This is a genomic window from Micromonospora sp. NPDC001898, from assembly GCF_042891255.1.
Lineage (GTDB): Bacteria > Actinomycetota > Actinomycetes > Mycobacteriales > Micromonosporaceae > Micromonospora.
In genome coordinates this window covers 1-54,394 of the sequence record NZ_JBIATC010000006.1, presented here as the reverse complement: position 1 = coordinate 54,394, position 54,394 = coordinate 1, and the positions used below count along the sequence as shown (strand labels likewise).

Genomic DNA, 54,394 nt, shown 5'->3' with positions numbered 1-54,394 from the left:
CCTGCCGGGCCCGGCCCCTGGACAGCTCGGCGAGCACGGCGCGCAGCTCACCGGCCGACTCGGACTCAAGATCGAACCCGCCGACCCGCGCCGCTTCCACCATGGCACGGTGCAGCTCCTGCACCTGGCGGCGCAGCTCCGCCTGGCTGAGTCGGCCGCGCAGCGACGCGGTGGCGATCTCCGTCCAGCGCTGTGTGACCCGCTCGGCATGCTCGCTCAGCAGACCGGTCAACCGACCGCTTTCATCCGCGTTCAATGCCACGGCATCCTCCCTCTGACCTGGACCGGCCGGACTCTACCACCGGGTACCCAGCAACTAATTGTCCCAAGGCAAAGAAATGACGGGGGACACGGCGACCGCTTCCGTTCAGCGGCGAACCCCGAACGTGGGATACCGTTCCACCGATCACAGGAGGTCCTAATGTCCTTGACGGTACACACGGAACAGCGCGGCGACGTCGTCGTCGTATCAGTCGCGGGCGAACTGGACATGGCGACGGCACCACAGCTCCAGGACCAGATCACGGATCTGCTCGACAAGGGCCGCAGCCGCCTCGTCTTCGACCTGGCCGACGTCTCGTTCTGCGACTCGACCGGGCTGTCCGTGTTCGTGCGCGCCAAGAACGGCTGCGACGAGGCCGGCGGCGTGGTCCGGCTGGCCGCCCCGCAGCGCGGGGTGCTGCGCATCCTGGAGGTCAGCGGGCTGGTCGAGGTGCTGCACACCTACCCGACGGTCGAGCAGGCCGTCGCGGGCGACCCCACCCCGGCCTCCTCCTGACCCGCCCGCTCAGCGCTCGTCCTCGATGAACCGGGGACGGGCGATCGCCAGGCCCGCGACGGTCTGCACGGCCAGGGCGGCGAGCAGGAAGCCGATCGGCGCGGTCCACCCGCCGGTCGCCTCGTAGAGGATGCCGACCAGCAGCGGGCCGAGCGCGGCGATCACGTACCCGGTGCTCTGTGCGAAGGCGGACAGCGCCACCGTCCCCTCGGCTGTGCGGGCGCGCAGCCCGATGGTGGTCAGGATCAGCGGGAACGCGCCCTGGCCGAAGGCGAGCAGGGCGACCCAGAGCAGCGCGGCGTCGTGCGGCGCGAGCGCCAGCCCCAGGTAGGCCGCCGTGGAGAACACGGTCAGCCCGAGCACCAGCGGGCGCAGCGTCCGCAGCCGGCCGGCCAGCGCCGGCATCAGCAGCGCGACCGGCACACCGAGCGCGGTCACCCCGGCCAGCAGCAGCCCGGCCGTCTCCGGCGCGAAGTCGGCGTCCCGGAAGAGCTGGGCCAGCCAGCCCATGATCGCGTACCCGCTCAGCGACTGCGCCCCGAAGTAGATTGCCATCGCCCAGCCGAGCCGGGTCCGCTCCGGCCGGACCCGGGCCGGCGCGGCGGCGGCCACCGTCGGGGTCCCGGCCCGGCGCGCGGCGCGGGCCCGCAGCGCCAGGGGCACCCACGGGAGTACGGCCACCGCGGCCAGCGCGGCCCAGACGCCGAGCCCGGCCCGCCAGGAGCCGAAGGCGTGCGCGATCGGCACGGCCGAGGCGGCAGCCGCCGTCGTCCCCACCGTCAGCGCCATCGTGTACGCCCCGGTGACCAGCCCGGTGCGGTGCGGGAAGTGCTGCTTGACCAGCATGGGCAGCAGGATGTTCGCCACCGCGATGCCGGCCAGCGCGAGCGCGCTGGTGGCCACGAAGACCAGCGCCGAGTCGGTCACCACCCGCAGCACCTGCCCGACGGCCAGGCACGCCATGGCGACCACCAGCACCCGGGCCGGGGCGAACCGGCGGACCAGCCACGGGGTCAGCGCGCCGAGGCCGGCGAACGCGATCGTCGGCAGGGTAGTGACGAACCCGGCCATCGCCCCGGAGAGCCCGAGGCCGGTGCGGACCTCGCCGAGCAGGGCACCGAGGCTGGTCACGGCGGCACGCAGGTTGAGCGCGACCAGCAGCATGCCGACCAGCACCAGCAGCCCGCCGGTTGCCGGCCGCTGCTTCGGGACCGGGGCCGTCGCGGCGTCGGTGGCCGGGGGCATGTCGACGGTCGGGCTGGGCCGGTCGGGCACGGTGACGGGGTCCTCGGTGGCGGTCGGTGGCGGGGTCATGGCCTTCAACCTACAATCATGGGATGAATTGCGGACGGGTGATGTAACCAGTGACACCGCCGGTGAATTCCGTGCCCGTGCCGCCCCGGGGCCACCGGGTCCGGCAGACGATCGAGCAGCTCCGGTCCCGCATCCTCGGCGGAGAGTGGCCGGTGGGCGGGCGCATCCCGACCGAACCACAGCTCGTCGCCGCGCTCGGGGTGGGGCGCAACACAGTCCGCGAGGCGGTCCGCGCCCTGGTGCACAGCGGGGTGCTGGAGTGCCGTCAGGGCTCCGGCACGTACGTGGTGTCGACCGACGAGCTGGCCCCGGTGGTGGCCCGCCGGCTCACCGACGACCGGATGACCGAGGTGGTCGAGGTGCGCCGCGCCTTCGAGGTGGAGGCCGCCCGGCTCGCCGCGCTGCGGCGTACCCCGGAGGACCTGGCCGCCCTCGACGGCGCGCTCGCCGCCCGGGAGGCCGCCTGGCGCGGGGGCCGGGTCGGCGAGTTCGTCGAGGCCGACGCGGCGCTGCACACGGCGGTGGTGGCCGCCGCGCACAACGCCATGCTCGCCGAGCTGTACGCCTCGGTCGGCGCGGCGCTGCGCAGCACGATCACCCAGGCGATGGGCGACGCGCTGGAACCCGAGCGGTACGTGGACCACGCCCGGCTGGTCGCCGCGATCCGCGATGGCGACCCGGGTTCGGCGGCCCGCGAGGCCGGTGCTTTTCTGGAGCCCTCCCCGGGGGAATAGGTTGCCCCGGACGGTAAACCGGACACCACGGGAGTACGGATGCTCAAGGGCTTCAAAGACTTCATCATGCGCGGAAACGTCGTCGACCTCGCGGTCGGCATCGTCATCGGCGCCGCGTTCACGGGCGTGGTCACCCAGCTCACCAAGTCGTTCCTGGAACCACTGGTCAGGGTCCTGATCGTGCTGATCACCGGCAACCCGAAGGGACTTGAGGGATCGATCCCCAAGTTCCGGGACATTCCGTTCGACTGGGTGGCGTTCGTCAACGCGGCGATCACCTTCGTGCTCACCGCGGCGGCGCTGTACTTCCTGGTCGTCTACCCGATGAACAGGCTCGCCGAGCGGCGCAAGCGCGGCGAGGAGCCGCCGCCGTCGGCCCCCAGCGAGGAGGTCAAGCTGCTCACCGAGATCCGGGACGCGCTGGTCGCCGCCGGCCACGCCACCCCGGGCCAGCAGCGGGGCGCCCTGGACGACGTGCTCGGCCGCCGCCCGGAGCCACCGGCCCCGCGCTGAGCCACCGGCCCCGCGCTGAGCCCTCGGAACACCGCCGCCGAGCCACGGCCCCGCGCCGGCCCGCCCGGCAGCACACCGGCCCTCACGGGAATCCCGTGGGGGCCGACCTGTTTAGTACACGTGTTCGATAGAGTCCCGCCATGGAGCAGCGGAAGCACTGGTGGAACGGCAAGTGGGGGCGGCTGGCGCGGCGGGATGTCTTCCTCCGGGTGGACGGCGACCGGTGGCACGTCGAGCAGCGGGCCGGCGGCGCCGAGGGCGTCTCCCAGTTCTACGAGTACCCGAGCGTCGACGAGGCGGAGGAGACCGTCCGCGCGCTGCTCGCCGGGGCCGACGGCTGGCGCGAGTTGTCCCCCCGCCCGCCGGACGCGTGGCAGCCGACACCCGACGCCCGCCCCTGACCAGGGCGGCGTTTAGCCGGCGGCCGGTCCGGGAACCGCGCCAGGATGGAGCAGCAGGGCACCGATCAGCAGGCGACCATCTCCCGCGTCACCACCGGGATGCCGGTGGTCGACGTGACCGGGGCGGAGGTCGGCACCGTGGACCTCGTCCAGCGGGGCGACCCGAACGCGGTGACCGTGCAGGCGCCGGCCGCGGACCCCGGCGGCAGCCTGGACGAGTTGATCGAGTCGGCGGCGGTCGAGGAGCCGGACGTGCCGGCCGACCTGGCCGCCCGCCTGCTGCGTACCGGATATCTGAAGGTCTCCACCGACCTCGCCCCGACCGGCGCCGTCTACGTGCTGGCCGACCAGATCGCCGGCGTCGCCGACGGCCGGGTACGCCTCGACGTCCCCGCCACGAGCCTCCCCGCGGAGGAATAGGCCAGCCCTTACGGTGGACCGATGTACATCCTGATCGGGGAGCAGCAGGCCGAGGCGGTCGACGCGGACGAGCAGCGGGCCCGGTTCGCGCACATGGCGGACGTGGTGCGGCGCAGCCCGGGGTTCGTGCGCGGCTGGTGGGGGCTGGACGACACCGACCGGGAGGCCGCCCACGTGCTGATCGCCCTCGACACCCTCGACCACGCCCGCGCGCTGCGCCGCATGGTCGAGGAGAACGTGACAGGGGTCCGGCTACGGATCATGGAGGTCGGCGTGTCCGCCGAGGCGGACTGATCCCCGCCGTCCCTCCGACGTGAAGTCGGCCTACTCGCTCGCCCGGACAGCCGGGGTCGGGACGGGCAGGGCGTCCGGGGCCGGGGCCGGGACGGGCGGGGCCTTGGCGTCCGGGGTCGGGTGGCGGCGGAAGAGGAGCAGCATCAGCCAGCCGGCGAGCAGCCCCCAGAACGCGCCGCCGACGCCGAGCAGGCTCACCCCGGAGGCGGTCACCACGAAGGTCACCACGGCGGCCTCCCGCGCCTGCGGGTCGGCGACCGCCGCCGACACCGCGCCGGCCAGCGCGGCGAGCAGCGCGAGCCCGGCCACCGCCTCGATCAGCACCGGCGGGGAGAGCAGCACCAGGGCGGTGGCGACGCCCGCGCCGAGGCCGAGCAGGGCCATCCCCACCCCGGCGGTGACCGAGGCGACCCAGCGGCGCTCCGGGTCCGGATGGGCGTCCGGGCCGGCGGCCAGCGCGGCGGTGATCGCGGCCAGGTTGACCGCGTGCCCGCCGACCGGGGCACCGAGGGCGCTGGCCAGGCCGGTGACGCGCAGCGCAGCGCCGAGCGGCGGCCGGTAGCCGTAACCGCGCAGCACCGCCATCCCGGGGACGTTCTGCGCGGCCATGGTGACCAGGAAGAGCGGGAGCGCCAACCCGACCACCGCCGGGACCGTCCACTCGGGCGCGGTGAGGGTGAACACCGGCTTCAGGCCGTCCGCGCCGATCCCGCCCGGCGTGGTCAGCGCGATGGCGACCGCGGCCACCACCAGCGCGGCGGGCACCGCCCAGCGGCGGGCGAACCGGTGCAGGACCAGCCAGGTGACGACCACCGGCGCGGCCAGCGCCGGCACCTCGACCAGGGCGCGGACCGGCGCGGTACACAGCGGCAGGAGCACGCCGGCCAGCATCGCGCTGGCGATCGGGCCGGGGATGGCGGCCACCGCCCGGCCCAGCGCCGGGAAGAGCCCGGCGGCGACGATCAGCACTCCGCACACGACGAACGCGCCGACCGCCGCCGGCCAGCCGCCGGGGACCGGACCGGTGGCCGCCAGCAGCGCCGCGCCGGGGGTGGACCAGGCGATCGCCATCGGCAGCCGGTGCCGCAGTCCCAGCCACACCGCGCAGACACCGGACGCGACGCTGACCGCGAGCAGCCCAGAGGCCGCCTGGCTCTCGTCGGCACCGACGGCGCGCAGCCCGGCGAGCACCACGGTGAACGAGCTGGCGAAGCCCACGAGCGCGGTCACCAGCCCGGCGAGCACGGGTTGCAGCAGGCCGGCCACGTCTCCCCCTCCAGTGTTCCGTTTACGGAACGGAAGCGTGTAGCACCATAGCGGGGTGGAACCGTCAGCACCAGCCCGGGGAAGGGGCGTCGACACCGGCGCCGAGACGGTGGGCCGCCGGGTGCGCGCCCTGCGCGAGGAGCGGGGGATGTCGCTGTCCACCCTGGCCCGGCTGGCCGGGGTCGGGAAGGCCACCCTCTCCGGCCTGGAGAACAACACCCGCAACCCCACGCTGGAGACGCTCTACGCGATCACCGCCCAGCTCGGAGTGCCGCTGACCGCCGTACTCGCCGGGCCGGCCGCGACCCCGACGGTCCGGGGCGCGGCGGTGAGCGCCACCCTGCTGGAGGTCTTCACCGACACCGACGCGACGTACGAGCTGTACCGGATGCGCGTCGCCCCCGGGCCCGGCCAGCTCTCGCCCGCGCACCAGCCGGGGGTCACCGAGCACATCACGGTCTTCGCCGGGGTGCTCCGCGCCGGGCCGGTGGACGCCCCGCTGACCGCCGGCGTCGGCGGCCACCTGCGCTGGACCTCGGACGTGCCGCACAGCTACGCGGCGGTCGGCGACGAGGAGGTGTGGGCGAGCCTCCTGCTGCGCTACCCCCGCCAGTGACCGCCCACCGCTCCGGGTCGGGGCCGGGGTCAGGCCTGCCGGGCCGGGAGCCGGTGCTGGACAGCCCAGAGCGCCGCCTCGGTGCGCGACGCCGACCCGGTCTTGCGCAGCAGGTTGGACACGTGCACGGTCACCGTCCGCACCGAGATCCCCAGCGCCCGGGCGGCCTGCTTGTTGGACATCCCCGCGACCAGGCAGGCGAGCACCTCGACCTCCCGGCCGGTCAGCTCGGCATCGGGCGGGAGCAGGTCGGCCGGAAGCAGGGCAGCGGGCGGGTACGCCGCATCGGGCGGGCCCGCGGCGCGCGGCGCGGGGGTGCCCGGGTACTCCGGCAGCGGCCGGCGCAGCAGGGCGTCCGGCCCCTGACCGGAGTGCGCGGCGAGCAACTCGGTCAGCACGTACGGGTTGCCGCCGGTCCGCCGCCACACAGAGGTCGCCAGCCGGCGGGACGGGCGCGTCCCCTCGTACACCTGGTTCAGCACCTCGGCGACCTCGGTCGGGCCGAGCGGGCCGAGGTGCTGGCGGACGGCGCCGCGTACCCCGTAGAACCGGGACAGGGCGCGGGCGGCGAGGTCCGGCGCGACGGCGTCCACCGCGGGCCGGCTCGCCACCAGCAGCAGCGCCGGCAGGTCGGGCGCGGTGGCCAGCTCGCCGACCAGGTTCAGGCTGGCCGGGTCGAGGGCGTGCAGGTCCTCCACCACCAGCAACGCCGGGCCGGCGCCGACCAGCAGCCGGACCGTACGCACGGCCAGCCGCAGCAGCGTGCCCGGGGCGTACCGTTCGCGGGGCGCGGTGGGCTGCTGGGCGAGCCAGGCGAGCGCGTCGGGTGGCAGGTCGAGGCGGCTGGTGTCCCGCCCGCTGAGCACCGCGGCGAGCCAGTCGTACGGGGCCGGGCTGTGCACCCGCGCGGCCCCGCTCAGCACCACCGCCGGGCGTGGCGCGAAGCCGTCCAGGGCCGCCGCCACCAGCAGACTCTTGCCGACGCCCGCCGCGCCGGTGAGCACCGCGACCACGGGGCCGGGCCGACCGCCGAACGCCAGCGTGGACCACGCCCGGTCGAGCTCGGCAAGCTCGCCGGCACGCCCGACCATGGGGACCGGCATCATTCTTTTCACCCTACGCAGTAGTGCGTAGAGACGGCGGCAGGGTCTTCTTGGCAAGCTTGTCGCATGAAACTGATCCTCCGCTCGGCAATCCTCAACGACGTCGGCCTGGTCCGGACCAACAACGAGGACTCCGCCCTCGCCGGTGACCGTCTGGTCGCGGTCGCCGATGGCATGGGTGGCCTGCCGGCCGGCGAGGTGGCGAGCGAGATCGTCATCCGGATCCTCGACGAGCTGAACCCGCCGACCACCACCGAGGGTGCCACCGACGCGCTACGGTCCGTCGTGAGCACCGCCAACCGGCGCATCCGGGCCGCCATCTCCGTCGACCCGGCCCGCGAGGGCATGGGCACCACCCTCACGGCCGGCCTGCTCGCCGGGGACGTGCTGGTCCTCGCCCAGGTCGGGGACTCCCGCTGCTACCTGTTGCGGAACGACGAGTTGACCCAGCTCACCCGGGACGACACCTTCGTCCAGACGCTGGTCGACCAGGGCGCGCTCTCCCCGGCCCAGGCCCGGCACCACCCGCAGCGCTCGCTGGTGACCCGGGCCGTGCAGGGCGCGGACGCGCCCCCGGCGGTCGGCGCGCTCACCGTCTTCGCCGGCGACCGGCTGCTGCTGTGCAGCGACGGCCTGTCGGACTACGTGGACGACGGGTCGATCGCCGCCGCCCTGGCCATGTACGGCGACCGTCAGCACTGCGGCGAGCAGCTCGTGAAGCTCGCCCACCAGGCCGGTGCCCCGGACAACGTCACCGTCGTCGTCTCCGACGTCACCGCGGCCTGACCGCTCACCCCCGCGAATGTGGTTGCGGCGGCCCGGCGGGCGGGTTGGGATGGGGGATGCAGATCCGGCGGGTGACCAACACCGAGCGCTCCAGCACCTCCTTCCCGCTCCAGGCGTACGCCTTCGAGGCGTCGCCGAAGCGACCCGAGCGGGCCGAGGAGTTCGGCCGATACCTGCCGTACGGCGAGGCCAACCGCACCCTGATCGCCGAGGAGGGCGGCGAGACCCTCGCCGTGGTCTCCGCCATCCCGATGCGGCAGAACCTGCGCGGTGCGGTGCTCCCGATGGCCGGCGTCGCCGGGGTGGCCACCCATCCGCTGGCCCGCCGGCGCGGGCACGTCCGGGCCCTGCTGCACCGGCTGCTCGACGAGATGCGCGACGAGGGGCACCTGGTGAGCGCGTTGTACCCGTTCCGCGCCTCGTTCTACGAGCGGTTCGGCTACGTCGGGCTGCCCCGGGCCCGCACGGTCACCTTCACGCCGGCAGACCTGGCCCCGCTGCTGCGCGCCGACCTGACCGGCGAGCTGAGCTGGGAACGGACCGGCACCGGGTACGCCGCCCACCGCGCCTTCACCGAGCGCTGCCTGGCCGAGCGGCACGGCTTCGCGCTCTTCCCCGAGACCCGGGCGGTGTGGCTGCGCGACGACGACGACCGGTGGCTGGTCACCGCCCGCGTCGACGGCGCGACGGTCGGCGTGCTGACGTACCGGATCGACGACCACGGCGGCGAACTGGCCGGCGACGACCTGCTGGTCGCCGACCCGTATGCCCGGGCGCTGATCCTTCAGTTCCTGGCCCGGCACGTCGACCAGGTCGGCCGGGTGCGGCTGCGGCTGGCCGCCGACGAGCTGCCCGAGCTGTGGCTCACCGACCTGGCCGTGCACGTCGAGGCCCGGGTCGCCCGACCGGGGTCGGCGGCGCCGATGGCCCGGCTGCTCTCGCTGGACGCGCTGTCCGGCCTCCCGGCCGGGCCCGGCCGGGCCCGGATCTCGCTGACCGGGGACCGCTGGTTGGGCGGCAGCCACCTGCTCGACGGCACCACCGGCCGGCTGGAACTGGTGTCCGACGACGCCACCGGCGCCGCGCCGACCGCGACGCTCACCGCGGCCGGGCTCTCCGCCCTGGCGTACGGGGTGCTGGACCCGGCGGAGGTGGACGTCCGCGGCCTCGGCCAGGTGCCGGCCGACGCCGCCGTCGAGCTGCGCCGCCTCTTCCCCCGCCGGCTCCCCTACCTGTACGCGGACTTCTGACCTGTTTTCGCCGCCCGGCGTTCGGGTAGCGTTCCGCGAATGCCGGAGTGGTTGCAGGCGGGTGGCTGGGGCCTGCTGGCCGGGTCGGCGCTGCTGGTCGGGGCGGCGCTGGGCTGGTTCGTGCCGGTCCCGCGCCGGGTCGTCGCGTCCGTCATGGCCTTCGGGGCGGGGGTGCTGCTCTCCGCGGTCTCCTTCGAACTGGTCGCCGAGGCGCACGAGCAGGGCGGACTGCTGCCGACGGCGATCGGGGCGGCGGGCGGCGCGCTGGCGTACACCGGGGCGAACGTGCTGCTGGCCCGGCGCGGCGCGCGGCACCGCAAGCGCTCCGGCGACCAGCCCTCGGAGGGGCAGCAGCCCGGGTCCGGGTCGGCGATGGCGGTGGGGGCGCTGCTCGACGGCATCCCCGAGTCCGTGGTGATCGGCGCGAGCCTGCTCACCGGCGGCGCGGTCAGCGCGGTCACGGTGATCGCGGTGTTCCTCAGCAACGTGCCGGAGGGGCTGTCCAGCGCGGCGGGGATGCGTCGGGCGGGCCGCACCCGCCGGTACGTCTTCCTCCTGTGGACCGGGATCGCCCTGGTGAGCGGCCTAGCGGCGCTGGCCGGGCACACCCTGTTGGGCGGCGCGCCGCCGGAGGTGCTCGCCTCGATCACCGCGCTGGCGGCCGGCGCGATCCTCGCCATGATCACCGACACCATGGTCCCCGAGGCGTTCGAGGACGCCCACCTGCTGGTCGGCCTGATCACGGTGCTGGGCTTCCTGGTGGCCTTCGCCCTGTCCCACGCCTGAACCCCCGCACCAGTCCCCCGGGTGGGCACCCGCCCCTGCGGTCAGTACGGGTTGCCGTGCCCGGCGGGGCGGGCCTTCAACAGGCCGGCCGGGCGGCCCGGAAGATGCGGGTCGGGTGACATCGGTGGGCTGTCGGTGTGGCCGCCGTGGGCCATGCCGGCGAAGAGGTCGCGCAGGGCGGTCAGCCCGTCCACCCTCGGCTGCCAGCCCAGTTCGGCCTCGGCCCGGGCACTGGACATCAGCGGCGCGTTCAGGCCCAGCTCCACCCAGCCGGCGTCGACCGGTTGCAGCCGGGCCAGCCAGGTCAGCGCCGCCGCGCCGCGCAGCAGCGGGGCGGCCACCGGCACCGTCCAGCCGTGGAAGTGCCGGGCCACCAGCTCCGGCGTGAGCACCGGATCGGCCGCGAGGTTGAACGCGCCGCGCGCGTCGCCGAGCAGCGCCCGGGCGTACGCGTCGGCCACGTCGTCGGCGTGCACCGCCTGCATCCGCAGCCGACGGTGGCTGGGCACCAGCGGGATGCGGCCGTACCGGAGCAGGCGCACCGGGGCCAGCGGCCCGAGGAAATAGCGGGTGATCTCGGTGCCGGCGTCCCGCTGGAAGATCAGCCCCGGACGCATCCGCACCACCCGCAGCTCCGGATGATCCCGCTCGACCCGGTCGAGCAGCGCCTCCACCTCCGCCTTGTCCCGGCTGTACGACGAGCCGGGCACCCCGGTCACCGGCCAGCGCTCGCTGACCGGGTGGTCCTTCGGGCCGGAGGCGTACGCGCCCACGGAGGAGGCGTACACGAGGGCGGGCACCTTCGCGCGGAGCACCCCGTCGACCACGGCCCGGCTGCCGCCGACGTTGGTCCGGTGCAGCGCCCGCTGGTCGTGGCTGGGCTGGATCTGCCAGGCCAGGTGCACCACCGCGTCCGCCCCGGCGAAGACCGCCGCCAGTTGGTCGGCCGCGCCCGCCGCCCCGACATCGCAGGAGTGCCACTCCAGCCGGTCGTACGGCTGCCCGGCCCCCGGGCCGGGCAGCCGGCGGGCCACCCCGGCCAGTTCCACGTCCCGCTCCCGGAGCAGCCGGCGCACCAGCGCGGTCCCGGCGTTCCCGCTCGCACCCACCACCACGATCCGCATGCCTGGCCCGGTACCCGTTGCGCCGGTCGTGAATCCCCCGGGTCTCCTGTTCGCCGCGACCGTCAGGGGCGGGGCGCGGTGCGAGCCCACCTCTGCCGCTGGCGCCGGTCCCGGCTGCCGCGCGCGAGTTGGTCGCCCGTTGTCCGAGCAGGAAGGACGCCCAGGAGGCGGCCGACTGGCTGGTCGACCGGTTCTCCCGGCTGGTGCCCGGGCTGCCGGTGACCGCAAGCGTCGACGCGGGCGGCGGACAGTACCTCGTCGCCCTGGCCACCGGCCGCCGCTGACCGGTGGCCCTGGTCGGCGGGCCGCCGACCAGGGCTGCGAGCGGGCTCGATCGTTCTCAGCGGCAGATCAGAAGGGGGGTGCGTCCTCGCCCATCAACGCCAGCACGACGCCTCCCTTCCCGCTCTTGAGGCTCTGGACCACGACCTTGCCGGTGCTGCCGTCAGGCAGCTCCAACGTGAAGGTCTTCCCGATCGCGTTCTTGGGGCCGTTGCCGGAGCTGTTGGCGGGTCGGAAGTCGCCTGCCCACGGTGGGGTCCCACCCTTGCGGGCGGGCTCGGCGAAGAGGGCGGCGGTGCCGGGGGTCCTGGTGCCGTCCGAGGAGAGGAGCACTGAGGCGCTGCGAAAAGTAGCCATATGCGCCAAGGATATCCCGCGCCACGCCACCGCGGGTGTTCCTCGCCAGCCCGGCTCGTCCCTACCCGGCCTACGACTGGCCCCCGGCAACGACGGTGGCTCACTCGTTTCAGGGGCATCGAGAAGTCCGCCTCCGGCGTGCACCTGCACGGAGGGCCCGCCCCCGGGCGTCGCTTCCTTCCCGAGCTGATGCGGCTGATCGGAGACCGGCAGATCGACCCGGGCAGGGTGTTCGACCTCGAACTGCCCCTGGAGCAGGCGGCCGAGGGTTACCGGGCCATGGACGAACGCCGCGCCATCAAGACCCTCCCCACAGTCAGCGCCGCCGTCGAGCGCACTCCCGACTGCAAGCGGGTCAGCCAGGACACCCCCAGCTGGCTGCGGCGCGTGACCACGTACCGAATCGACGGCTCGGGGCGGCCGGTGCTCCTGGACAACCTGGCGCAGCCGGTCGCCCGGCTGCTCCCCGGTGCGACGCCGACCGCCGGGCCGGACATGGCGGCCTCCCTGCTGGAACCGCCGACGGTCACCGACGAGGCCCGACGCGCCCTCGCCCCGGCCGCCGCCCTACCACCGACGCTGAACCCCGCCGACCAGCACCGACTGACCGGCCGCTGGACGCCCACCGTTGGACACCGGGGGCGTACCGGGAGTTCACGGCAGACGGCGAGTGGCGCGGATCCGACGGCTGGTCTCGGGCCTCGATCGCCTTCATCGCCGTACCACCTTTCGGAGTGCATCCAACCGGGCGGCCGTGGTGTCGATCCAGTGCAGGTCGGCTTCCAGGTGGAACAGGCCGTGGTCGGCCAACATGGTGTCGACCAGGTCGCCGGTGCGCCTGATCTCCGTGAGCTCCTTCATCCGCCCCAGGTACGCGGCGCGCTGAATGTCGAGGTACTCCTCGGCGGGGCGGTTGAGCATCAGCGCCAGCACAACCTTGGTGAACAGCACCGTCTGCAGGTTGGGCTCGGGCTCGACCGGCTCGGTCAGCCACGACTCGACCTCGGTCGCACCCCGTTCGGTGATGACGTAGCGCTTGCGCTCGGGGCCCACGCCCGGCTCGACCTCGCCGACCACGATCTTGCCGTCACGGGCGAGCCGGCCGAGGGTCGAGTAGACCTGGCCGAACGGCAGCGGCTTGCTCCGGTTGAAGAAGGTGTCGTAGTCGCGCTTCAGGTCGTAGCCGTGGCTGGGCTCACGTTCGAGCAGGCCTAGCAGGGTCATGGGAACACTCATCCCGAGAGAGCACCCTGGGTGTATACCTCGGGGATATACACCCGGCGTATATCGATACGAACTGCTGCTGATGCAGGGTCGGGCCGCCGACCGGCACGGGTGACGGTGTGCGATGCGGATGCGGATGCAGCACCCCAGCCCGGCATGGCAAAAGGCTGGTCGGCCTGATCGCGGTGCTGGGCTTCACCTACGGTCGGCGCTTGAGATTCGCGCCGTCACCGAGGCGGTGGTTCCGTGGGCGGCCTCGTCGATGGGGCAACGGTCACCTCATCCAGGCCAGGCCCTTGATCGCTGAATTCGCAGGTGGGTATGTCGTGGCACCGCCACCGGATCAGGCGCGCTGCTCCGGGTCATGGCCCGCCGGCGGCTGGGTCTGCTCCACCGCGAACGGATGGCGCAGTCGCCGCATCGCCTCCTCGCTGCCGTCGAAAGTCACGCTCGGACCGTCGAGCCCGTCGGTGCTCGCCGGGGCGAAGAACAACGCCGGTTGGTCGTTACCATTCGATGCCATGCGGTAGTCCTGTCTTCGAAAGAGAGGCACATCAGGTCTTCGGCATCTCGTGCCGACAACCTCGTGACAGACCCGGCGCTCGCCCTGGGGCCCGATCGGTGTCTCGATTATTGGCGAAAGCCCGACGACACCGACACACCGCACCATACCCGGATTCGCCGTCCGTCATGTGCCACCGCCGCTGACCGCCCGCCCGCGCGCACGCTCCGCCCCCCACCATGCGCACGTCCCCACCGGTCGGGGAGGATCCCGACGACGTCCCGGGCCCGGCGACCGGGCGCCGATCGGGCGTCGCCGGCTCGTGGCGGCTACAAACGTTCGAAGCTCTCCATCCCGGCTAGCTCGAGCACCTCGGTCCGGGTCGCCGGGCATTCCTGCCGGGTCTGATCGTCGATCTGACCGCCGGTCGGCACGGCACCCTGCTTCTCGTACCAGGAATAGAGGTTCACGGTGAGACTGGCCATCGTGCCCGTCTCGGACCCGATCCCCCGCAGCGTCGGCAACTGGCCGTCCAGGTAGGCACACACCTTCTTCGCCGACACCGGCGTCGAGCCACCGGCCGGAACGGATCCGGCCGCGCCGGACGCGGCGCCGGCTGCTGCGGGGGTGCCCGGTGCCGCGGCCCCAGAGGGCTCGGGCGCGTCGGCGTCGGCACACGCCGGCAGGGCGAGCACAAGACAGAGGGCCGGCGCGACCATTCGGATCGTTCTCATCGGTTCTCGTCCTGACGTGGTTGTCGGTGGTGGGTGGCCGGCGGTCGGGCCGCAGCCGATGGCTCGTCAGCGGACGGTGGAACGCGTGACCCACCGTCAACGCCGGCGGCGATCGCGGTGACGAGCCACAGGCCGGCGGGCAGTCGGTAGCCGACGCCAGGTTCACGAAACCGGTCGAGCAGCCGGATCACCCCCGCCCGGGCCGAAGCCTGCCCAGCAGGCGGAACCGCCCGGTACGCGGCACCGGCGGGGCCGACCTCGACAAGCCATTCCGCCACGGCATCGGCGTCGTCCGGAGCGTCCATCGCGACGTCACACGACGTGATCGTGACGGCGGTGAAGCCGGCGACGGTGAGGACCCGGGCGAGCCGCGCCGGGTCGGCGAAGGAGAACGGACCGGGCTCGTCGCCCACCGGTAGCGGTGGCAACGGCCCGAGGTGCGGCGCTGCGCCGAGCATCGCCGCGGACATCCACGGGTTGACGCTGCCGTCGCGGAAGACGGTCGCGGCGAGGCGCCCTCCCGGGCGCAGTGACCGCCGGATCGTGGTGCAGCCGGCGACCGGATCCGCCAACAGCATCAGGGCCATTCGCGAGTACGCCGCGTCGAACGGAGCCCCCGCAACGACGTCGAGGGTCTCGATGTCGGCCGTATGGAACCGGATACCCGGGTACCGGTCCGTGGGGAACCGTTGCCGGGCGGCGGTCACCATCTCCTCGGCGATGTCGATACCGACCGCCGTGCCCGCCTCGCCGACCGCCTCGGCGAGTTCGGCCGTGGTGCCGCCACAACCACAGCCCACATCGAGGATCCGTTCGGCGGGCCGCGCGGCCATTCGATCCATGGCCGGCGCGCCCAGCGGTCGGCCGATCTCGTCCTGCCGATCGGCGTGCCGGATCCAGCCGGCTGCCGCTCCCGTCCAGAAAGCGACGTTACGGGACCGCAGGGTGGCGGCGTCGGCCATCAGAACGGCATCTCCGCACCGTCGACACTCATCGATCGAAAGCTGGCCGCCTTTGTCGGGTCGAAGCCGTCCTCCTGCGCCGCCAGGCCTGCGGCCCGGACCAGCCGTTCGGACTGGAACCGACGGAACGCGGCCTCGTCCTGCCAGATGTTGATGATGCGCCAGCCGTCCTCGGTCGGGCCGGCGACATGGGCGACGAGTCCCGGCGGCCGGTCCGGTCCGAGGTGGCGCTCCACCTGCTGGTACTCCGCCTCACTGACGCCGGGCATCTCCTGCAACACACCGAACGGCATGACCGCGCCCTTTCGATAGAGTTAGAACCTATCCAATAGAGCACTACACTTGAACCGTGGTTGTCAAGAGACGCTATGACTCGTCCCGGCGGCAGGAGCAGTCCCGACAGACCCGGCGAGCGATCCTCGAAGCGGCTGGCCGGCTGTTCGTCGACCCCGGCTACGCGGCCACGCCGCTGACCGTCGTCGCCGCGGAAGCCGGCGTCGCGGTCCAGACGCTGTACGCGGTGTTCGGCAACAAACGCCAACTGCTCTCCCAGCTGGTTGACGTCACCCTGGCCGGCGACGACGAACCGGTGGCCCTTCCGGACCGGCCCTTCGTCGCCGAAATCCGCGCGCTCGCCGACCCCCGCGCCAAGCTCACCCGCTACGCCCGCCACCTGGTCGAGGTCCACACCCGGCAGGCCCAGGTGATGCTCGCGCTGGCCGGAGCGGCCACGGCAGATCCGGACGCCGCCGAGATCTGGCGCAAGAACATCGACGAGCGCCGCCGCGGCATGGCGATGTTCGCCGCGGAACTCGTCGGCACGGGAGCCCTCCGCCCTGACCTGGACGTCGAACAGGTGACCGACATCCTCTGGTTGGCCCAGGACGTCCGCAACTTCGACTGGCTCGTCCGGCAGCGCGGATGGCCGCCGGAGCAGTACCAGCGGTGGTATGTGGACACCGTCAGCGGCGCCATCATCGCCCAGCCCCAGTGAGAGCGTGTTTGGGATGTGGGCTGATCGGGCGTGCCGCACAGTGGGTCCGATCGATGGGCGCACCCTGGTCGGTAGACGGGTGTGGATGGAGTGTGGCGGCACCCCTCTGACCTGACCGACGCGGAGTGGGAGATCATCGAGGCGATGCTGCCGTCGCTGCGGTGGATGGGTAGACCGGAGAAGCATGCCCGGCGGGCCGTCATCGACGCGATCTTGTACGTCGTGCGTAACCGGTTGCGCGTGGCGGTACCTACCGATCGACTTCCCGCCCTGGCAGACCGTGTACGCGCACTTCACGAGGTTGAACAGTCGGGGTGTGACCGAGCGGCTCCCTGACGGAGCTGCGCGAGGAGGTTCGCCTGGCCCGCGGCCGCCAGCCGGAGCCGACGGCGGGTGTCCTCGACTCCCAGAGCGTCAAGGGCGCCGACACCGTGCCCCGCAGCTACGACGCTGGCAAGAGGATCAACGGCAGGAGGCGGTTCATCGTCACCGACACCCTCGGACTTGCTGGTTTCCGTCTGGGTCCTGGCCGCGTCCTGGCAGGACCGCGACGGCACAAGGGCGCCCTACTCGCCACGTATACGGCCACCCCGATCCGGCACGTCTTCGCCGACTCCGGGTTCGGCCAGCCGACTCGTCGTGTGGGCCCGCGACCTGCTGCGCACCACCGTCGAGATCGTCCGTAAGCCCGCCGACCAGCGGGGCTTCGTCGTGCATCCCCGCCGCTGGGTCGTCGAACGGACCCTGGCCTGGATCACCGCCCACCGCCGCCTGGCCCGCGACTACGAGACCCACCCCAGCACGTCAGCGTCCATGATCCGATGGGCCGCCCCCGGCGGCATGCTCCCCTTGCTGGACAACAAATCAGCCACCGCAGGCTCCGTTGCCGCACCACACTAAAGCTATGACTATCAAGCGGCGGGATGCCACAAAGCGCTATTATAGCGAACCCTGTAGCCACCAGATAATGATGGCTACGACACTGGATCCCGCCGCTGCCGCAAGGCCGCGGATGGCGCTGAACAACGCGGCGCGCCACAGCCGCCGGGTGGTGACTTTCCGGTCGCTCAATTCGTCCTCCTCAAATCGGGTTGAGGGAAGACTGGCGCTGTGCCCAGCTGCCCGTCCGCGCGAGCGGGCGATGCGGTCACATTGCTCATAGACTTGTGCTCGTGGCCCTGCCCGCCGCCGCGTTTCGCGGGCACCAACGACCCCCGGGCGGTGATGAGACGGTGTCAGACCCGGCTCGCACGTTGTACGAGGCATTGCGCGCGTTGGAACATCGCGCCCGGGTCGCACGGCGGGCGGCGGGTTCGCCGTTCTCGCGGCGGGAAACCGCGCGCGAGGTCCAGCGCTCGCGTGGGGTTGACTTGCGAGGCCAGCGGATCAGTTCATGGCTGCCGGACGATCCAAACGCTGCGCAGGTTCCCCGGGACAGCGACGAGGTCTGGGCTCTTGTCCGGCTCTGGTGCGAGTGGGCGGGCGATCCGGCCCCCGATCGGCGGTTCTGGTCCGATTTGGTCGAGGCCGCTCAGCCACGCCGCGCGCAGGACACAATGCCTTCGGCGGTGCCCGGCCGACCCGTGGGCGAATTCACCGATCCGCATGCCCTGGAGGTGCATCCGGCGATCGGGCTCGCGGCGGGCCTGCCATCACTTCCCGCCTATGTCGGCCGGGATCACGATGCGCAGCTCGCTCGGTTGGTCGATCGGGCCGTGGGCGGGCAGAGCACGATTACGCTGCTAGTGGGTGGATCCTCGACAGGAAAGACCCGCGCCTGCTGGGAGGCGGTCCAGCGACTTCCCGACGGTTGGCGGCTATGGCATCCGATCGAGCCGAGCCCGCCGGAGTCAATCCTTCGCGAGATCGGTGCGGTCGCGCCGCGCACGGTGTTGTGGCTCAACGAGATCCAGCTCTACCTGCTCACCCAGCCTGCCGAGCTCGGCGAACGGGTCGCCACCGGGCTGCGGGAGCTCCTACGCGACGCTGATCGTGCGCCTGTGTTGGTGTTGGGCACGATCTGGCCCGAGTACCTAAACCAGCTGACAGGCGAGTCCTCTAGGAGTCCCCAAGCGCGGAAGCTGCTTGCTGCGACGAGCATCAAGGTTCGGGAGACCTTTACCGAGTCCCAAATGGACGTCGTGCGTTCCGCGAGCGATCCACGGCTGGTCCACGCTGCGAAGTATGCGGAGGAGGCTCAGATCACGCAGTACCTGGCCGGAGTCCCGATGCTGACGGAGCGCTACCGCAACGCGCCCGCCGCGGCCAGGGCAGTCATCCACTCCGCTATGGATGCTCGTTTTCTGGGTCACGGCCCCAATCTGTCCATCGAGCTCCTGGCAGCTGCCGCTCCCGGGTACCTAACCGATCGACAATGGGAAACCCTGCAAGACGATTGGCTGGAGCACGCTCTGACCTACACCGCTGAGCCCTGCCGGGGCGTGCGCGGCCCGCTCGCCCCGATCCGGATCCGGCCTGGACAGCGTGCGCCTACCGAGCGCCACTACCGCCTGGCTGACTATCTGGAACGGCTCGGAAGCATCGAACGCCGCGCACGTTCGGTGCCCGCTACCCTGTGGAATGCGCTCCTGCTTCAGCACGACAAGACGGACTTCCTCCGGTTGGGAGACCATGCCGCCCTACACGGGCTCTATCGCCTGGCGTTCCGGTTTCTCGTCATCGCGGTCGAGGCACGCGAGCCGTACGCGCTGAGCTGTATCGCCCAGTTGTTTATCAAGATGGGACGGGCACAAGAGGCGATCGTCTGGTTCCAAGCCCGCGTAGAGGATGGTGATACGAAGGCCTTGCACTGGCTGGCCCACGCTTTGCGAAACGCGGGCTGCACCGATGAGGCGATGGCCGTCTTTCGGCGGTCGGCCGATCTCGGTAACACCATTGACATGCGGTGGCTGGCCAGCATGCTGCGGGAAGCGGGCCGGACGGGCGAGGCCACCGCCGTGCACCAACGGGCAGTCGAGTCGGACGGCACGGGGCAGCGGACAGTGAGCGACTTGGCCGATGTGGTGAGTCTGATGACCGCCTCGGGCCGCGTCGAGGAACTAATCGCTTGGCTGAAAGAGCGGGCAGAGGCTGGCAACGGACCCGCCAGGGCTGAAGGCGTGCGACTCCTGGAGCAGGCTGAGCGCTACGACGAGGCAGTTAGCCTCAGCCAGCTCGCGGGCGAGGCGGCCTGCGACCTCAAAACCGCCGAACTGTTGCTGCGAGCGGGTCGCACGAACGAGGCGATCGACGCCTACCGCCGAATCGCTGATTCGACAGATGCGGATCCCTGGTTGACCTACCCGGCTGAATTTAAGGCGGTCCGACTACTTCGGGACGTGGGCCGCATTGGGGAGGCAATCGACTGGCTTAAAGGTCGAGCAGCGACCGGCCACGGCGACCACCGGCAGTTGGTGGAGCTGCTCAAGGAGCATGCCCAGACCGCGGAGGCGATGACTTGGCTGGAGAGCGCCGCACGGGCGGGCGACCTGAGTGCGATCGGACGGTTGGTCGACCTGCTGGAGGAGACGGGGCACACCGACGAGGCAATCGGCTGGCTAAAGGTGGGGGCCGAGGCCGACGGTCATCTCAGGTGGCGGCTAGCCAAAGTATTGGAGGACAACGACCGGCTCGATGAGGCGATCACCTTCCTCCTGGGCCTGGCCCGTGACGAAACCTTGGTGACAACGCTGTTGCGGAAGGCGGGCCGATTGGAGGAAGCCATCGCGTTACTGCCTGTCGACGGCATCGGCGACGCGCGCGTCCCGGGGCATGTCTCGGAACGATCCTACAGAGTGGAGTTGCTGCGCGAGGCTGGCCGGATCGAGGAGGCGATTGCCTGGCTGAAGGAGCTTGATGAAGCGGGCGATTGGGAGGCGGCAGACCAGGTTGCCGACCTTCTTGCGGAGGAGGATCGCCTCGACGAGGCGGTTTCCTTGCTGAAGCGCCGAGCGGCCGGCGGCGACGCGCGGGCTGCCGGCAAAGCGGCCGCCATGCTCCGCGATGCCGGTCGTACCAGCGAGATTGTTACCTGGGTGGCGGACGGGACCGATGTCGGTAGGCACGTTCTCAGGCAGGCCGCCAGGTGGCTGCAGGAATCGGGGCGCACCGAGGAGGCGATCGCGCTTTACCAGCGCGCGGCCGGAGTCGCTGGCGGCGTGGGCACAGCCTGGATTCAGGCCGCTTCCCAGGTGATCGAGCTACTGAAGGGCCGGGGACGCGTCGACGAGGCGATTGGGTGGCTCAAGGCTCAGGCGGATGCCGGCGAAGTCAAGGCTCTGGATGAACTGGCACACCTTCTCTACGACTCCGGTCGCATCGAGGAATCCCTCACCTTTTTCGGGCGCGCCATCGAGGCGGGTGCCTACGGCTTTTGGGGCAGGCTCCCGCCCTACGTAGCCAACGGGCTGTGCGGCGCCGGCTACGGCGAATGGGTAGACCGGATGCAGCGGTACGGGATCGAACCTGGCGGCCGGCCAGCGCTTCCGTGGGCGATCAACGAACACGATGTCTGCGAATCCTCACCGAGATCCGTAGGGCGCTGGTCCAACTTCTACAGCGAGTAGATCACGCGCACAGCGCTGCGGTCCTGCTCGTGGTGTTAACGGACAGCGGTGGCGAGGCGAGGGTGAACAGGCCGGCCTCGGGTTCGGTCAGGATGTGACGGGCGACGAGGCGTTTGAGCTTGGCGCGGAGACCTTCGGTGTCCTTCGCGGTGACGCCGGTGCCGAGGGCGTGGCAGATGTCCATGGCGCGCATCGGTGCGGTGGTGTGTGGAAAACGGCGAGGATCTGCTGGTAGGCGGGGCTGGCAACGGTCGCGTCAGCGGGCGTGGCCGGGGCGGTGTGGCCGGTCAGGCTGCGCAGCGTCTTGCGGGTGATGGCGAGTTCGGCCAGCTCGGTCTCGACGCGCCGCGTCGCCTACTGCCATGCCCGAGCGGGGTGCTCGGCGGGTGCTCGCGCATCAAGACCAGAAACCCGACAATACTCGCACAAAGGGCGATCCAAGAAGGCGACGTCGGTCTATTTTCCCAGCTCAAGTGGTGGGCCGCCTGGGACTCGAACCCAGAACCTAAGGATTAAAAGTCCTCAGCTCTGCCAATTGAGCTAACGGCCCGCCGCACCAGGCTACCGGAACCCTGCTCCCGTGCCCGGTAGAGGCCGGGAGTGTTTCCGCTGTCGGAGAGGCGGTTCGGCAGCTTCACCCTTTGTGGCTGCGGTCCCCCGCCTAGTCACGACCGCCGACGCCGCGCCCCGGCTGTGGCACGAACGGCTTCTCGTCCGCGAGGCGCGCCACCCTCAGCGACATTCGCCGGCGGGGCGCACGCCGTACGGGCCCCCTCGGCCCCGCCCGGCGTCCGCCCCGTCGAGCCGCCGGTTCAGACCTCGACCGGTTGCCGTACCCGATCGACGTCGTCGTGCGCCTCGCCATGGGAGAGGGTGGGCAGCCAGGCCAGCCAGCCCGGCAGGTACCAGTTCCGTTCCCCCAGCAGAACCATCACCGAGGGCAACAGCACGGCCCGGACGATGGTGGCGTCGATCAGAACTGCGACCGCCAGGCCGAAGCCGAGTTCCTTCATCGAGACAAGCGAGCCGGTGGTGAACAGCCCGAACACCGCGACCATGACCAGAGCGGCGCTGGTGATGGTGCCGGCGGTGCCGCGGATGCCCCGGGACACCGCGAGTTTGTTCGGCCAGCCCCGGTCGTAGCCCTCGCGGATCCGGCTGAGCACGAAGACGTGGTAGTCCATCGAGAGCCCGAACAGGATCACGAAGAGGAACAGCGGCACCCAGTTGGTGACCGCGCCGGCGGACTCGAAGTCGAGCACCCGCTCGCCCCAGCCGTGCTGGAAGACCAGCACCAGCAGCCCGTACGCGGCGGCGACGGAGAGCAGGTTGAGCCCAATCGCGGTCAGCGCCACCACCAGTGACCGGAACGAGACGAGCAGCAGCAGCAGGAACGCCAGGCCGAGCACGAATCCGAACACCAGTGGTGCGCTGCGTCCCATCGCGTCGTTGTAGTCGACCGAGGCGGCGGCCTGCCCGGTAAGCAGCGCCTCGGCCCCGTCGACGCCGTCGACCGTACGCGGGATGACGTCTTCGCGCAGGGCGCGTACGGCCTGCTCGGAGACGGTGTCGATGCCGGTTCCGGACAGTCCGGCGCTGACCACCGCGAGCGTCCGGTCAGGGTTGATCTCGATCGTCACCGGCTCGTGCAGCGCCCCGGTGGCCAGTGCCTCGGCCCGGAACCGGCCGATGGCGGCGGTGAGCGCCGGGGTGGTGACGTCGTCGGCCCGGACCGCGAGTACGGCCGGGTCGGCGCCGCCGGGGAAGGCCGCCCCGACCTTGACGAACGTATCCAACGCCGGGGCGGATGCCTGCAGCGCGGTGATGTCCTCCTCGGCGGTGCGCATGCCGAGCGCCGGCATGGCGAGCGCGACCAGCGCGCCGGCGGCCAGGATCGCGGAGAGTCCCGGCCGGCGCAGCACCAGATTGAGGAACCTGGCCCAGCCCCGGCCGTCCGTCTCGCGCCGGTACAGCCCGGGAACCCGGCCGAGGTCGATCCGGTCGCCGATCTTGGACAGCACGGCCGGCAGCACGGTGAGTGAGCCGAGGGCGGCGATCGCGACCACCAGGATGGTGCCGGTGGCGAGGCTGGCGAAGACGGTGTCGCGGGTGAGGAACATGCCCGAGGTGGCGATGATGACGGTCAGCGCGGAGATCAGCACGGCCCGGCCGGAGGTGGCTGCCGCGATCGCCAGGGCCCGTTCCGGGTCGGCGCCGCGGGCCCGTTCCTCCCGTTCCCGGCGCAGGTAGAACAGGCAGTAGTCGACGCCGACGGCGAGTCCCATCAGCAGCATCAGGTGCATCGTGGTGTCGACCGTGGGCACCAGCCGGCTGGCGGCGGCGAGCAGGCCGAGGGAGGCCAGGAACGCGGTCAGGGCCAGGCCCATCGGGAGTACGGCGGCCAGCAGCGCGCCGAACGCCACGATCAGGATGCCGAGCGTGACCGGGATGGAGAGCAGCGACAGCCGGTGCATGTCACCGGCGAGGATCTCGTTGAGCGACTGGTCCAGGCTGGCGTCCCCGGTCTGGGCCACCAGCAGGTCCGGAAACTCCCGTTGCACGACCGCGACGGCGTCGCGCACGGCGTCGACCCGGTCGACGGCGGTGTCCGCCGGCCCGGACAGGTCGAACGTGACCAGGGCCGAGTGCCGGTCGGCCGAGATCGCGTCGGCGTGCACGTTCTCCACCCGGCCGGTGCCCTCGACCGCGCTGACGGTGGCCGTGACGGCCTCGGTGAACCTGGGCGAGTCGGCGAGTCGGTCGTCGCTGTGGATCAGCACCATCTCGCCGGCCCGGTCGGGGAAGCCTGCGGCGGCGATCAGTTCGGTGGCCCGGCCGGATTCGCCGTGGCCGTATGAGCTGTCGGCGGCCTGCACGGTGCCGAACACGGCGCTGAACGCGGTCGCCGCGACAACGAACAGCAGCCAGCCGACGATGGCGGTGGTGCGGTGCCGGGCACTCCAACCGGCGATCCGCGCGGCAAGGTTGCCGGGCCGCTGGTGGCGCGGTCGGGCGTACGGGTCTTGCCGGGGTATCGGCGGCGGGAGAACGGTCGACGTGGTCATGCGTCGACGCTATGGACCGGCCGTTCGTGGATCGATCCAGCTCACACCCCGGTTTCCGGTAGGGCTGTCGGGGTTGGCGGGGTAGGGCAGACCCGACCGGGTCGCGTGGGCAGTCGACGCCCAGTTCGGCACGGCCGACGCCGGGCGGCGTCCCCGTAGGCCCGAGCTACCGCCCCTGGGCGGCGGTGGGTCGGTCGCCCAGTCGGCTGAGGTCCTCCCAGCGCGCGTACTCGGCGGCGCGTGCCGCGTCCAGGTCGCGGACGACGTCGAACGCCACCCCGCCCAGCACGATCCGCTTCGGCGGGTCGGACAGCGCCACCACCCGCATCACCACGTCGGCGGCGAGTGCCGGGTCGAAGTCCTCGGCGGCGCTCCACATCTCGTTCAGCCTCGCGCGCAGCGGTTCGTACGCGGGGTGGGGCGCGGCCTGGGTCAGCCCCTTGGTGAACAGCCCGGTCTCGTACCCGCCGGGGTTGAGGATCGTGACCCGGATCCCGAACGACTCGGCCTCCATCGCGAGGGCCTCGCTGACGGCGTCGAGTGCCGCCTTGCCGGCGCTGTACAGGCCCGTCGAGGCGAACCCCCCGGAGGAGCCCATCGACGACACCTGCAACAGGTGCCCACTGCCCTGTTCGCGCAGCACCGGGAGCACGGCCTGGCTGACCCAGAGCGCGCCGAAGAAGTTGACGTCGAGGTGTGCCCGGGCCTGTGCCTCGGTGATCTCCTCGACCATCCCGAGCAGCGCGCCGCCGGCGTTGTTGACGACGACGTCGAGCCGCCCGAGTTCGTCGGTCGCCCGGCGCACTCCGGCCAGGACGGCGGCACGGTCGGCGACGTCGAGCGGGTACGCGACGAGCCGTCCGTGCGCCGCAGCGATCAGGTCGTCGAGTGGGCCGACGTCCCGCGCCACGCCGACCACCCGGTCGCCGGCGGCGAGCGCGGCCTCGGTGAACGCCCGCCCGAGGCCACGGGAGGCGCCGGTGATGAACCAGTTTCGCATGATCATTCCCCTTAACGAGACGGACCGGACCGTCTCGCCTCCCACTTTTGCCCACACCCCCGAGCCATGTCAAGACGAACCGTCTCGTCTCGATATATGCTCCACCCGTGCCACCTGATGCAGCCCGCCGCAGCGACCGGTCCCGCCTGGCGATCCTGGCCGCCGCCCGCGACCTTGTCGTCGAGGTCGGATATCCCCGAGTGTCGATCGAGGCGATCGCGCGCCGGGCCGGCGTCGGCAAGCAGACGATCTACCGCTGGTGGCCGTCGAAGGGCGCGGTGGCGCTCGACGCGGTACGGGCGCTGAGCGAGGACGATGCCGGCGCCATCACCCTGCCCGACACCGGCGATCTGGAAGCCGACCTGAAGACGGTGTTACGGGCCACCGCCGCCGAGTTCACCGACCCGGCGCTGTCGGCCCTGCTCCGCGCCCTGTACGCCGAGATCGCCGTCGACCCCGAGCTGGCGACGCTCTACCGGGAGAAGGTCGACCACCCACTCACCGAGGCCAAGCTCGCCCGGCTGCGCTCCGGACAGCGCGCCGGACAGCTCCACCCCGATGCAGATCTCGCCCTCTGCCTCGACTTCCTCTACGCCCCGTTCACCCAGCGTTGGCTGCACCGGGCCGGGCCGCTCGACGAGGCATACGCCGACGCGCTCGTCGAGGCCACCCTGCGGGCCTTCGCCCCCGCCCCCGCCCACGACGACGACCCGCGCCCGTCCCGCCCTCCGCAAGCCGATCGCTGACGGGTCAGCCCTGCCTACCGTCACCCGCCTGCCGGCTGAAGCCGCCGGGCAGCCCGCTCCGGCCGGGGCTCCGCCGCGACCGGCGGCCGCCGGGGCACCACGTAGCCGCGTCAGCTCCCGCCTGTGGGATCGAAGAGGGAGTCCGGCGGGCCGGCGGCGACCGGCCCGGCGCGGTGCTCCGGCGGTGGGAGCTGCCGCGCCGGCTGGCGGGAGTGCAGCCGCGCGCCCGCCTCACCTCGTCGCGCGGTGACCGGGACGGTGACCATCCGGACCGGTTCCGGTGGTTCGACGAAGCCACGGGCGCCCCACCGCACCCAGATCGGCACCCGCCCGGCGTCGGCCTCGGCGAGGAGCTTCTCGACCGTACGACGCCGGTCGGTGTGGTCGACCTCGATCACCACGGGCGGCGCGGCGGGTCGGGCGCAGGCGATGTCGATGACGGATCGCTGCCCGGACATCGGAGGCGGAAGCGGCACCACGCTGGCCGCCCGCCGGTAGACCCGCCAGCCCTGCGCCGTGCCCCAGCCGGCGATCGCGTCGATGAGCAGTTCGGTGACCTGTTCGGTGGTGCGGTCCACGAAGGTCAGGGAGGCGAGTCGGCCGGACAGTGCCGCGGCCAGCCGCGCTCCGTCGTCTGGATCGGTCATGCCAGCCGGTTCACTCCTGCCTGTCCATGGCCTTGGGCGGCAGGCCGGTCATGCCGATCCGCCCCGTGGTGGCCCCATCCACCCAGTTTGCCGGGTCGGCGAGTCTTTCAGGAATTCGGGGCGATGCTGGAATTTCTGTGCGGGCGATAGATCGACGACTATCATTTACGCATCCATCCCGCTCGATCGAGAGGCCCTGAGTTGAAGAAGTTCGTGCGGAATGCCGTCCTGGCCACCCTGCTGACCGTCGCCGGCACCACGGCGGTCGTGGCCAGCCCGGCCATGGCCCTGCCGTACCCCAACGACAACGAGAGCATCACCTTCATCTACTACTCCGACGCCAGCAAGACCGTAGAGGTCGGGATGTACTCGTACGGCAACTGCGGGGAAGGCTTCGAGTACGGCGTCCGCACCCGCTACAACACCTGGTACCGGACGAGCTGCCGGTAGGACCTGCCGTAGCGGTTGGGTGGGGCTCGGCACCGGGCGGGCCCCACCTGATGGCTGCCTCCTGTCGCCCGGCACGGCCGGGCTACAGGTGACCGGTCGGTAGCGGACGAAAATCCTGGCACACCCCTCGGTCATAATGGGCCGCCATGGTCCACACAGAGCAGTCGACCTCCCACCGCCCCGGGGAGGCCGCAGTCCCGGGGCTCGACCTCGGCGTGGCCGGCTGCACGGACGCGGTCGAGATCGGTCGCGGCGGCTTCGGCGTGGTCTACCGCGCCTGGCAGCCCGACTTCTCCCGCTGGGTGGCGGTCAAGGTGCTCGCCGCCGACTGGCACGGCCCGTCCCGGGCCCGCTTCGAGCGCGAGCTCAGGGTGCTGGGGCGGCTTTCCGACCATCCGCACATCGTCACCCTGCACCAGGCCGGTCGGACGGCGGCCGGCAACCCGTACCTGCTGATGGCGTACGAGGAGGGTGGCTCGCTGACCGACCGGCTGGCCGCCGCCCAGGCGGGCGGCGCACCCGACGCGGAGTCGGCGGCGCAGCGATGGCCGGCGGCGGTGGCCGGCGGGATCACGGTGGCGGGGGCGCTGGAGACCGCGCACCGGGCCGGCGTGCTGCACCGCGACGTGAAGCCGGAGAACATCCTGATCTCCCGGTACGGCGAGCCGAAGCTGGCCGACTTCGGGCTGGCCCGGCCCCGGGCGGCGGAGCCCGCCCCCGGGCGACGCCGGGTGACGACGAGCGTGCTGCACGCCGCGCCGGAGATCCTGCGCGGTGAGCCGGCCTCGGTCGCCTCGGACGTGTACGCGCTGGCGTCGTCGGTGCTGCACTGGATCCGGGGCACGCCCGCCTTCGCAGAGGCGCCGTCGGGCGCGGGGCCGCCGGACGGAACGGAGCCGCTGGCGCGGCTGCTCCGGCGGGTCGCCGCCGACCCGGTGCCCGACCTGCGGCCGGCCGGCGTACCCGACGCGGTGTGTGTGGTGCTGGAGCGCGCGATGGCGAAGGACCCGGCGCTGCGCCACCCGACGGCGGTGGCGTTCGCCGAGGACCTCCAGCGGGCACAGCGCGCCGCCGGCCAGCCGGTCACCCCGCTCGTGCCCGGCGGCGGGGACGACGGGGCCGCCCACCCACGGCCGGACGACGCCCCGGCCACCGATGGCGATCAGGCGCCGCCCCGGCCCCGGTTCTCGCTCAGCGCACGCCGCCGGGCGGCCCTCGACCTGGACCTCACCGCCACCGTGCGGGGCCGGCAGCCGCCCGGGGTGCCCCGGCGGGCGCTGGCCCGTGCCGCCGGGTTGCTGGTCGCACTGGTGTCGGTGCTGGCCACCGGCTGGTCGGCGGCCCTGCCGGCCCCGGCTCCCATCGAAATGCCGGTGGAGCTGACCTTCGGTGACCAGGAGGTCAACGTGGATTCCGCCGAGCAGACGCTGACCGTGCGCAACCCGGGCGACCGGGTGGTGCGGGTGACGGGGGTCGCGTCGACCGGGGCGGACGGCGGGGACCTCCGGGTCACCGCCGAGGGATGCACGGCCCAGCCGCTGGCGCCCGGGCGGGCGTGCGAGGTGCGGCTGGCCTTCGCCCCCCGCGCGCCGGGGCCGCGCCGGCCGATGCTGGCGCTGACCGTGGCCGGGTCGCCGGACCCGGTGACCGTCCGGGTGGTCGGGACCGGCCACCCGCGCCGGGCGAGCCGGGACGACGCGCCACCGGGCCGCTGCTACGACGACGCCTACCAGGTGGGCACGTCGGCGTACGGGTACGCCGGCGGCCTGCGCGCGATCTCGGTGAAGCAGTACTGGTCGCCTGCCTGCCGGGCCGCCATGGCGTACATCTGGGTGTGGAAGCAGTACCGGGACAACGCCGCGACCGACGACGGCACCTGGGACGTCGACCTCACGGTCCGCCCCGGGACCGGGGCGGCCGGACCGCCGGGGTCGCTCGACGCGTCCGGGCCGGTCGGGGTGCGGCAGCGGGCGACGGGGCAGCCGTTCGAGCTGTGGACCGAGCCGCTCCCGGTGGACGGCGGCTGCACCACGGCGACCGCCACCGTGACGAGCGTGCGGACCGGGGTGCCGACCAGCGCGACGACCGAGCCGTACTGCGGCGACTGAGCGTTCGGGGGCGGGGTGGCGGAGGGGTACTTCGAGGTGTACGGCGCGGGTGGCGTCCGGCTGGTGCCGTTGACCACCGACGCGCTGACCATCGGGCGGGCGAGGACCAACGAGCTGCCCATCGACAGCAGGCTCGTCTCCCGCCTGCACGCCCTGGTCGAGCGCTACCCGTCCGGCTGGTCGATCCGGGACCTGGGCAGCACCAACGGCACCACGGTCAACGGCAGCCCGGTGCGTCAGGCACAGATCCTGCGGGACGGGGACCGGGTGGAGGTCGGCCCGGCCCGGCTGCTCTTCCACGCCCCGTCGGAGCACCCCGGCACCCGGACCCTGCACGTCGAGCCGCCGCCCGCGCCGCCCGCCCTGACCCCGCGCGAGCAGGAGGTGATCACGGTGCTCTGCCGCCCGTACGTCTCCGGCGGCCAGCCGTTCCCCGAGCCGCCCTCGGTGCGCGCGATCGCGACCGCCCTGCACGTCACGGAGAGCGCGGTGAAGAAGCACCTGACCCGGCTGTACGAGAAGTTCGACCTCACCTCCAACGAGGACCGGCGCCGGTCGCGGCTGGCCAGCGAGGCGGTGCGCCGCGGCTCGGCCGGCCAGCAGTCGGCCGCTCCCTGACCCGCCGCCCCGATCCGCCGCGCCCTGACCCGCCGCGCCCGGGAGTGCCAGTCGACGTGCCGTTTGTCCCGGCCGCGCGGCCTCAGCGTCGGACGCCCACCCCGCCGAAACCGTGCGACACCCCGTCCCGCGGCTCGCCGTCGGGCCGCCAGTCGGCCAGCCAGGCCAGGCCCGGCTCGACCAGGTCGTACCCGTCGAAGAACCGGAGGATGTCGGCGCGGGTGCGGGGCGCCAGCGGGGCGGTGCTCTGCTGGTAGACGGCCCGGCCCCGCTGCGCGGGCAGCGGCGGCGCGCCGTCGAGCGTCAGGTGGGACAGCAGGAGCTGGCTGCCGGGGGCGGTGGCGTCGCGCAGCCGGGCGACCGCCGCGTACGGCTCCTCGGCGTCCGGCACGAAGTGCAGCACCGCCACCAGCAGCACGGCGACCGGGCGGGTGAAGTCGATCGACGCGGTCACGTCGGGGTGGGTCAGCAGCGCGTCCGGCCGGCGCAGGTCGCCCCGGACCACGACCGTGCGGGTCGCGTCGCCGAGCAGCCGCCGGGCGTACGCGACGGCGACCTCGTCGTAGTCGACGTAGACGACCCGCGAGTCGGGGGCCACGGACTGCACGACCTCGTGCACGTTGCCCTGGGTGGGCAGCCCCGCACCGATGTCGAGGAACTGCCGCACGCCCTGCTCGGCGGCGTACCGGACGGCGCGACGCAGGAACGCGCGGTTGGTCTGGGCGGCTACGCCGGTGTCCGGGAAGATCTCCAGAAGCTGCCGGGCGGCGGCCCGGTCGGCGGCGAAGTTGTGGCAGCCGCCCAGGTAGTAGTCGTACATCCGGGCGACGTTCGGCCGGTTCTCGACGCCCGACCCGGCCGTCCCGGCCTTGGTGGCGTCGCTCTTTCCCGCGCCGGGTGCGGTCGGCGCCGGGTCGCTGGTCACGATGTCCCTCCACTGGGGCAGATCGGTACGCGTCCTGAATGTCTAGCACCCCGCACGACCGCCATCGACCCCGCGTGTCGTTGATCCGGTTGTGTCCGTCGTCGGTCCGCGGCGACGGTGGGGCTGCGTCGCCGGCAGGGTCGGCGCCGCCAGGTCGAGGAGGTACGCGATGACCCGTCAGCGAGAGACCGTCGAGGTCGACCCCGTGCTGTTCCGCGCCGTGTACGACTCGCCGGCCGCGCTGCCCGGCCGGCACCGCTGGGTGACGCCGGAGCACGACGTCCGCCGGATCGAGAAGCTGCTCGGGATGCCGGCGCGCAGCATCGGGGCGCCCCTGTGGGTCAGCGGCGACGAGCCGGACTGCCCGAAGTGCGGTCGGCGGATGACCTGGCTCGACATCGTCTCGTCGGCGCTACACGGCGTACACGACCCGGCGATGATCGCCCGGGTGATCCTCGGCGACCGCCGGTACGTCAACACGGAGGTGCCGGACGCGATCGCCGGCGTGCACTGCTCGGACTGCCGGACGCCGATCGACGGGCTGCGCAGCTTCAAGTGCCACAACTGGGCGTACGCCTTCGAGGCGCTGGAGGAGGTCGTCGAGCGGATGTCGGGCGGCGCGCCCCGGCCGGCGCCCGGCCAGTCGTGAGCTGCCCCCGGGCCCGCACCGACCTTGGTCGTGCCGGCTATCTGACGTTCGTCCGGTGCGGGGATCCGGCTCGGTCGCCTACCGTGTGATCAGGTGAACGGAAGATGAACACTTGGTAGGTTGAGGCATGATTGACGGTTTCTTGTCGGATGTTCCGCAGTTCAGCGTCGACTGGTACCGCGACATCGTCGACTTCGCGGACGGCACGCCCACTTCGGTGCAGTGGTTCGCCGCGCACTTCACCGAGTGGTCGATCATCCTGCTCGGGCTCCTGTTCGTGGCGGCGGCCCTGCCGAGGTTGGGTGCCGGGCCGCGCAGCCTCGCGCTCGCCGTGGCCGCGCCGGTCGCGGTCGTCCTCGCGTACGGCGGCAGCGAGCTGCTCAAGACGGTGGTGGACGAGGAACGCCCCTGCCGCACCCCGGCCGACCTGGTGATCGTCGCCGGGCAGTGCCCACCCGTGGGCGACTGGTCCTTCCCGAGCAACCATTCGACGATCGCGGGCGCGCTGGCCGCCGTGATCCTGCTGCTCTCTCCCCGGCTCGCCTGGTACGCGGTCCCACTGGCCGTGCTGGCCGCGTTCTCCCGCACCTTCGTCGGCGTGCACTACCCACACGACGTGGCCGCCGGCCTGCTCCTCGGCGCGCTGGTGGCCACCGTCGGCACCCCACTGCTGGCCCGGCCGGTCGCCGAGGTGCTGCGCCGCCGGGAACGTCGGGCCGACCGCCCGGTGGCCGACGCCAGCCGGGGCCGCTGACGGAAGGACCCTGCTCAGCGGACGAGGAGCAGGGTGACGACCGTGCCGAGCACCAGGAACGGGCCGAAGGGCAGGTGGCTGGACCAGCGGACCCGGCGGGCCAGCAGCAGCGCCAGGCTGGTCAGCGCGGAGAGCGTGAACGTCACCAGCACCCCGAGCACCAGGACCGGCCAGCCGTACCAGCCGAGCAGCGCGCCCGCCCCGAGCGCCAGCTTGGCGTCGCCGAGGCCGAAGCCGCGCCGCCCGAGCACCAGGGTGGTGGCGGCGAAGCAGAGCGCCAGGCCGGCCCCGGCCGCCGCCGCCCGCAGCCAGGGAGCGGGCCCGGCGGCGGCCAGCGCGGCCACCCCGAGCAGCGCCTGGACCCCGACGGCCGCCGGCCAGGTGAGCCGGTCGGGCAGCCGGTGCACGGCCGCGTCGACGAAGACCAGCGGCACCGCCCAGCCGAGCCACCAGGCCAGGGCCGCCCGCTCGCCCGGCGTCCCGCCCGCCGACACGAGCACCGCCAGCGCCGCCAGCACGGCAACCTCGACCGTGCCGGGCGGCGCGCCGACCCGGGACCGGCAGGCCGGACAGCGGGCCGCCGGCCCGAGCGCCGGCCAGGGCCGGTCGAGCGCGAGCGGCGTGCCGCAGGTCGGGCAGGCCGTCCGGTCCGGCGCCCCGGGCGGTACGGCGTACCGGGCGACTGCGAGGCGGAGCACCGGGGCGACGGCCAGGATCGCCGCCAGTCGCGCCCACGGCCGCCCTCGGGGCCCGGCACGGCTCCCCGGCACGGGCGGCGGGACCGGCTCGGGCGACACGGGCTCGACCGACGCGGGCTCGACCCGCTCGACGGGTGCCGCGAGCGGCCGGGACGGGGGGTCAGCGGGCATGCCCGGCTCCCGGGACAGCCGGACGGCCGGGTCGGGGAGAACACGGTGAGTCACTTTCGGCTCGCCCTCGTGTAGCGGATGATGCCGAATCCGACCCGGCCACACCCCGCCACGGCCCAGCGGGGCCGCGCGGCCGGCGGGGCGGCCGGACGGGCACGGTGGGCACCCTGACCTGCGGGCATTTCGGACCCACCCTCCCGGAGCGGTCCGGCTGACCGGCCGAAAGGACCACGCGCCCCGCACCCGCAGCCGATGTCACGGCCGTCATGGTGCCATCCGAGGGCGGCCCCGACCCGCGATGTCCGGCCGCGCACGCGCCATCCCCCACCACCACCCACCCGTCACTGAGAGTGTTCGTATGAATTGCCTCTGTTGCATCGGCAGGCGTCAGCTTATGCTCGCCCCTTGAGTGCGGCGCAACCCCGCAAGCGGCGTCGGAGGCAACGCGAGGACATCGATTCACGGCTTTTCTAAGATCAGCACAGGCGAATACCGCGGTGACGCAACAGGGTCCGAATGAAATCGTCCGGCCGCGTTGTCGCACGCCCGGGGGCGGTCGGCGCGCCGCCCGGCCGGGTCGCCAGCAAGGAGGGGCGGCATTGCGAGCACAGCACCCCGGCCGATGGATGATCTTCCTGGTCTCGGTCCTGGCGGTCGGCCCGGTCGCCGCCTGCGGCACGGAACCTGAGACCACGGCGCAGCCCCTGTCGGCAGCACCGAAAACGACCCGGAGCCATTCGGCGGCCGAGGAACGGGCGGCCCGAGAATCGGCGCTCACCGCCTATTCCGGATACCTCGCGGCGTCCCGCACGGCGAACCGGCGCAGCGACCCGTTCCACCCGGAACTGAGCAGGTTCCTGGCAGATCCATTGCTGACCCGGGTCCGACTGGCAATTCGCGACGCGAAGGAGCACGGTGCCATGCGTACCGGAACGCTCGTTTCTGATCCCACCGTCACCGCCGTGAGCCTGGACGGCGTCCCGGCCACGGTGGAGATCCAGGATTGTGTGGACGCCACCGGCTACCGGCTGGTCTACACGAAGACGAAGAAGGTGGTGCCCGGCTCGGGCGGCGGGCGGTACCTGGCCACCGCGACGGCCACCCGGTATGGGGACGGCCGCTGGCTGATCAACTCCGGCACCGCCCACGAGGACCAGCCGTGCTGACCCGGGACGGACGGAACGGCACGGCCCCGGGCCGGCCCGGCGCGGTGGCGGTGCGTCCACGGCCCGCCCACCGCCGGCTCCGCGATCCGCGGCCCGGACGGCTGCTCGCCGGGATCGGCCTGGCCCTCGTGCTCGCCGTCACGGCGGCCCCGCCCACCGCAACCGTCGCGGCGGCGGCCCGGGGTGGCGGGGTGGAGTGCCCCATCGGCCAGAACGACTGCAACATCTGGGACGACGACCCGGGCACCCCGGGCGGCGGCGGCGGGAAACCCGGCGGCGGGGGCGGCGACGACGGGCCGGCCGGCAAGTGCCAGTGGGGCGGCAAGGTCATTCCCTGCTACGACAACGTCCTCGGCTGGTTCAACAACGGCAACGGCTGCTACTACAAGCTGGAGGATCCTCAGCCACCGGACACCCCCGAGGGCAAGCAGTGGTACCTGGTCACCTGCAACGGAGGGGACCGGGGCACCCAACACGAGGAGCTGTTGGACGCCCCGCCGCCCGGCTACGGCACCCCGCCCGACCCGGAGGAACTGGCCCGCCGCGCGCTCGCCTCGATCTCGCTGCTCCCGCCCCGGGCGTCGGTCGCCCCGCGCAAGAGCAAGGGCCCCGGCCTGGTCGGCCTGCCCGTGTGGATGTGGGCCAGCCCGGGGGACGACTACTTCGGCCCGCTGACCGCCTCGGCCTCCGACCGGGGGCTGACGGTGACCATCACCGCCACCGTGAAGCGGATCGTCTGGGACATGGACAACGGCGAGCAGGTCGAGTGCGACGGCCCCGGCACCCCGTACACGGCGGACGGCCCGCAGGCCGGCCGGCGCTCCCCCGACTGCGGCTACCACAGCGGCTACACCAGGGCCGACACGTACCAGGTCAGCGCCACCACCTTCTGGAACGTGCACTGGGTCGGCGATGGCCAGAGCGGCGACATCCCCCAGACCCGGACCAGCGGCACCGTCCAGATCGAGATCGACGAGCTTCAGGTGGTGACCAGGTGAGTCTGGCGACGCGCAACGGCACGGGGCCGGTGGACGCCCCCATCGCCCCGCCCAAGGTGCTCCGGCAGCGCCGGGTCCGCCCCGGCCTGCTCGGCCTCGCGGTGCTGCTGATCGCCCTCGGCGGCCTCGGCGCGGCATTCGCGGTCACCTCCGTCCGGGCCACCGGCAGCTACCTCGCGGTGGCCCGGCCGGTGGAGGTGGGCCGGACGCTCAGCGCCGACGACCTGGTCACCGTGCAGGTGGCCGGCGGGCAGGGGCTGCGGCCGGTGCCGGCCGGACGGCTCAACGAGGTGGTCGGCAAGCGGGCGGCCGTCGCACTGGCCCCGGGCACCCTGCTCACCCCCGCCCAGCTCACCGACGATCCGCTGCTCGGCCCCGGCCAGCAGCAGATCTCCCTCGACCTCTCCCCCGGCCAGGTGCCGGCGAAGCGGCTGCACCCCGGCGATCGGGTGCTGCTGGTCAGCACCCCGAACCGCAACGCCGACGGGCAGAGCGCCGGCAGCACCCGGTTCGAGGCCACCGTGATCGACACCGCGACGCCGAGCAGCAGCAGCGTCGTGGTCTACGTGGCGCTCACCGCCCGGGACGTGCCGGCCATCGTGGCGCTGGCCGCCCAGGACCGGATCGCGGTCGTGCTGACCGGGGCGGCCTGACCATGGCCATCATCGCGCTGGTCTCGGCGAAGGGCTCGCCCGGCGTCACCACGACCACGCTGGCCTGCGCCCTGACCTGGCACCGGCGGCTGGTGCTCGCCGAGTGCGACCCGTCCGGCGGGTCGATCCTCGCCGGCTACCTCGGCGGGGTGCTGGACGGCCCACGGGGCATCGGCGAGCTGGCCGTCGGGGAGCTGCGAGACGGGAGCCTGGAGTCCGCGTTCTGGTCCCAGCTCGTCGACCTCGACGCGCCCCGCCGGGAGCGGCTGCTGCTGCCCGGTGTCATCGACCCGGCGCAGGCCGGCAGCGTCACCCCACTCTGGCACCGGTTCGCCGACTTCTTCCTCGACCTGGAACGCGGCCAGACCCCGTACGACGTGCTCGTCGACTGCGGACGGCTCCAGGTGGCCGGCCCGCCGTGGCCGATCCTGCGCGCCGCCGCCGTAATCCTCCTGGTCACCCGGGCGAAGCTGCCCGATCTCTCCGCCACCCGGTCCATGATCCGGGCGATCGAGCGGGACTTCACCGAGCACCGGGTTCCGCCCGGCACGCTGCGGCTGCTGCCGATCGGCGACGGGCACGGGCGCGGCGAGATCAGCAAGGCGCTGCGGCTTCCGGTGATCGCACGGCTGCCGGAGGACCCGCGTACCGCGGAGGTGCTCACCCTCGGCGGCACCGTGCGGGCCGGCCGGCCACTGATGCGCGCGGCCGGTGGTCTGGAGGTGCCGATCCGGGCGCTGCTGGACCGCCGCCGGGCCCGGCTGGCCTGGCCGGCCGCCCAAGGGGTGCCGGATGCGGTTTGAGCCGGTGTCGCACGACCCCCGGGTCCCGCAGCAGCAGGCCGCGACCTCCATCGCCCCGCCGCTGCCACCGGCCCTGAACGGGCGGCACCAGCAACCAGTCCCGCCGGTGGGCCCCGCCCCGCCGCCGACCGCCGCGCCGCCGACGCCCCGGCCCCGGGTCGACTTCGCCGTGGTCCGGGAGCTGCGCCGGGAGCTGAGCGAACGACTCACGCTGTGGCAGCGCGGCCGGGAGTTCGACGCCGATGCCGAGGACGTCGAGCGGGCCCGCCTCGCCGTAGCGGTGGTCGCCGAGTACGCCGACGCGGTCCGCCGGGCCGGCACCCCGATGCCCGCCGGGGAGGAGCGGCTGCTGCTCGACCAGGTGACCGCCGAGCTGGTCGGCCTCGGGCGGCTCCAGACACTGCTGGTCGACGACACCATCGAGGAGGTGCACATCCTCGGTTGCGACCAGGTGCGCATCACCCGGCACGGCGGCGGGGTCGACTGGGCCGACCCGATCGCCGACAGCGACGACGAGCTGGTGGAGATCCTCCAGGCGGCGGCCCGCCGGGCCGGGGCGACCGAGCGGTCCCTGTCCACCTCGAAGCCCACCCTGGACCTGCAACTGCCCGACGGCAGCCGACTGGCCGCCGTGTTCCTGGTCAGCCACCGCCCGTACGCGGTGATCCGCAAGCACAACACCCTTGAGGTGAGCCTCGACGACATCGCCGGCGCCCGGGGTGACCTGGACGAGATGATCGACCCGCTGCTGCGCGACTTCCTGCGGGCGTCCATGCGGGCCGGGCTGAACATCATGGTCGCCGGGCTTGCCGGGGCGGGGAAGACCACCGTCATCCGGGCGCTGATGGACGAGATCCCGGCCGACGAGCCGTACGTGCTGCTGGAGGAGAGCCGGGAGTTGCTGCCCGCCCGCCGGGGGCACAAGCACCGGGCGGTGATGAGCTTCGAGGCCCGGGAGGGTCACGGCGAACGCGGGCTGGACGGCCGCCCGGCCGGTGAGGTGAGCATCGCCGACCTGATCCCGGTGTCGCTGCGGATGGGCGTGCTGCGGATCATCGTCGGCGAGGTGCGGTCCCGGGAGATCGTGCCGATGCTCCAGGCGATGACCACCAGCCGCGGATCGATGTGCACCATCCACGCCCGCAGCCCGGGCGGGGTGGGCGAGCGGATCGTCGAGCTGGCGCTGGCGCACGGCCGGGAGATGACCGTCGACCAGGCCCGCCGGATGGCCGGCAACGCCCTCGACCTGATCGTCTACGTCACCGTCGAGGACGAGACCGCGATCGGTGGCCGCAAGTACCGCTTCGTCTCCCACGTGGAGGAGGTGATCGGGGTCGGCGAGGGCAGCCGGATCACCACCACCAGCGTCTTCGGCCCGGGGCCGGACGGCCGGGCCATCCCCCGTCACCTGCCCGAACGCGTCCGCGACCAGCTCCTGCGGGTGGGCTACGACGCCCGGCTGCTGGGCCGGTGGATCGAGGCCGGGGCCGGGGCGTGGCAGCGCCCCCGGCACACCCGGCTCGGCGTCAGGCCGGTGACCCGGTGACCCCGAACATCGAGCTGATCGCCGTGGTGTCCGGCGCGGCGTGCGTGGCCGGCCTGGTGCTGGCGGTGGTGGCGCTGGTCGGCACCACCCGGCCCGCCGGCCCGGCTCCGGGCGCGGGCCCGGGTGGCGGGCTGCGCCGACTCTGGCTCGGCTCCGGCACCACCGCCCGGGAGCAGCGCAACCATCAGGTGCTGATCGGCGGCGCGGTGCTCGGCGGCGCGCTGGCGTTCCTGCTCACCGGGCTGCCGGTGGTCGGCCTGCTGGTCGCCGTGGCGGTGCCCGGCGCGCCGTGGCTGTTCGCGGTCGGCCGCGCCGAGCAGCGGGCCATCTCCCGGATCGAGGCGGTCGGCGAGTGGACCCGTCGGCTCAAGGACGTCTCGTCCACGGGCCAGGGCCTCCAGCAGGCCATCCTCGGCACCATCGCCACCGTGCCCGAGGAGATCGCGGAGGAGGTACGGACGCTCGCCGCCCGGCTCCAGGCCGGCTGGCAGGCCCGCACGGCCCTGCTCGCGTTCGCCGACGAGATCGGGGACCCGGTCTGCGACCAGGTGGTGGCGGCGCTGATCCTGCACCTGACCGACCGGGGGGAGCGGCTCGGCGACGTGCTGGGCTCCATCGCGAGCGCGGCCGGCGCCGAGGTGGCCACCCGCCGGGAGATCGAGGCCAAGCGCACCCAGCCGCGGTTCGCGGTCCGGTTCCTCACCGGGATGACCCTGCTGACCCTGGCGTACGGCCTGGTCAACACCGAGTACGTCCGCCCGTACGGCACGCCGGTGGGGCAGCTCGTGATGGTCGTACTCGGCGGGGCGTTCATCGGGCTGCTGGCCTGGGTGCGGGTGATGAGCCAGCCACCCCGGCCGGCGCGGTTCCTGCCCGCTCCCGACCGGACGGAGGCGATCGCGTGAGTGCGAGGAGTGAGCTTGCGAGCCCCGCAGCCGCGAACGAAAGGCCGGCCCGGTGAGCGCGAGGAGTGAGCTTGCGAGCCCCGCAGCCGCGAGCGAGAGGCGGTACCGGTGATCCTCAACTGGCAGCTCACCGTCGCCGTCTGCGGCGGCGCGGCGGTGGGGCTCGGGGTCTTCCTGGTGGTCCGGGAGGCGCTGCCGGCCGCACCGGCGCTCGGCCCCGCGCTGCGCCGGCTGCACCAGCCGCCGGGCACCGGCCGGACCGCCGCGAGCGGTGCGCAACGCCTCGACTGGGTCGGCGGGCTGGCCCGCTGGCTGCGTCCGCCGCACCGGCAGCTCGCCCTGATCGACCGTACCCCGGAGCAGTACGCCCTGTCCCTGCTGCTCTCCGCGCTGGTCGGCCTGGTCACCCCGACCCTGGCCGGTGCGGTGCTCTTCCTCGGCGGGGTGTCCGTGCCGGTGTTCGTACCGCTGCTGGGGAGCCTGGGAATGGCGCTGGTCGCCGCCCTGGTGGCGCACCGCAGCGTGCTGACCCGCGCGGACGCCGCCCGGGACGAGTTCCGCCAGGCTGTCTGCACCTACCTGGACCTGGTGGCGTTGCAGCTCTCCGCCGCGCACGGCCCGGTGCAGGCCCTGGAGCGGGCCGCGGCGGTCTGCGACGGCTGGGTCTTCGACCGGATCCGAGAGTCGCTGCGGATCGCCCAGATGCAGATGCACTCGCCCTGGGACGAGCTGCGGGAGCTGGCCGAGAAGATCGGCATCCCGGAACTGGGCGACGTCGGGGCGATCATGCGCTCCGCCGGCAGCGAGGGCGCGCAGGTACACGAGACGCTGCGCAGCCGCGCCGACTCGCTGCGCGACCAGATCCGCACCGACAACCTAGCCCGGGCCGAGGCGGTCACCAGCCGGCTGGACATCCCCGGCTCGCTGCTGGTCTTCGTGCTGCTCGGCTTCGCCGTCTACCCGTTCCTCGCCCGGTTGTGAAACCCCTCCCCAGTTCGAAGGAGCACGTCATGCACCTCATCGCCTATCTGCACATCGCGTTGACGACGCGACTGACCGAGCTGCGCCGCGACGGCGAGCGCGGCGACAGCCCGGTGCCGACCGCCGTGATCATCGCCGGCCTGGTCACCGTCGCCATGGCGGTCACCGCCCTCGCCCTGACCAAGGCCAACAGCTGGATGAACGCCATCCCGGACGGCGGGTCGAAACCGTGACGGGCCGCCCCGCACGCGCGGACCGGAGCCGGTCGGCACCCGCCGACCGGCCCACCGGCCTGCGCGCGCCGGGGCGGGCGGGCAACGGCGTACGGCGGCGACCGGGCGGGTGGGCACGTGACGGCGTACGGCGGCCACCCGGGGAGGCGTCCTGGGGGCTGCTGGCCGGGGCCCGGCGGAGACTCGCCGACGGCCCGGCCGAGCGGGGCGCCAACCCGGTGGAACTGGCCGTCGTGATGCCGGCGATCCTGGTGCTGCTCTTCGCCTCGATCCAGGCCGCCGCCTGGTTCGTCGCCCGGGCCACCGCGCTGAACGCCGCGCAGAGCGCGGTCAACGCCCAGCGCGTCCTCCAGGCTCCCGCCGGGGCGGGGGAACAGCGGGCGACCGACTTCCTCACCTCGGCCGGTGACTGGCTGGTCGGCTGGGACTCGCCGGGGCCCGACTGCGTCACGGACGCCACCGAGGTGACCTGCACGGTGACCGGCACCGCCCTCTCGGTCGTCCCCTGGGTGAGCTTCCCGGTGCGGCAGACCGCCCACGGCACGGTCGAACGGTGGACGACGGGGTGAGCGACGTGCGGAGACGTGACGTGCCGGCCGACGACCGACGCCGATTCCGGCGCCAACCGCGGCGGGACGAACGGGGTTCGGTCGCCGTCGAGGTGGCCGTGCTCGCCCCGGCGTTCCTCGCGCTGCTCGTGCTGGCCGGCGTGGCCGGGCGTACGGCGATCGCCCAGGAGGCGATCGAGTCGGCGGCGCACGATGCCGCCCGGGCCGCCTCCATCTCCCGGGACGCCGCCACCGCCCGGCGGCAGGCCCTGGCCGCCGCGAGCAACCAGCTCGACTGGCAGCGGGCGAACTGCGCCGGCCAGCCGACGCTCACCTTCAGCGGCTCGGTCGACGGCGATGCGGTCAGCTTCGACGAGGCCTTCGCCAGCGATCCCGGCGAGCCCGCCGCCGTCACCGTGCGGGTGGCCTGCACGGTGACCTTCGCGGACATCGACCTGTCGCTGCTGCCGGCGATGCCGACCAACCGGACGGTCTCGGCCGCCTTCACCTCCCCGCTGGACCGCTACCGGAGCAGGTCGTGACCGCCCGCCGGCTCCACGGTGACGACGGCCGGGTCAGCCTGTTCCTCGCGGCGGGGATGATCGGCGTCCTCGCGATCATCGGGCTTGCCTTCGACGGGGCCGGTCAGCTGCGGTCCATGCAGCGGGCCGACAACCTGGCCGCGGAGGCGGCCCGGACCGGCGGCCAGTCCATCGACCGGGCGAAGGCCATCGAGGGCGGCCCCAAGGTGATCGACCAGGTGGCCGCCAGGGCTGCGGTGAACAGCTACCTCGCCGCGGCGGACGTGACCGCCTCCTCCGTCGAGTTCCCGGTCGTCGGCGGGGAGACCCTCGTCCGGGTGCGCGTCACGGTCACCTACGACCGGTACATGCTCGGCTTCTTTGGCTTCGGCAACACCGTCACCGTCTCCGGTGAGGCCACCGCGCGGGCCCTCACCGAGGACCCGTAGGAAGGGAAGGAACGCCATGGCCGCACCGGGTCGCTCCGCCGCACGGCGGACCGGACAGGTCCTCACCGGGTTCGGCGCGCTGGTCGTGCTGATCGCGGTGCTGGTCGGGGGGCCGGTGGCGCTGATCGCGTTCGCCGGCAACCCGCTCCCCGACCACGTGCCCACCCTCGCCGAGATCGGCGCCACGCTGACCAGCCGGGACGACGGCCAGCTCTTCCTGCGGGCGCTGGCCCTTGTCGGCTGGTTCGGCTGGGCCACCTTCGCCTTCTCGGTGCTCGTGGAGCTGGGCGCGCAGTCGCTGCGCCGGCCGGCACCCCGGCTGCCCGGGATCAGCCGGCAGCAGCGGGCCGCGGCTGCGCTGGTCGGTTCGGTGGCCCTGATCATCGCGGCGAGCCCGGCCGCGGCCAGCGCGGCGACGGTGCTGGCCGGCCCGTACCCGACGGTGGCGCAGCCGGCCGTCGCCGCGGCGGCCCCGGTGGCCCGGCCGGCCAGCGCGACGCTCCCGGTCAGCGCGCGGACGGCGTCGCCGGTCGTGGCCACCACGGCGGCCCAGCTCCCCGAGCCGGTGGAACCGACGATGTACCAGGTGGCGAAGGGCGACTACCTGGGCGAGATCTCCGAGCGCTACCTCGACGACTTCGACCGGTACCGGGACGTGGCGAAGCTGAACCGGCTGCACGACCCCGACCGGATCCGCCCGGGGCAGCTCATCAGGCTGCCCGACGGCGCGGGCGACGCCGGGGCCCGTACGCACGCCACCGGCCGGCTGGTGGTCCGGCCCACGGCCCCCGCCCCCGGCGGCGCGGTCACTCCCCCGTCGGCGACCCCGGTCGCCCCGCCGGCCGCCGAAGCGCCCGCGACCCCGGCGACGACGCCGCCGGCCACCCGCCCGGCACCCGCGCCGCCGGCCAGCCAGCCGTCGGCCGAGTCGACGCGCGGCAGCCAGCAGGTGGCCCAGCCGCCCTCCGGGCCGCAGCCGGCGATGGCCGCCGGGGCGTCCCGGGCGAGCGAGGAGGACCGGGTGAACCGCCCACTCGCGGTCTCGGCGGTGCTCGCCGTGGCCAGCATCGTCGGGGCGCAGATCGGCGCGGTCCTCGGGCTGCGCCGCCGACCGGGCATCGCCCGGGCCGCCGCCGGCGCGCGGGCCCTGGTCTCCGGCCGGCACCGCCGGAGCTGACGCCGGCAGCCCCCACCCCGCCTCCCCTGCGCACGCACTTTCACGGAATGTGTGGCCATGGCGCGCCGTTCCCACACCTTCGGGGGAAGTGCGCGCAGGGCGGGCCCGGCGGGGTGGCGGGAGCGGGGCGACGGGCGGCGCGGGAGCGGAAAGCTCAGGGCAGCCGGGCCTGCAACATCCCGTCGACCACCCGGGTCGGCAGGATCTGCTGGTCGTTCCCGGACGGCCCGTGCATGACCTCGCCGCCGTTGAGCCGGAACGCGCTGCCGTGCCATGGACAGACCACGCAGGCGTGCCCGTCGATCTCGGCGACCTCGCCCTCGCCGAGCGGACCGCCCTGGTGCGGGCAGTGCTCCAGCATCACGGTGACCTCGTCGCCGTGCCGGTAGAGGATGACCGAGACGTCGTCCACCTCGCGGGTGACCAGCTTCCGCTGCGGCAGCCCGGCCAGGTCTACCAGCGGGTGCCAGCCGTCGCTGATCCGGTGCAGCTCGGACACGCTCTGGTTGACCTGGGCCCCCTGCTTGTACGCCAGGTGCCCCCCGACGTACGCCCCCGCGCTCGCCGCGGTCAGCCCGAGGTACGCCAGCGCCCGCCCGGTCCCGTGCCGCCCGCTCAGCCGGGCGGCCAGCGAGCCCGCGTACAGGGCCAGGCCGATGGTGTTGGAGGCGGCGTGCACCAGGCCGACCCGGCGCTGGTCCCGGGTGAGGGCCGCCCAGTCGTTCAGCCCGGCGACCGCCGCCGGGAGGGCGCCGACCGTGCCCAGCCCGACCAGCGTGGTGGCCGCCCGACGCTGACCGGGCATGAGGTCCAGGACGGCGGCGCTGATCCAGGCGCCCACCGGCACCTGCACCAGCGCCGGGTGCAGCGGATGCCCGAGGAAGACGCCGTGCAGCAGGTCGCGCACCCGCTGCGGGCGGATGGTGGCCTGGACGGCGCGCTGCAACCGGTCCCCGACCCGGTCCAGCGCCGAATTCTGTTCGATTCTCGTCAAGAGTGCCCGCATCCCGCCCGACTTCCCGGCAGAAGCGGTCGCAAACCGGTCGGCGGTGACGAGCCCGCCGCCGTACGTGTCGACCGGCAGTCCGGGGACGCGGCCGACACCGCCGCCGCACCCGCACACAGGCCGGGGTGCCGGCGGTGGGGTCCCGCGCCGCCGACCGGCCTGCGGCGCGGGACCCGGCGGCTACTGCCAGGGGCCGCTGCGGCAGATGAACCTACCGGTGTCGCTGTACTGGGTCACGCTGCCGTCGAAGTAGCTGTAGCTGACCCGCACCTGCAGGCCGATGTTGGAGAAGGGGCAGCTGGCGAAGAGGGTCGGTCCGGCGCTCGTGAAGGTCCCGACGCTGCCGGAGTACCAGGTGACCGTCCAGGTCGTCGTGCCGGTGCTGGTGGCGTCGCAGTAGAACTGCGACCCACCGGACTCGCAGAAGGGCGCGGGGGCGCTGGCCAGGGCCGGGGTGGCTACGGCGGCGGTCAGGCCGAGGGTGGTGAGGACGGAGGCAAGCAGGACCCTGACGGTGGCACGCATGAAGATCCTCCCGAACGTAGCGGGTTGAGGACTGAGGGTGAATGCCACGCTATCCCAGCAATCGAGGTTCATGAATCAGCCGTTCGCCGGTCGGTCGCCGCCCAACGGTCGTGGTGCACCGCCTCGGCGAGGGGACGCTTCCGCCGCCACCCGTGCCGTTCCAGGTCCGGCACGGTCGCCAGGTGGGTGACCGGCCCGAGGCAGAGCCACGCCACCGGCCGGATGCCGTCCGGGATGCCGAGCAGCCCGGCCAGGAACGGCTCCCGGTAGAAGGAGACCCAACCGACGCCGAGCCCCTCGGCGGTGGCGGCGAGCCACAGGTTCTGGATGGCCAGGCAGACCGAGTAGAGCCCGGCGTCGGCGATGGCGTGCCGCCCGAGGACGGCCGGGCCACCCCGCGCCGGGTCGTAGGTGACCACGATCGACAGGGTCGACTCCAGCACTCCGTCGATCTTGATCCGGGCGAACCGCTCGGCCGCCTCGCCGTCGAGGGTGGCGGCGAACGTGTCCCGTTCGACCTGGACGTGCTCGTGGAACCGGCGGCGGGTTTCGGTGTCCCGGACCAGGACGAAGTCCCACGGCTGCGAGTATCCGACGCTGGGCGCGGCGTGTGCCGCGTCGAGGATCCGGTGCAGGGTTTCCGCCGGCACCGGCTCCCCGGTGAACTCGGCCCGGACGTCCCGGCGGCGGTGGATGGTGTCGTAGATGTCCACAGGCAGGCTCCCGCTGCGCTCGGCCCACCGCTGCGGTGGGCACCCGACGCGAGGCCGGTCTTCGGACTCCCGGATCGACGCCCGACCGTCCGCCTTCCCAGCCGTGCGGCCAGTGGCTGCGCGTGACGCGCGTGGACGGCGGCTCCCCGGTCACCGCGGCGGGCCCGTGCCGGATTCCCACCGGCTTCCCGATTCTCCCCGCAGCCGCGGGGCACCTCACATGATCGTGCCGCCGCCGATGCTAGCGCCGCGCCCGGTGGCGGCCCGCCCGGCTCCGTCCGTGTGCCATCGGGTGGGCGGGCCGCTACGGTCGATGTCGGGGTGTCCACCACCACCCGAGGGCCGGGCCCGCCGGCCATCTCGGCCCGCACCGCCGGCCCGGCGGCCCGCGGCCGAGGGTCAAGCCGTCCGACCAGGAGGGACGCCGATGGGGGTACGGGTCGAACGCGCCGGGGCCGTGACCACGGTGATCCTGGACCGGCCGGCTGTCCGCAACGCCGTCGACGGGTCGACCGCCCGGGGCCTGGCCGACGCGTTCCGCGCCTTCGATGCCGACCCGGAGGCGGCGGTGGCCGTGCTCTGGGGGGCGGGCGGGACGTTCTGCGCCGGGGCGGACCTGAAGGCGATCGGCACCCCCGGCGGCAATCGGGTCGAGCCCGACGGCGACGGTCCGATGGGCCCGACGCGGATGCGACTGTCCAAGCCGGTGATCGCGGCGATCTCCGGGTACGCCGTGGCCGGCGGGCTGGAGCTGGCCCTCTGGTGCGACCTGCGGGTGGCCGAGTCCGACGCGGTGCTCGGGGTCTTCTGCCGGCGCTGGGGGGTGCCGCTGGTCGACGGGGGGACCTTCCGGCTGCCCAGGCTGATCGGCGAGAGCCGGGCGATGGACCTGGTCCTCACCGGCCGACCGGTGCCGGCCGAGGAGGCGTACGCGATGGGTCTGGTGAACCGGCTGGTCGCGCCGGGTGAGGCCCGGGTGGAGGCCGAGCGGCTGGCCGCCGGGATCGCCCGCCACCCGCAGACCTGCCTGCGCAACGACCGGGCGGCGTTGCTGGCCGGCGCCAACCTGACCGAGCCGGAGGCCTTCGCGGTCGAGCTGGTCCACGGCGCGGAGTCGCTGGCGGCCGACGCGGCGACGGGTGCGGCCCGCTTCGCCGCGGGAGCCGGCCGGCACGGCGCACCCGCGTCTCCCTGACCGTCCGCACCGCACCGCACCGCGCACGATCCCGTGCGCGTCGGACGATCAGGGGACCAGCGGCGGCGCTACCTCAAATTGCGCAGGGCGTCCTCGACGGCGCGGTGAAACGTCGGATACGCGTAGATCATGTTCCGGAGCTGGGTCAGCGGGACCGCCGCGTGCACCGCCACCACCAGGCCCGACAGCACCTCGCCGCCGGCCGGGCCGACCGAGGTCGCGCCGACCAGGACGCCCCGGTCGGCGTCAGCGACCAGCTTGATCAGTCCGTCGGCCCGGTGGATCCAGCCCCGGGTGGACGAGCCGAGCGGGCTCACGCCGACCTGCACGTTGATGCCGCGCTCGCGGGCCTGCCGCTCGGTCAGCCCGACCGCGCCCACCTCGGGGTCGGTGAAGGTGACCCGGGGCAGCGCCCGGTAGTCGGCGTGCGGCACGCCGCCGGCGATCCCGGCCCCGGCCGTGCTCGCCGCTCCGCCGACCGCGCTGGCGGTGCCGCTGGCGTCCGGGCCGGACCGCGCCCGCCGGACGTGGTCGAGCACGTCGGCGACCACGATGGCCGCCTGGTACATGGCGATGTGGGTGAACGCGCCCTCGCCGGTCAGGTCGCCGACCGCCCAGAGGCCCTCGGCGGCGCGCATCCGGTCGTCGACGGCGAGGTACCGCTGGGACGGGTCCACCCCGACGCCGTCCAGCCCCAACTCGTCGAGGTGCGCCCGCCGGCCGGTCACCACCAGCAGCTTCTCGGCGGTGAACTCGACGCCGCCGGCCGCTCCAAGGGTGAACGCCCGCCCGTCGTGGTCGACCCGCTCGGCCTTCACCCCGGTGGAGATCCGCACCCCGTCCGCGCGCAGCGCGGCGGCAGCCACCTCGGACGCCTCGGGCTCCTCGACGGCGAGCACCCGGTCCGCCGCCTCGACCACCGTCACCGCCACCCCGAACCGGGCGAAGACCTGGGCCAGCTCCAGCCCGATCGCGCCGCCGCCGAGCACGAGCAGCGACCCGGGCAGTTCCTCGACCTCGACGGCCTGGTGGTTCGTCCAGTACGGGGTGTCGGCGAGCCCGGCGATCGGTGGCACCGAGGGTCGGGTGCCGGTGCCGAGCACGATCCCGTGCCGGGCCTGGAAGACCTGGTCGCCGACGCGTACCCGGCCGGGGCCGTCGAGCCGGCCGCCGCCGCGCACGAACCGGCCGCCCTTGCCGGTGAACCGTTCCACCGCGACCCGGTCGTCCCAGGTGTCGGTGGCCTCCGCGCGGATCCGCTTCGCCACCGGCGCCCAGTCCGGCTGGACCTGGGCCGTGCCGGCGAACTCGTTGACCCGCCGGGCCTCGGCGACCGCGTTCGCCGCCCGGATCATCATCTTGCTCGGGATGCACCCCCAGTAGGGGCATTCCCCGCCGACGAGGCTCCGCTCGATGCCGACGACGTCGAGGCCCGCCTCGGAGAGGCGCCCGGCCACCTCCTCGCCGCCGACGCCGAGCCCGACCACGACCACGTCCACCAGTTCCGGTTCCACCATGCCGTCAGCATTCCGCACCGCGCCACCGCACCGCATCGGGTCGCCGTGCCAGCGCCTCCGGGTTCCCCTACCGTGGCCGGATGCGCCCACACTTCGGCCCGGTCCGGGACTGCTTCCACGACCTGTTCACCGCCGGCCGGGAGACGGGGGCCGGCCTCGCCGTCTGGTACGACGGCCGGCCGGTCGTCGACCTCGTCGCCGGTGCCGGCCGGCCGGGTCGGCAGTGGGCGCCGGACACCCTGGTCAACGTGTACTCGGTCGGCAAGCCGGTGGCCGCGCTGTGCCTGCTGGCGCTGGTCGACCGGGGCCGGCTCGACCTCGACGACCCGGTCGCCGACCACTGGCCGGGGTTCCGCGCCCCGGCCACCGTCCGGCAGGTGCTCAGCCACACCGCCGGGCTGCCGGCGTTTCCGGTGCCCCGCCCGGCCGGGGCGGTCGCCGACTGGGACCTGCTCTGCGCCGACCTGGCCACCGCCGAGCCGCAGTGGGAGCCGGGGACGGTCGCGGGCGAGCACGCCTGGACGTACGGGCATCTGGTGGGCGAGCTGGTGCGGCGGGTGGACGGGCGGCCGGTGGGCCGGTTCCTGGCCGAGGAGATCGCCGGCCCGTGGCGGCTCGACCTGGCCTTCGGCCTGGGCGCGGCGGACCAGCGGCGGTGCGCCGAACTGTCGTACGCCGATCCGGGCTGGCCGGCCCGGACGCTGGGCGAGTCGGGGTCGCTGCGGGCCCGGGCGCTGGGCAACCCGGCGGGCGGGCTGGACCTGGCGGTGCTGAACAGCCCGCTGTGGCGGGGCGCGGAGGTGCCGGCGGTGAACCTGCACGGCACCGCCGCCGCCCTGGCCCGGCTCTACGCCGGTCTGTTGGCCGGCGGCGTCCTGGACGGGGTGCGCCTGTTCGGCCCGGACCTGGTCACCGAGGCGACCCGGACCCAGTACGACGGCCCGGACCTGGTGTTGGACCGCCGGGCCTGCTGGACGCTGGGCATGCAGCGGGAGCCGGACGGGAGCTGGGGCATGGGCGGGATCGGCGGCAGTAGCGCCTGGGCCGACCCGGAACGGGGCTACACGTTCGCGTACGCCACCGCCCGGCTCGCCGACCACGACCGGGTCGACGAGCTGGTGGAGGCCCTGCACTCCTGCCTGTGACGAGGCGCACCGGGCTCAGGTCCGGCCACCCGCCAGCCCCGGCCCGGGAACCACGACCGGGGTGCCGGCCGGGGTGAGTACGGCCCGCCCGGCTACGGCCATCCGTCGCCGCCGGGGCACCAGCGCCCGCCGGGTGAACACGTCGTAGTCCTGGGCGGCCACCTCGTCGAGGATGCCGCCGTAGAGCACGTACGCGGTCCGCATGCAGGCCTGCGAGGCGGGCGAGAGCAGGGTGACGCCCGGGGCGGCGGCCTCGTAGTGAGCCTGGGCGCGGGTCACCTCGTACTCGATCAGCTCGCGGATCTTCGGGCTGGCGCGACGGCGCGCGGCGGCGGCGTACAGGTCCCCGCGGGTGACGTCGAACTTGGCCAGGTCCTCGTCCGGCAGGTACGTCCGGCCGCGCGTCAGGTCCTCGGCCACGTCCCGGATGAAGTTGGTGAGCTGGAAGGCGAGGCCGAGCTGGCGGGCCGGCTCCCGGGCGGCGGCGGGGTCGGAGCTGCCGAGGATCGGCAGCATCATGGTGCCGATGACGGCGGCCGAGCCCTCCATGTAGTCGAGCAGGTCGCCATAGGTCGGGTACGCGGTGACCGTCAGGTCCATCGCCATGCTGCGCAGAAACGACGCGAAGTCGGACCGGTCGAGGTCGAAGACGGCGATGGTGTGCAGCACGGCGGGCAGCAGCGGGTCGTCGACCGGGGCGCCGTGCAGCCCGGCCAGGAAACGCGCCGACCAGTCGTCGAGCCGGGCGGACCGTTCGGCGGGCGGCAGGTCCTCGGTGCGGTCGACGATCTCGTCGGCGTACCGGGTGAATCCGTACAGGGCGTGCACGTGTCGCCGTTTCCAGGCGGGAAGCAGCCGGGTGGCGAGATAGTAGGTACGGCCATGATGTTTGTGCAGGTCACGGCACCGGCCATAGGCGGCGGCGAGGTCGGTGTCCACTGGCCCTCCTCGGACTATCGACGCAGGAATCGACGCAACTCGCAACCCTAGGGTACGCTCGCCCGCATGGCCAACGACGCAGTTGCGGGCAACACCCTCCGCGTCGCACCGGCACAGCCGGAAGCGACGGACGATCCGGTCCGCAGCGTGCTGGCCGCGTTCGCCAACGACCTGGCCCGGGGGGTGGACAACACCCTCACGACGTTCCTGGCCGCCGAGGTCGCCTCGCTCACCGAGATCGACGCGGAGATGGGCGGCTTCGCCTCGACCGCGCGCGACTGCGTGCTGGCCGGCGGCAAGCGGGTCCGCCCGACCTTCGCGTACTGGGGGTGGCGGGGCGGCGCGGGCGGGGACGAGCCGCTCCATACGGTGCTGCCGGCGCTGGCGGCCCTGGAACTGCTGCACACGTTCGCGCTCGTGCACGACGACGTGATGGACGCCTCCGACACCCGGCGCGGCCGGCCGACCGCGCACCGGGCCGCCGCCGCCCGGCACGTCGCCGCCGGGCACACCGGCGACCCCGACCGGTTCGGCGAGGCGGTGGCCGTGCTCATCGGCGACCTCTGCATGGTCTGGGCCGACCGGCTGATGTCCCGCGCCGCCGTGCCGCCGGCGCGACTGCTCGACGTCCGGCACTGCTACGACCGGATGCGGGTCGAGACGATCGCCGGGCAGTACCTCGACGTCCTGGGCGAGAACGACGCGGCGAACTGGTCGGTGGACCGGGCGCTGCGGGTGGCCCGCTACAAGACGGCCAGCTACACCGTCCAGCGGCCACTGCTCTTCGGCGCCTGCCTGGCCGGCGCCAGCACCGACGCGCCGCTGACCGCCGCGTACACCCGCTACGGCCTGGCCGTCGGCGAGGCGTTCCAGCTCCGCGACGACCTGCTCGGGGTCTACGGCGACCCGGTGGCCACCGGCAAGCCGGCCGGCGACGACCTGCGCACCGGCAAGCCGACCGCGCTGCTGATGTTGGCCCGGCAGTTCGCCACCCCGGCGCAGCGTCGGGCACTGGACCGGGCCGGCGCGGTCACCGGAGCCCGGGAGGTGTCCCGGCTGGCCCAGGTGGTCGTCGACACCGGGGCGGTCGCCAGGGTCGAGCGGATGATCTCCGACCGGGTCGCCGAGGCGCTGGCCGCGCTGGAGACCGCGCCGATCGACGAGACCGCGCGCACCGCGCTGACGGGCCTCGCCACCGCCGCCACCGACCGGCGGGCATGATGGGCGACATTTCGAAGGAGGTGGTCGCGTGCGGACAGTGACGGGACGTACGGACCAGGTCGTGGTCGTCGGCGCCGGGCTCGGCGGGCTGGCCTGCGCGCTGCACCTGGCCGGCGGCGGCCGACAGGTGACGGTGGTCGAGCGGGAGCCGGTGCCGGGCGGCCGGGCCGGGCGGCTCGGCGTCGACGGGTACGAGTTCGACACCGGCCCGACCGTCCTCACCATGCCCGACCTGATCGACGAGGCGCTCGGCGCGGTCGGCGAGGAGTTGGGCGACTGGGTCGAGCTGATGCCGCTGGACCCGGCTTACCGGGCGTACTACCCGGACGGCTCGACGCTGGACGTGATCACCGACACCACCCGGATGGCGGCCGAGATCGCCTCCGTCTGTGGCCCCCGGGAGGCCGACGGGTACCTGCGCTTCGTCGACTACGCCCGGGAGCTGTGGCGGCTGGAGCGGGCGGACTTCATCGAGCGCAACCTCGACGCCCCGACCGACCTGCTCACCGGCAACCTGCTGAAGCTGCTGGCCAACGGCGCGTTCCGCCGGCTCCAGACGAAGATCGGCCAGTTCTTCCGGGACCCGCGCACCCAGCGGATCTTCTCCTTCCAGGCGATGTACGCCGGGCTCGCCCCGCACGACGCGCTGGCCATCTACGCGGTCATCGCGTACCTCGACTCGGTGGCCGGGGTCCACTTCCCACGCGGCGGTATCCACGCGGTCTCCCGGGGGATGGCCGGCGCGGCGGAGAAGCACGGCGTGCAGATCCGGTACGGCACCACGGTGACCCGGGTGCAGACCGCGAACGGCCGGGCGACCGGCGTGCTCACCGCGGACGGCGAGTTCATCCCGGCCGACGTGGTGGTGCTCAACCCCGACCTGCCGGTCGCCTACCGGGACCTGCTTCCCGCTGCCCGGCAGCGCCGGCTCACCTACTCGCCGTCCTGCGTGGTGCTGCACGTCGGCTCGCGGCAGAGTTATGAGAAAATCGCCCACCACAACATCCACTTCGGACGATCCTGGAAGGGCACGTTCGACGAGGTGATCCGGCGAGGGGAGCTGATGACCGACCCGTCGCTGCTGGTCACCAATCCCAGCCGCACCGACCCGTCGGTCGCCCCGGCCGACCGCCACACCTACTACGTGCTCGCCCCGGTGCCCAACCTCGACCGGGCCCCGTTCGACTGGCGCGGTGACCTGACCCGCCGCTACACCGACCAGCTCGTCGGGACGTTGGAGGAGCGCGGGTACGTCGGTTTCGGCGACGGCGTCGAGGTGCTGCGCGCGGTCACCCCGGCCGAGTGGGCCGAGCAGGGCATGGCGGCCGGAACCCCGTTCGCGTCGGCGCACAGCCTCTTCCAGACCGGACCGTTCCGCCCGTCGAACCTGCATCGGACGCTCGACAACGTGGTGTTCGTCGGCTCCGGCACCCAGCCGGGAGTCGGCGTGCCGATGGTCCTGATCTCCGGCAAGCTGGCCGCCGCCCGCATCACAGGCGGTGCCCGGTGAGCGCGAGGAACGCAGCGCAGCGGAGTCCCGCAGTCGCGAACGAAAGGCCGACCCGGTGAGCGCGAGGAACGCAGCGCAGCGGAGTCCCGCAGTCGCGAACGAAAGATCAGCCCGGTGAGCGGCCGGGAGGACCACCTGGTCGAGCTGGTCGACGACGACGGCCGGGCACACGGCGAGGCCTCGGTGGCCGCCGCCCACCAACCGCCGGGCCGGCTGCACCGGGCCTTCTCGGTGCTGCTGGTCGACCCGGACGGCCGGGTGCTGCTGCAACGCCGCGCCGCCGCCAAGACCCGGTTCCCGCTGCGCTGGGCCAACTCGTGCTGCGGCCACCCGGCCCCGGGCGAGTCGCTGGTCGAGGCCGCCAACCGGCGGCTGGGCGAGGAGTTGGGCGCCGGGCCCGTCGACCTCACCGAGGTCGGGGTGTACGTCTACTACGCGGAGGACCCCACCACCGGGCGGGTCGAGTTCGAGTACGACCACGTGCTGCGCGCCGACGTGCCGGCCGACGTGCCCCTGCGTCCCGACCCGGACGAGGTGGCCGAGCTGCGCTGGGTCGACCCGGCGACGCTGGAGACCGACCTGGACGTCGACCCCCGCGCGTACGCGCCCTGGCTGGGTGGGGTGGTGAACCGCCTGCTGCGTACCTCCGGGCCGGCGGCTGGCTCCCCCGGTCCCAGCACGGCCCCGGCCGGCCTTCCGGCGGACGACGCGTCGGAGCGGCCGGGTGGCCGATGAGGCGCTGAGCGCGGGGGCCGTGGCACGCCGACTGGGCGTCGCGGTCACCACGCTGCGCACCTGGCACCAGCGCTACGGACTCGGCCCCAGCCAGCACGTGCCGGGCCACCACCGGCGGTACACGGCAGCCGACCTCGCGCGCCTGGAGACGATGCGCCGGCTGACCGCGGAGGGGATCACCCCGGCCGAGGCGGCCCGATGGGCCCGGCAGGCGCCGACACCGGGGCCGGCCGGCGAGGTGCCCGCCGGTGCCCTCGCCGGGGTCCGCCCGGTCGGGGTCCGCGACGGCGGTGGCCAGGCGATCCCGGTCGGCCGGGCCGGCCCGGCGGCCCGTGGGCTGGCCCGGGCCGCCATGCGCCTGGATTCCGTGGCGATCGGCGAGACGATCGCCCGCGCCCTGGCCGCCGACGGCGTCGTCGCCACCTGGGACAGGCTCCTGCGGCCGGTACTCGTCGGCATCGGCGAGCGGCACGCCGCCACGGCCGGGCTGATCGAGGTGGAACACCTGGTGTCCCGATGCGTCTCCGAGGCGTTCGCCACCGTCCCACGGGTCGGGACGGTCACCGGTCCGGCCCGGATCCTGCTCTCCTGCGCCGACGAGGAGCAGCACACCCTGCCGCTGGAGGCGCTGGCCGCCGCGCTGGCCGAGGCCGGCATGGCGTACCGGATGCTCGGTGCCCGGGTGCCGGCGGCGGCCCTGGTCGAGGCGGTCAACCGCACCGGGCCGGCCGCCGTGGTGGTCTGGTCGCACACCCGGGCCACCGCCGACCCGGCCCAGCTCGCCGTGCTGCTGGCCAGCCCGCGCCGGCCCCTGTTGGTGCTGGCCGCCGGCCCGGGCTGGTGGGCCGACTCCCTGCCGGCCGGCGTGGTCCGCCCGGTCGACCTCGCCGAGACGGTCTCGCTGGCCCTCGCGGTACGCGACTCCCTGGACCGGCCGACAGGAGACTGACCGCACTGCCGTTTTCACGTCTCGTCCACTAAGAGATGTCTCGTAACTTGGCGCCTGGTCCATGGTGGATCATGTGGTGGTGCAGGTGATCTCAGCGGCTCGCCCGGAGTGGATCTTTCCGTT

At 73.5% G+C, this 54,394-nt stretch carries 61 protein-coding genes, 1 tRNA gene, 2 pseudogenes and 1 riboswitch (1 of these 65 cut by a window edge); of the genes and pseudogenes, 41 read left to right on the top strand and 23 right to left on the bottom strand.

Going from position 1 to position 54,394, the window contains the following annotated elements:
• Positions 1-262 carry the beginning of an STAS domain-containing protein gene (locus tag ACFYZF_RS15565; RefSeq protein ID WP_387020568.1) on the bottom strand. 599 nt of this gene lie to the left of the window's left edge, so only the first 262 of its 861 coding nucleotides appear in the window; its start codon is at positions 260-262; the stop codon falls past the left edge of the window.
• 159 nt (positions 263-421) lie between these two features.
• Here ACFYZF_RS15565 and ACFYZF_RS15560 point away from each other — a divergent pair, with 159 nt between their 5' ends.
• Complete coding sequence (locus tag ACFYZF_RS15560; RefSeq protein WP_350883523.1) at positions 422-778, top strand: STAS domain-containing protein; 357 nt, start codon at positions 422-424, stop codon at positions 776-778.
• A 9-nt stretch (positions 779-787) separates the two neighbouring features.
• Here ACFYZF_RS15560 and ACFYZF_RS15555 read toward each other — a convergent pair whose 3' ends face one another.
• Entirely contained in the window at positions 788-2,023 is a 1,236-nt protein-coding gene (locus ACFYZF_RS15555; RefSeq protein WP_387021535.1) for an MFS transporter, read from the bottom strand.
• Between the two features lie 119 nt (positions 2,024-2,142).
• Between ACFYZF_RS15555 and ACFYZF_RS15550 the strand changes: the two genes are divergently transcribed.
• From ACFYZF_RS15550 to ACFYZF_RS15530, 5 genes are all read left to right on the top strand, one after another.
• On the top strand, positions 2,143-2,826 hold the full coding sequence (locus ACFYZF_RS15550) for a FadR/GntR family transcriptional regulator (protein WP_387020565.1): 684 nt from the start codon (positions 2,143-2,145) through the stop codon (positions 2,824-2,826).
• 39 nt (positions 2,827-2,865) lie between these two features.
• Positions 2,866-3,339, top strand: coding sequence for a large conductance mechanosensitive channel protein MscL (gene mscL, locus ACFYZF_RS15545; protein ID WP_350883528.1), 474 nt, complete (start codon positions 2,866-2,868; stop codon positions 3,337-3,339).
• 140 nt (positions 3,340-3,479) lie between these two features.
• Positions 3,480-3,740, top strand: a complete 261-nt coding sequence (locus tag ACFYZF_RS15540; RefSeq protein WP_387020562.1) for a hypothetical protein — start codon at positions 3,480-3,482, stop codon at positions 3,738-3,740.
• A 45-nt stretch (positions 3,741-3,785) separates the two neighbouring features.
• Complete coding sequence (locus ACFYZF_RS15535) at positions 3,786-4,160, top strand: hypothetical protein (RefSeq protein ID WP_387020559.1); 375 nt, start codon at positions 3,786-3,788, stop codon at positions 4,158-4,160.
• Between the two features lie 21 nt (positions 4,161-4,181).
• Positions 4,182-4,454 (top strand): hypothetical protein, encoded by a 273-nt coding sequence (locus tag ACFYZF_RS15530; RefSeq protein ID WP_387020556.1) that lies wholly within the window; start codon positions 4,182-4,184, stop codon positions 4,452-4,454.
• 30 nt (positions 4,455-4,484) lie between these two features.
• Here ACFYZF_RS15530 and ACFYZF_RS15525 read toward each other — a convergent pair whose 3' ends face one another.
• Positions 4,485-5,720 (bottom strand): benzoate/H(+) symporter BenE family transporter, encoded by a 1,236-nt coding sequence (locus ACFYZF_RS15525; protein WP_387020554.1) that lies wholly within the window; start codon positions 5,718-5,720, stop codon positions 4,485-4,487.
• Between the two features lie 55 nt (positions 5,721-5,775).
• Between ACFYZF_RS15525 and ACFYZF_RS15520 the strand changes: the two genes are divergently transcribed.
• Positions 5,776-6,336 (top strand): helix-turn-helix domain-containing protein, encoded by a 561-nt coding sequence (locus ACFYZF_RS15520; RefSeq protein WP_387020551.1) that lies wholly within the window; start codon positions 5,776-5,778, stop codon positions 6,334-6,336.
• 29 nt (positions 6,337-6,365) lie between these two features.
• On the opposite strand, the gene ACFYZF_RS15515 is transcribed toward ACFYZF_RS15520, so the two are convergent.
• Positions 6,366-7,442: a LuxR C-terminal-related transcriptional regulator gene (locus ACFYZF_RS15515; protein WP_387020548.1), complete on the bottom strand. Its 1,077-nt coding sequence runs from the start codon at positions 7,440-7,442 to the stop codon at positions 6,366-6,368.
• 63 nt (positions 7,443-7,505) lie between these two features.
• Between ACFYZF_RS15515 and ACFYZF_RS15510 the strand changes: the two genes are divergently transcribed.
• Genes ACFYZF_RS15510 through ACFYZF_RS15500 form a run of 3 tightly spaced genes read left to right on the top strand, consistent with a single transcriptional unit; the run spans position 7,506 to position 10,261 of the window.
• Positions 7,506-8,225: a PP2C family protein-serine/threonine phosphatase gene (locus ACFYZF_RS15510; RefSeq protein ID WP_387020546.1), complete on the top strand. Its 720-nt coding sequence runs from the start codon at positions 7,506-7,508 to the stop codon at positions 8,223-8,225.
• 56 nt (positions 8,226-8,281) lie between these two features.
• Positions 8,282-9,475: an enhanced intracellular survival protein Eis gene (eis, locus tag ACFYZF_RS15505; protein ID WP_387020543.1), complete on the top strand. Its 1,194-nt coding sequence runs from the start codon at positions 8,282-8,284 to the stop codon at positions 9,473-9,475.
• A gap of 39 nt (positions 9,476-9,514) precedes the next feature.
• Entirely contained in the window at positions 9,515-10,261 is a 747-nt protein-coding gene (locus ACFYZF_RS15500; RefSeq protein WP_387020541.1) for a ZIP family metal transporter, read from the top strand.
• Positions 10,262-10,302: 41 nt separating this feature from the next.
• On the opposite strand, the gene ACFYZF_RS15495 is transcribed toward ACFYZF_RS15500, so the two are convergent.
• A complete protein-coding gene (locus ACFYZF_RS15495) occupies positions 10,303-11,385 on the bottom strand; it encodes an NAD-dependent epimerase/dehydratase family protein (RefSeq protein ID WP_387020538.1) in 1,083 nt (360 codons plus the stop codon).
• A gap of 128 nt (positions 11,386-11,513) precedes the next feature.
• Here ACFYZF_RS15495 and ACFYZF_RS15490 point away from each other — a divergent pair, with 128 nt between their 5' ends.
• Complete coding sequence (locus tag ACFYZF_RS15490) at positions 11,514-11,669, top strand: hypothetical protein (protein WP_387020536.1); 156 nt, start codon at positions 11,514-11,516, stop codon at positions 11,667-11,669.
• A 67-nt stretch (positions 11,670-11,736) separates the two neighbouring features.
• Here the strand turns inward: ACFYZF_RS15490 and ACFYZF_RS15485 are convergent, their stop codons facing one another.
• The 6 genes from ACFYZF_RS15485 to ACFYZF_RS15460 form a co-directional block, all read right to left on the bottom strand.
• The gene (locus ACFYZF_RS15485) at positions 11,737-12,024 is read right to left on the bottom strand and encodes a hypothetical protein (RefSeq protein WP_387020533.1); all 288 of its coding nucleotides are present in this window, start codon (positions 12,022-12,024) and stop codon (positions 11,737-11,739) included.
• 711 nt (positions 12,025-12,735) lie between these two features.
• The gene (locus ACFYZF_RS15480) at positions 12,736-13,260 is read right to left on the bottom strand and encodes a PadR family transcriptional regulator (RefSeq protein ID WP_387020531.1); all 525 of its coding nucleotides are present in this window, start codon (positions 13,258-13,260) and stop codon (positions 12,736-12,738) included.
• A gap of 331 nt (positions 13,261-13,591) precedes the next feature.
• Complete coding sequence (locus ACFYZF_RS15475; protein ID WP_387020529.1) at positions 13,592-13,771, bottom strand: hypothetical protein; 180 nt, start codon at positions 13,769-13,771, stop codon at positions 13,592-13,594.
• A gap of 308 nt (positions 13,772-14,079) precedes the next feature.
• Positions 14,080-14,469, bottom strand: a complete 390-nt coding sequence (locus ACFYZF_RS15470; RefSeq protein WP_387020527.1) for a hypothetical protein — start codon at positions 14,467-14,469, stop codon at positions 14,080-14,082.
• A gap of 11 nt (positions 14,470-14,480) precedes the next feature.
• Complete coding sequence (locus ACFYZF_RS15465; protein WP_387020524.1) at positions 14,481-15,446, bottom strand: class I SAM-dependent methyltransferase; 966 nt, start codon at positions 15,444-15,446, stop codon at positions 14,481-14,483.
• Positions 15,446-15,739, bottom strand: a complete 294-nt coding sequence (locus ACFYZF_RS15460) for a hypothetical protein (protein ID WP_387020521.1) — start codon at positions 15,737-15,739, stop codon at positions 15,446-15,448. Before ACFYZF_RS15460 ends, ACFYZF_RS15465 begins: the two co-directional genes overlap by 1 nt.
• Positions 15,740-15,795: 56 nt before the next feature.
• Here ACFYZF_RS15460 and ACFYZF_RS15455 point away from each other — a divergent pair, with 56 nt between their 5' ends.
• The 6 genes and pseudogenes from ACFYZF_RS15455 to ACFYZF_RS15430 all read left to right on the top strand — a co-directional run bounded on the left by ACFYZF_RS15455 (position 15,796) and on the right by ACFYZF_RS15430 (position 21,005).
• Positions 15,796-16,440 carry a TetR/AcrR family transcriptional regulator gene (locus ACFYZF_RS15455; RefSeq protein WP_387020518.1) on the top strand — a complete coding sequence of 215 codons (645 nt, stop codon included), beginning with the start codon at positions 15,796-15,798 and terminating at the stop codon, positions 16,438-16,440.
• 81 nt (positions 16,441-16,521) lie between these two features.
• Positions 16,522-16,668, top strand: a pseudogene (locus tag ACFYZF_RS15450) (transposase); the annotation flags it as partial.
• Positions 16,625-16,729: pseudogene (locus tag ACFYZF_RS15445) on the top strand (IS5/IS1182 family transposase); the annotation flags it as partial. The pseudogenes ACFYZF_RS15450 and ACFYZF_RS15445, both read left to right, overlap by 44 nt.
• Positions 16,730-16,871: 142 nt before the next feature.
• Positions 16,872-17,126, top strand: a complete 255-nt coding sequence (locus tag ACFYZF_RS15440; RefSeq protein ID WP_387020516.1) for a hypothetical protein — start codon at positions 16,872-16,874, stop codon at positions 17,124-17,126.
• Positions 17,080-17,340 (top strand): hypothetical protein, encoded by a 261-nt coding sequence (locus ACFYZF_RS15435; RefSeq protein WP_387020513.1) that lies wholly within the window; start codon positions 17,080-17,082, stop codon positions 17,338-17,340. The genes ACFYZF_RS15440 and ACFYZF_RS15435 overlap by 47 nt, the downstream gene beginning before the upstream one ends.
• Before the next feature lie 272 nt (positions 17,341-17,612).
• Entirely contained in the window at positions 17,613-21,005 is a 3,393-nt protein-coding gene (locus ACFYZF_RS15430) for a hypothetical protein (protein ID WP_387020510.1), read from the top strand.
• 1 nt (position 21,006) lies between these two features.
• Here the strand turns inward: ACFYZF_RS15430 and ACFYZF_RS15425 are convergent, their stop codons facing one another.
• The 4 genes from ACFYZF_RS15425 to ACFYZF_RS15410 form a co-directional block, all read right to left on the bottom strand.
• Positions 21,007-21,198, bottom strand: coding sequence for a hypothetical protein (locus ACFYZF_RS15425; RefSeq protein WP_387020508.1), 192 nt, complete (start codon positions 21,196-21,198; stop codon positions 21,007-21,009).
• Positions 21,199-21,479: 281 nt separating this feature from the next.
• Positions 21,480-21,555 (bottom strand) — tRNA-Lys (locus ACFYZF_RS15420).
• A 262-nt stretch (positions 21,556-21,817) separates the two neighbouring features.
• Positions 21,818-24,070: an MMPL family transporter gene (locus ACFYZF_RS15415; RefSeq protein WP_387020505.1), complete on the bottom strand. Its 2,253-nt coding sequence runs from the start codon at positions 24,068-24,070 to the stop codon at positions 21,818-21,820.
• A 166-nt stretch (positions 24,071-24,236) separates the two neighbouring features.
• Positions 24,237-25,070: an SDR family NAD(P)-dependent oxidoreductase gene (locus ACFYZF_RS15410; RefSeq protein ID WP_387020502.1), complete on the bottom strand. Its 834-nt coding sequence runs from the start codon at positions 25,068-25,070 to the stop codon at positions 24,237-24,239.
• Positions 25,071-25,177: 107 nt separating this feature from the next.
• Here ACFYZF_RS15410 and ACFYZF_RS15405 point away from each other — a divergent pair, with 107 nt between their 5' ends.
• Positions 25,178-25,816, top strand: coding sequence for a TetR/AcrR family transcriptional regulator (locus ACFYZF_RS15405; protein WP_387020499.1), 639 nt, complete (start codon positions 25,178-25,180; stop codon positions 25,814-25,816).
• Between the two features lie 110 nt (positions 25,817-25,926).
• Here the strand turns inward: ACFYZF_RS15405 and ACFYZF_RS15400 are convergent, their stop codons facing one another.
• Positions 25,927-26,463, bottom strand: a complete 537-nt coding sequence (locus ACFYZF_RS15400) for a hypothetical protein (protein WP_387020497.1) — start codon at positions 26,461-26,463, stop codon at positions 25,927-25,929.
• Positions 26,464-26,676: 213 nt separating this feature from the next.
• On the opposite strand from ACFYZF_RS15400, the gene ACFYZF_RS15395 reads away from it, so the two are divergent.
• The 3 genes from ACFYZF_RS15395 (at position 26,677) to ACFYZF_RS15385 (ending at position 29,639) form a co-directional block, all read left to right on the top strand.
• The gene (locus ACFYZF_RS15395) at positions 26,677-26,913 is read left to right on the top strand and encodes a hypothetical protein (protein WP_387020494.1); all 237 of its coding nucleotides are present in this window, start codon (positions 26,677-26,679) and stop codon (positions 26,911-26,913) included.
• A gap of 146 nt (positions 26,914-27,059) precedes the next feature.
• Complete coding sequence (locus tag ACFYZF_RS15390; protein ID WP_387020491.1) at positions 27,060-29,021, top strand: protein kinase; 1,962 nt, start codon at positions 27,060-27,062, stop codon at positions 29,019-29,021.
• Between the two features lie 15 nt (positions 29,022-29,036).
• Positions 29,037-29,639, top strand: coding sequence for an FHA domain-containing protein (locus ACFYZF_RS15385; protein ID WP_387020489.1), 603 nt, complete (start codon positions 29,037-29,039; stop codon positions 29,637-29,639).
• Positions 29,640-29,721: 82 nt separating this feature from the next.
• Here ACFYZF_RS15385 and ACFYZF_RS15380 read toward each other — a convergent pair whose 3' ends face one another.
• Complete coding sequence (locus tag ACFYZF_RS15380) at positions 29,722-30,564, bottom strand: SAM-dependent methyltransferase (RefSeq protein WP_387020487.1); 843 nt, start codon at positions 30,562-30,564, stop codon at positions 29,722-29,724.
• A gap of 169 nt (positions 30,565-30,733) precedes the next feature.
• On the opposite strand from ACFYZF_RS15380, the gene ACFYZF_RS15375 reads away from it, so the two are divergent.
• Positions 30,734-31,213 (top strand): hypothetical protein, encoded by a 480-nt coding sequence (locus ACFYZF_RS15375; RefSeq protein ID WP_387020484.1) that lies wholly within the window; start codon positions 30,734-30,736, stop codon positions 31,211-31,213.
• A gap of 127 nt (positions 31,214-31,340) precedes the next feature.
• Positions 31,341-31,967, top strand: coding sequence for a phosphatase PAP2 family protein (locus ACFYZF_RS15370; protein WP_387020482.1), 627 nt, complete (start codon positions 31,341-31,343; stop codon positions 31,965-31,967).
• A gap of 14 nt (positions 31,968-31,981) precedes the next feature.
• Here the strand turns inward: ACFYZF_RS15370 and ACFYZF_RS15365 are convergent, their stop codons facing one another.
• Positions 31,982-32,836, bottom strand: a complete 855-nt coding sequence (locus ACFYZF_RS15365) for a prepilin peptidase (protein WP_387020479.1) — start codon at positions 32,834-32,836, stop codon at positions 31,982-31,984.
• Positions 32,837-33,462: 626 nt separating this feature from the next.
• On the opposite strand from ACFYZF_RS15365, the gene ACFYZF_RS15360 reads away from it, so the two are divergent.
• From ACFYZF_RS15360 to ACFYZF_RS15305, 12 genes are all read left to right on the top strand, one after another.
• Complete coding sequence (locus ACFYZF_RS15360; protein WP_387021532.1) at positions 33,463-34,002, top strand: hypothetical protein; 540 nt, start codon at positions 33,463-33,465, stop codon at positions 34,000-34,002.
• Positions 34,003-34,103: 101 nt separating this feature from the next.
• Positions 34,104-35,000, top strand: a complete 897-nt coding sequence (locus ACFYZF_RS15355) for a hypothetical protein (RefSeq protein WP_387021529.1) — start codon at positions 34,104-34,106, stop codon at positions 34,998-35,000.
• Entirely contained in the window at positions 34,997-35,653 is a 657-nt protein-coding gene (locus tag ACFYZF_RS15350) for an SAF domain-containing protein (RefSeq protein WP_387020477.1), read from the top strand. Before ACFYZF_RS15355 ends, ACFYZF_RS15350 begins: the two co-directional genes overlap by 4 nt.
• Before the next feature lie 2 nt (positions 35,654-35,655).
• On the top strand, positions 35,656-36,456 hold the full coding sequence (locus ACFYZF_RS15345; protein ID WP_387020475.1) for a ParA family protein: 801 nt from the start codon (positions 35,656-35,658) through the stop codon (positions 36,454-36,456).
• Positions 36,446-38,002 carry a CpaF family protein gene (locus ACFYZF_RS15340; protein ID WP_387020472.1) on the top strand — a complete coding sequence of 519 codons (1,557 nt, stop codon included), beginning with the start codon at positions 36,446-36,448 and terminating at the stop codon, positions 38,000-38,002. The genes ACFYZF_RS15345 and ACFYZF_RS15340 overlap by 11 nt, the downstream gene beginning before the upstream one ends.
• Complete coding sequence (locus ACFYZF_RS15335) at positions 37,951-38,907, top strand: type II secretion system F family protein (RefSeq protein WP_387020469.1); 957 nt, start codon at positions 37,951-37,953, stop codon at positions 38,905-38,907. Before ACFYZF_RS15340 ends, ACFYZF_RS15335 begins: the two co-directional genes overlap by 52 nt.
• Before the next feature lie 111 nt (positions 38,908-39,018).
• A complete protein-coding gene (locus tag ACFYZF_RS15330; RefSeq protein WP_387021526.1) occupies positions 39,019-39,888 on the top strand; it encodes a type II secretion system F family protein in 870 nt (289 codons plus the stop codon).
• Between the two features lie 29 nt (positions 39,889-39,917).
• On the top strand, positions 39,918-40,121 hold the full coding sequence (locus ACFYZF_RS15325) for a hypothetical protein (protein ID WP_387020466.1): 204 nt from the start codon (positions 39,918-39,920) through the stop codon (positions 40,119-40,121).
• Between the two features lie 158 nt (positions 40,122-40,279).
• The gene (locus ACFYZF_RS15320; protein WP_387021523.1) at positions 40,280-40,690 is read left to right on the top strand and encodes a TadE/TadG family type IV pilus assembly protein; all 411 of its coding nucleotides are present in this window, start codon (positions 40,280-40,282) and stop codon (positions 40,688-40,690) included.
• 20 nt (positions 40,691-40,710) lie between these two features.
• Positions 40,711-41,211 carry a TadE/TadG family type IV pilus assembly protein gene (locus ACFYZF_RS15315; protein WP_387021521.1) on the top strand — a complete coding sequence of 167 codons (501 nt, stop codon included), beginning with the start codon at positions 40,711-40,713 and terminating at the stop codon, positions 41,209-41,211.
• Positions 41,208-41,639 (top strand): pilus assembly protein TadG-related protein, encoded by a 432-nt coding sequence (locus tag ACFYZF_RS15310; protein WP_387020463.1) that lies wholly within the window; start codon positions 41,208-41,210, stop codon positions 41,637-41,639. Before ACFYZF_RS15315 ends, ACFYZF_RS15310 begins: the two co-directional genes overlap by 4 nt.
• A gap of 16 nt (positions 41,640-41,655) precedes the next feature.
• On the top strand, positions 41,656-42,816 hold the full coding sequence (locus ACFYZF_RS15305) for a LysM peptidoglycan-binding domain-containing protein (RefSeq protein ID WP_387020460.1): 1,161 nt from the start codon (positions 41,656-41,658) through the stop codon (positions 42,814-42,816).
• Positions 42,817-42,970: 154 nt separating this feature from the next.
• Here the strand turns inward: ACFYZF_RS15305 and ACFYZF_RS15300 are convergent, their stop codons facing one another.
• From ACFYZF_RS15300 to bluB, 3 genes are all read right to left on the bottom strand, one after another.
• On the bottom strand, positions 42,971-43,822 hold the full coding sequence (locus ACFYZF_RS15300; protein WP_387020457.1) for a DUF2231 domain-containing protein: 852 nt from the start codon (positions 43,820-43,822) through the stop codon (positions 42,971-42,973).
• 180 nt (positions 43,823-44,002) lie between these two features.
• Positions 44,003-44,347 carry a hypothetical protein gene (locus ACFYZF_RS15295; protein WP_387020455.1) on the bottom strand — a complete coding sequence of 115 codons (345 nt, stop codon included), beginning with the start codon at positions 44,345-44,347 and terminating at the stop codon, positions 44,003-44,005.
• A gap of 68 nt (positions 44,348-44,415) precedes the next feature.
• Entirely contained in the window at positions 44,416-45,060 is a 645-nt protein-coding gene (gene bluB / locus ACFYZF_RS15290; protein ID WP_387020452.1) for a 5,6-dimethylbenzimidazole synthase, read from the bottom strand.
• A gap of 34 nt (positions 45,061-45,094) precedes the next feature.
• A riboswitch (cobalamin riboswitch) is annotated at positions 45,095-45,294 on the bottom strand.
• Positions 45,295-45,487: 193 nt separating this feature from the next.
• Here bluB and ACFYZF_RS15285 point away from each other — a divergent pair.
• Positions 45,488-46,255 (top strand): crotonase/enoyl-CoA hydratase family protein, encoded by a 768-nt coding sequence (locus tag ACFYZF_RS15285; protein ID WP_387020449.1) that lies wholly within the window; start codon positions 45,488-45,490, stop codon positions 46,253-46,255.
• Positions 46,256-46,323: 68 nt separating this feature from the next.
• Here ACFYZF_RS15285 and ACFYZF_RS15280 read toward each other — a convergent pair whose 3' ends face one another.
• The gene (locus ACFYZF_RS15280; RefSeq protein WP_387021518.1) at positions 46,324-47,769 is read right to left on the bottom strand and encodes a dihydrolipoyl dehydrogenase family protein; all 1,446 of its coding nucleotides are present in this window, start codon (positions 47,767-47,769) and stop codon (positions 46,324-46,326) included.
• Positions 47,770-47,852: 83 nt separating this feature from the next.
• Here ACFYZF_RS15280 and ACFYZF_RS15275 point away from each other — a divergent pair, with 83 nt between their 5' ends.
• Positions 47,853-48,917 (top strand): serine hydrolase domain-containing protein, encoded by a 1,065-nt coding sequence (locus ACFYZF_RS15275; RefSeq protein WP_387020446.1) that lies wholly within the window; start codon positions 47,853-47,855, stop codon positions 48,915-48,917.
• Positions 48,918-48,932: 15 nt separating this feature from the next.
• On the opposite strand, the gene ACFYZF_RS15270 is transcribed toward ACFYZF_RS15275, so the two are convergent.
• A complete protein-coding gene (locus ACFYZF_RS15270; RefSeq protein WP_387020443.1) occupies positions 48,933-49,856 on the bottom strand; it encodes a phytoene/squalene synthase family protein in 924 nt (307 codons plus the stop codon).
• Between the two features lie 66 nt (positions 49,857-49,922).
• On the opposite strand from ACFYZF_RS15270, the gene ACFYZF_RS15265 reads away from it, so the two are divergent.
• From ACFYZF_RS15265 to ACFYZF_RS15250, 4 genes are all read left to right on the top strand, one after another.
• Positions 49,923-51,077, top strand: coding sequence for a polyprenyl synthetase family protein (locus tag ACFYZF_RS15265; protein ID WP_387020441.1), 1,155 nt, complete (start codon positions 49,923-49,925; stop codon positions 51,075-51,077).
• A 28-nt stretch (positions 51,078-51,105) separates the two neighbouring features.
• Entirely contained in the window at positions 51,106-52,587 is a 1,482-nt protein-coding gene (gene crtI / locus ACFYZF_RS15260) for a phytoene desaturase family protein (RefSeq protein WP_387020439.1), read from the top strand.
• A gap of 114 nt (positions 52,588-52,701) precedes the next feature.
• Positions 52,702-53,322: an isopentenyl-diphosphate Delta-isomerase gene (gene idi / locus ACFYZF_RS15255; protein WP_387020436.1), complete on the top strand. Its 621-nt coding sequence runs from the start codon at positions 52,702-52,704 to the stop codon at positions 53,320-53,322.
• The gene (locus ACFYZF_RS15250; protein ID WP_387020434.1) at positions 53,312-54,271 is read left to right on the top strand and encodes a MerR family transcriptional regulator; all 960 of its coding nucleotides are present in this window, start codon (positions 53,312-53,314) and stop codon (positions 54,269-54,271) included. The genes idi and ACFYZF_RS15250 overlap by 11 nt, the downstream gene beginning before the upstream one ends.
• The last annotated feature ends 123 nt before the right edge of the window (positions 54,272-54,394 follow it).

Coding starts and splice junctions, on each gene's coding strand:
- ACFYZF_RS15415 (WP_387020505.1), bottom strand. CDS start 24,070: ATGACCACGTCGACCGTTCTCCCGCCGCCGATACCCCGGCAAGACCCG.
- ACFYZF_RS15340 (WP_387020472.1), top strand. CDS start 36,446: ATGCGGTTTGAGCCGGTGTCGCACGACCCCCGGGTCCCGCAGCAGCAG.
- ACFYZF_RS15530 (WP_387020556.1), top strand. CDS start 4,182: ATGTACATCCTGATCGGGGAGCAGCAGGCCGAGGCGGTCGACGCGGAC.
- ACFYZF_RS15410 (WP_387020502.1), bottom strand. CDS start 25,070: ATGCGAAACTGGTTCATCACCGGCGCCTCCCGTGGCCTCGGGCGGGCG.
- eis (WP_387020543.1), top strand. CDS start 8,282: ATGCAGATCCGGCGGGTGACCAACACCGAGCGCTCCAGCACCTCCTTC.
- ACFYZF_RS15555 (WP_387021535.1), bottom strand. CDS start 2,023: ATGCCCCCGGCCACCGACGCCGCGACGGCCCCGGTCCCGAAGCAGCGG.
- ACFYZF_RS15540 (WP_387020562.1), top strand. CDS start 3,480: ATGGAGCAGCGGAAGCACTGGTGGAACGGCAAGTGGGGGCGGCTGGCG.
- ACFYZF_RS15535 (WP_387020559.1), top strand. CDS start 3,786: ATGGAGCAGCAGGGCACCGATCAGCAGGCGACCATCTCCCGCGTCACC.
- ACFYZF_RS15375 (WP_387020484.1), top strand. CDS start 30,734: ATGACCCGTCAGCGAGAGACCGTCGAGGTCGACCCCGTGCTGTTCCGC.
- ACFYZF_RS15295 (WP_387020455.1), bottom strand. CDS start 44,347: ATGCGTGCCACCGTCAGGGTCCTGCTTGCCTCCGTCCTCACCACCCTC.
- ACFYZF_RS15475 (WP_387020529.1), bottom strand. CDS start 13,771: ATGGCATCGAATGGTAACGACCAACCGGCGTTGTTCTTCGCCCCGGCG.
- ACFYZF_RS15370 (WP_387020482.1), top strand. CDS start 31,341: ATGATTGACGGTTTCTTGTCGGATGTTCCGCAGTTCAGCGTCGACTGG.
- ACFYZF_RS15275 (WP_387020446.1), top strand. CDS start 47,853: ATGCGCCCACACTTCGGCCCGGTCCGGGACTGCTTCCACGACCTGTTC.
- ACFYZF_RS15360 (WP_387021532.1), top strand. CDS start 33,463: ATGATCTTCCTGGTCTCGGTCCTGGCGGTCGGCCCGGTCGCCGCCTGC.
- ACFYZF_RS15515 (WP_387020548.1), bottom strand. CDS start 7,442: ATGATGCCGGTCCCCATGGTCGGGCGTGCCGGCGAGCTTGCCGAGCTC.
- ACFYZF_RS15305 (WP_387020460.1), top strand. CDS start 41,656: ATGGCCGCACCGGGTCGCTCCGCCGCACGGCGGACCGGACAGGTCCTC.
- ACFYZF_RS15510 (WP_387020546.1), top strand. CDS start 7,506: ATGAAACTGATCCTCCGCTCGGCAATCCTCAACGACGTCGGCCTGGTC.
- ACFYZF_RS15480 (WP_387020531.1), bottom strand. CDS start 13,260: ATGAGTGTTCCCATGACCCTGCTAGGCCTGCTCGAACGTGAGCCCAGC.
- ACFYZF_RS15400 (WP_387020497.1), bottom strand. CDS start 26,463: ATGACCGATCCAGACGACGGAGCGCGGCTGGCCGCGGCACTGTCCGGC.
- ACFYZF_RS15460 (WP_387020521.1), bottom strand. CDS start 15,739: ATGCCGTTCGGTGTGTTGCAGGAGATGCCCGGCGTCAGTGAGGCGGAG.
- ACFYZF_RS15390 (WP_387020491.1), top strand. CDS start 27,060: ATGGTCCACACAGAGCAGTCGACCTCCCACCGCCCCGGGGAGGCCGCA.
- ACFYZF_RS15500 (WP_387020541.1), top strand. CDS start 9,515: ATGCCGGAGTGGTTGCAGGCGGGTGGCTGGGGCCTGCTGGCCGGGTCG.
- ACFYZF_RS15300 (WP_387020457.1), bottom strand. CDS start 43,822: ATGCGGGCACTCTTGACGAGAATCGAACAGAATTCGGCGCTGGACCGG.
- ACFYZF_RS15285 (WP_387020449.1), top strand. CDS start 45,488: ATGGGGGTACGGGTCGAACGCGCCGGGGCCGTGACCACGGTGATCCTG.
- ACFYZF_RS15485 (WP_387020533.1), bottom strand. CDS start 12,024: ATGGCTACTTTTCGCAGCGCCTCAGTGCTCCTCTCCTCGGACGGCACC.
- ACFYZF_RS15345 (WP_387020475.1), top strand. CDS start 35,656: ATGGCCATCATCGCGCTGGTCTCGGCGAAGGGCTCGCCCGGCGTCACC.
- ACFYZF_RS15265 (WP_387020441.1), top strand. CDS start 49,923: ATGGCCAACGACGCAGTTGCGGGCAACACCCTCCGCGTCGCACCGGCA.
- ACFYZF_RS15470 (WP_387020527.1), bottom strand. CDS start 14,469: ATGGTCGCGCCGGCCCTCTGTCTTGTGCTCGCCCTGCCGGCGTGTGCC.
- mscL (WP_350883528.1), top strand. CDS start 2,866: ATGCTCAAGGGCTTCAAAGACTTCATCATGCGCGGAAACGTCGTCGAC.
- ACFYZF_RS15425 (WP_387020508.1), bottom strand. CDS start 21,198: ATGCGCGCCATGGACATCTGCCACGCCCTCGGCACCGGCGTCACCGCG.
- ACFYZF_RS15495 (WP_387020538.1), bottom strand. CDS start 11,385: ATGCGGATCGTGGTGGTGGGTGCGAGCGGGAACGCCGGGACCGCGCTG.
- ACFYZF_RS15325 (WP_387020466.1), top strand. CDS start 39,918: ATGCACCTCATCGCCTATCTGCACATCGCGTTGACGACGCGACTGACC.
- ACFYZF_RS15465 (WP_387020524.1), bottom strand. CDS start 15,446: ATGGCCGACGCCGCCACCCTGCGGTCCCGTAACGTCGCTTTCTGGACG.
- ACFYZF_RS15560 (WP_350883523.1), top strand. CDS start 422: ATGTCCTTGACGGTACACACGGAACAGCGCGGCGACGTCGTCGTCGTA.
- ACFYZF_RS15365 (WP_387020479.1), bottom strand. CDS start 32,836: ATGCCCGCTGACCCCCCGTCCCGGCCGCTCGCGGCACCCGTCGAGCGG.